Raw genomic sequence first — 57216 nt, 5'->3', positions numbered from 1 at the left:
GGCAGGTCACGGCGTAGTTGGCGCCCAGGTTGAGCACGATCTCGTGCGGCGGGGTCGGGGCGCCGCCCGACCACTGGGTGTGCCAGATCGTCGCGGAGTTCCCGTCGAGCACGTTGGTCGCCGCGCCGTTCTCGCCCGAGGTCTCCTGGCTGTCGTAGGAGTGCACGGACATGCTGGCCTGGTTGATCCGGGCCGGCGCGGTGGTCGCGACGCCGATGTTGAGTTCGGCGACGGCGGTCCAGGCGTTGCCGCCGACCTCGGACAGGGCCCGGAGTCTGACGTAGCGGCCGGTCTTGGCCGGGAAGTTCGCCGTCTGCTCGGTGGTGTTGTTGGCGAACGTGCCGGTCTTCACCGCCGTGCCCCAGGTGGTGCCGTCGGTGGAGACGTACACCTCGTAGTTGGCGATCCGGCCGTTGGCCTGGGACTGCCTCGGGAGGTAGTACAGGTCCGTGACGGACTTGGCGCTGCCGAGGTCGAGGACGATCTCGTGCGGCATCGGCGCGGCGGTGCCGGACCACTTGGTGTGCCAGATGGTGCCGGAGTTGCCGTCGAGCACGTTGGAGCAGGGGGCCTGCTCGTTGGTGGTCTCCGCGCTGTCGCACGAGGTGACGGTCATGGTCGACTGGTCGACCCGGTTGGAGCCGCCGCCCGTGCCGGGGCCGATGTCGTCCACCACCACGTCGTCGAGGATGAAGTCGTGGTCGGGGTCCTGGTTGCCGCTCACCTTGGTCACGCCGATCCACGTCTCGCCGGTGGCCGACGCGTCGAAGGTCTTGGTGAAGGCGGTGGCGGTGCGGGCCTGGGCGAAGTTGTCCGTCGTCAGGGTGGTGGCCCCGTCGCCGACCACGAAGGCGTGGTCGCCCGCGAAGCCGTTCTCGAACTTCAGGCTCACGGTGTACCTGCGCCCCGGTGTGAACCGCAGCGTCTGCGGCAGGGTGCGGTACAGCAGCCCGGAGGACTCCACGTGCGTCTTCAGCGAGTTGTTGCCGCCGAGCACGTCGTCCACGAGCTTCCCGTTCCACCCGGCCTGGGTGTACGGCGCGTGCTTCTGGGCGACGTGGGTCTGCGGGTCCTTGTCGTGCCCGGGTCCGCCGACGAACGGGCCCCACCCGCCGTTGGTGTTCTCGAAGTCCTCGACGAAGTGGTGCGTGCCCTGCGCGGTGCGGGCGGTCCTGAAGATCCGCACGTCGTCGAAGGTCACGGCAGAGGTGCCGGCCGCCGCGGACAGGGTCAGGGTCGGGGTGCCGCCGGCGGCCACGTCGAAGAGGACCTGCATCTTCTGCGCCGTGGTGCCGTACTTGTCATCCGCTCCGATGTTGTTGGTGAACGTCGAGGAGGTGGTGTAGTTGGACACCCCGCCGACGTCGAGGGTGGCCTTCCGCCCGCCCGAGGTCTTCACGTTGACGCTGGCCGCGTAGGTGCCGGCCGCGAGCCCGGTGAGGGTCTGCGCGACGCTGGAGACTCCGGAGCCGAACACGAGCTCGTTCTGGCCCTTGGTGCTGCGCACCACGGAGGCGGCCCCGGTGGTCGTCCACGCGGACAGGTTGCCGGAGTAGAACCGCGGGTCCTTGAGCGCCTGGGCCTCGCCCCACTTCACGTCACCCTGCACGGGCGCGCTGGTCGGGTACACCACGTAGGCGGTCCTGGCGGTGGCGGTGATGCTGACCTGCCCGGACGTGACGGTGAGGTCCTGGACGAACTGCCGCCCGGTGTCGGTGAGCTTGTACAGCTTGACGGTCGAGTTGCCCGCCCACGAGGTCGGCAGCGACCAGGTGCTGGAGCCGCCCGCGTCGTTCCAGTGGTACAGCTTCGACTCGGTGCTCTGGTCCCACGGCAGCAGGTAGTTCTTGCCGACGAGAACCGGGTGCCCGTCCTTGCTGATCGTGCGCGTGCTCCCCGACAGCGTGACGTTGACCCCGGAGGTCAGGTCGATCCGGTTCGCGGCCCACTTCTGGACCTGGAACCCCTGGAGGTACTTCGTCGGCAGGTTCGTCCCGAAGGTGGTGTTCATGAACGCCGTGAAGTCGTTCTTGCCCTGCCAGCCCTCGTACGCCTCGTTCTCCGCGCCGCCCAGCATCGGGTCGCGGGCCAGCCAGTCGTCGCGCTGGTGGTTGCGGATGAACCGCGCGACCTGGGAGTTGACGCCCTTGAGGTCACCGCCGCCGTAGTTGACGTCGTTGGCCCAGTGGTTCCACAGCGAGTTCTCCTCGAACTTGTCCGGGAACTCGGTGGCCACCTGCCAGCCGAGGTCGTTGATCTCCCGGGCGAGCTTGCGGGACTCCCAGCCGTCGCGGTACCAGACGTCGACGTACATGAACTTCAGGTCCGGGGCGGCCGTCTTGAGCTCCTGGAGCCGGGCGGCCCGGTTGCCGGTGTTGGCGTCGTTGCGGTGGTTGATCACGTAGGACTGGTCGAGCCAGTTCCAGCCGCCGGACTTGGTGCCCGAGTCGGAGGTGACCATGGCGTCGGTGAAGGACTGCGCGACCGGGTACGCCTCCTGGGCGTTGATGTGCACCCCGAAGTCCGCGTTGTACGCCGAACCCAGCGTGGTCAGCGTGTTCAGGTCGGCCGCGCCGCCCTGCCGCGCGCCGATCAGCCCGTAGTCGGGGTGCGCGGAGTCGTGCCCCTCGGACGCGTACCCCTTGAGCAGCACGAACTGGCCCAGCCCGTCGGTGGCCAGCGCCACCCGCTTGGTCTCGTCCAGGGTCTGCAGGAACGGGTGGGTGGCCTGGGAGGCGAAGTTCATCGGGATGCGCTGGACGACCCGGTCGGGGGTGTCCTGCCAGCCCTGCGGGTTGGTCATGATGTCGCGGTACGCGATCGCGCCGTCCTGCCAGTCCACGGTCGAGTCGGCGTTGCGGTCCCGGGCGATGACGACCTTCGCGAACGGCAGCGGCTCGGTGGCGGGCGCGCCCTTCGGCCGGTACAGCCAGTCGCCGCTCCACAGGCCGGCGCGGCGGTAGGTTCCCTTGTCCACGACCTGCTTGTAGACCCGGGCGTTCTCGTTGGAGGTGGCCCCGGACGGCTCGTCGTAGTAGGAGTTCGTGGCGATCGAGGCGGCGAGCTGGCCGGTGTTGACGATCGCGTACATCTGGCCCTGCGGGGTGGAGTCCGCCGCCGTGGAGCTGGTCAGCGCGGTGAACGTGTCACCGGACTTCGTCGTGGCCTTGTTGCAGTTGGCGGGGGCGGTGTTCGCCGTGATCCACGCCGGGGTCGCGGTGCACATCCGGGTGGCGGTGACGGCCGCGCCGGCCTGGTCGCTGCGGACCGACACCAGGTTGTGGTTCGGGATCGCCAGCGTCTTGATCGTGGCGCTCGGGTCGGTGATCCCGGTCACCCGGAACTCGACCGTGGAGCCGGTCACCGAGATCCGCGCCGCGACCACCACGCCCGCGCCGAGGTCCATGGAGTAGTCGACCCGGTCGGCGGCGACGGTGCCGGTCACGGTCGGGGTCTTCGCGGTGCCGTTGACCGTGATCTGGGTGAGCGTGTCCTCGTTGCCGTTGAGGAGGAAGCCGCTCGCCTTGTCCGTGTAGTCGATCACCCGAGGGAAGGCGTTGTCGACCCGGACGGACAGAGTGGGGGACTGGATCGTCACGGGCGTGCCGGCCTGGGCGGGGGCAGCGAGTAACGGAATCGAGAGCGTCGCGCCGGTGAGGGCGGCGGCGAGAACCAGAGGGGGATGGCCACGCATGGAGACTCCTGTGTCCGAGCCTGATGAACTTAGTCGATTTCTAGCGTGTTCTAGCTCACAAGTCAACAAGTTCAAGCAACTTCAATCACCGAACGCGACACGCCGATCCAATTCCCCCACCAACACGCCGTATTTGTCCATGATCTGACGATGCGGAAGATTGCGCTTTTTGCAGTATTAACGCTACTGGTCATGCCGGCTGCCCCGGCCCGGGCCGCCGACCCACTCGAAGACACCGTCGCGGCCGCTCTGCGCGCGAAACTCACCCTGGAGAGCGACCGGGAGATCCGGGTCTCGGTCCTGCGCGGCACCGCCGGCACCGGCGCGCTCGGGTCGGCCGTCCTGCCCGGCGGCACCGGGTACCCGGAAGGCTGGCTCTTCCTGCTCCGGGACGGGAGGACCGTCTTCGAGGGCGACCCCGGATTCGCCGACCTCGCCCGGGACATGACCATCCTCAGCGCCGTCGAGCGCCGGGTGTTCGGGCAGGCCAGGCCCACCCCGACCGGCGTAGCGCCGCCGGCGCGGTTCCCGGCGAAGTCCGGCTCCGACTACCGCACCGCGCTCCGGCTGCCCTACGCGGTCGGCCAGAGCTGGTCGTACACCGGCGGGCCGCACCCCATGTCGGGGAGTGCCCGCAGCTCGATCGACCTCGCGGGCGGCGACGGCCGGGTGCTGGCCGCGGGCGGCGGGCTCGCCTACCGGATGTGCGACTCCCAGCGCGGCTGGCTGCGGGTCGTGCACGACCGGGGCCTGGCCACCGACTACTACCACCTCGCCGGCGACCTCCCGGCCAACGGGTCCCAGCTGGCCGAGGGCGACTACCTGGGCGACATCGGCATGGACGTCTCCTGCGGCGGCTCCTCGTCCGGGGCGCACGTGCACTTCTCCCTGCGCCGGGACGGTGCCTACACGCCCATCGACCACTACGTGTTCGGCAAGTGGGTGATCAGGGCACAGGGCTCCGACTACGACGGGTACGCCATGCACGGCTCCACCAGGGCGAACGTCGGCAACCGGCTGAACAACTTCGGCGCGCTCGCCCTCAACCAGGGCCTCGTCGACACCGACGGCGGCACGGCGCTCAACCGCCGGGCCGGCCCGGGCACCACCCAGCCGGTCGTGGGCACCGTGGCCGACGGGGAGACCGTCACGATCGCCTGCTCGGCCACCGGCACCGAACACGCCGGCCGCGGCGGGTACCGCAGCACGCTGTGGGACAAACTCACGGACGGCACCTGGGTGAGTGACGTGTACGTCTGGACGGGCACGGGAGAACCGGTCGCCGGGACCTGCTGATAACGTCCGATGCTATGGGAAAAAAGGTCACCGTCGTCGGCGCCGGTTTCTACGGATCCACGACCGCGCAGCGGCTCGCTGAGTACAACATCTTCGACACCGTCGTCCTCACGGACATCGTCGAGGGCAAGCCCGAGGGTCTCGCCCTCGACCTCAACCAGTCCCGGTCGATCGAGGGCTTCGAGACCAAGGTCGTCGGCCAGACCACCGGCCTCGACGGCTCGGGCTACGAGGCCATCGCGGGCTCCGACGTCGTCGTGATCACCGCCGGCCTGCCCCGCAAGCCGGGCATGAGCCGGATGGACCTGATCGAGGTCAACGCCAAGATCGTCCGGAGCGTGGCGGAGAACGTCGCCAAGCACGCCCCCGAGGCCGTCATCATCGTCGTCTCCAACCCGCTCGACGAGATGACCGCGCTGACGCAGCTCGCCAGCCAGTTCCCGAAGAACCGGGTCCTCGGCCAGGCCGGCATGCTCGACACCGCCCGGTTCACCCACTTCGTCGCCGAGACCCTCGCGGTCCCGGTCGCGTCCGTGAAGACCCTCACCCTGGGCTCGCACGGCGACACGATGGTGCCGGTGCCGTCGCGCTGCACCGTCAACGGCAAGCCGCTCGCCGACCTGCTCCCGGCCGAGAAGATCGAGGAGCTCGTCGTGCGCACCCGCAACGGCGGCGCCGAGGTCGTGGCCCTGCTCAAGACCGGCTCGGCGTACTACGCGCCGTCCGCCGCCGCCGCCCGGATGGCCAAGGCCGTCGCGGAGGACTCCGGCGAGGTCATGCCGGTCTGCGCGTGGGTCGACGGCGAGTACGGCATCGAGGGCGTCTACCTGGGCGTCGAGGCCGAGCTGGGCGCGAACGGGGTCCGCAAGGTCGTCGAGACCGTGCTGACGGACACCGAGCTCGCCGGGCTCAAGGAGGCCGCCGAGGCGGTCCGCGCCAAGCAGGCGGACGTCGCCGCCCTGTAGTTCCAGTCTGAGAGGGCCCGTAGCCGGTGGCTGCGGGCCCTCGCCATGCCCGGCTAGTCGCGGGTGCCGAACGTGCGCCGGTACTCGCTCGGGGGCACGCCCCGGCGGCGCACGAACTGCTCCCGGAGCACGGCAGCGCTCGCGTACCCCACCTGGCGGGCCACCTCGTCCAACGGCAGGTCCGTGGTCTCCAGCAGCTCCTCGGCCCGCCGCAGCCGCTGACCGATCAGCCACGCCCCGGGCGACACCCCGGTCGCGGCCCGGAACCTCCGGATGAACGTCCGCCGGCTGAGCAGCGCGCGGCGCGCCAACTCGTCCACGGCGAGCGGCCGGTGCAGCTGCCCGCACGCCCAGTCCAGCACCTCGGCCAGCCGGTCGCCCCCGGACACCGGCATGGGTGCCGTCGCGTACTGCGCCTGCCCGCCCTCCCGGTGCGGCGGCACGACGAGCTCCCGGGCGATCGCCGTCGCCACCGCCGCGCCGTGCTCCCGCCGGATCAGGTGCAGGCACATGTCCAGCCCGGCGGCGGCCCCGGCCCCGGTCAGCACCCGGCCCTCGTCCACGTACAACTCGTCGGCCCGCACCTCGACCTCCGGGAAGCGGCTGGCGAGGCGGTCCGCGAACCGCCAGTGCGTGGTGGCCCGGCGGCCGTCCAGCAGCCCGGCGGTGGCCAGCAGGAACGCCCCCACGCAGTGCCCGGCGACCAGCGCGCCCCGGTCGGCGGCGGCCCGGAAGGCGGCGACGGAGGCGGCCGACCACGCGTCGTAGCCCACGCCGGGCAGGGCCAGCACCAGGTCGGCGGTGGCCAGCCGGTCCAGCCCGTGCTCGACGAGCAGTGTCAGGCCCGGGTCGACGGCGACCGGGCCGGGCACGTCGGTGCACAGCTCGAACACGAAGTCGGGGACGCCCGCCCGGGGCTGGAACACCTCCGCGACCAGGGAGATGCCGAAGGAGATGGTGCCGGCGGGAGCGTACGCGGCCACGGTGCGCATGCCTGGCATGATAACCGCGATGAATGGCAATCGTGCCACTGGCTGGGCGTACCCGGAGAAGGAAAGATCTTGGGTATGACCGACGCACCGCGCGGCACCACCGCGTTCTTCCAGATCCTGACCACCGGCTACACCCTGTCGACCGGCCCCGGAGTGGCCGCCACCGTGTCCTACGTGGCGGACGGCGACCGTCGGATCATCATCGACCCGGGCATGGTCGCCCACCAGTCCCGGATCCTCGACCCCCTGGCGGCCCTCGGCGTCGCGCCGGGCGACATCACCGACGTCGTCCTGAGCCACCACCACCCCGACAACACCATCAACGCCGGCCTGTTCGGCAATGCCCGGATGCACGACCACCACGCCATCTACCAGGGCGACCAGTGGGAGGACCGCCCCGCCGAGGGCTACGAGCTGACCCCGTCCGTCAAGCTGATCGCCACCCCCGGGCACAGCCCCGAGGACATCACGGTGCTGGTCGGGACGCCCGACGGGGTGGTCGCGTTCGTCGGCGACCTGTGGTGGCGGCCGAACGGGCCCGCCGACGACCCGGTCGCGCCGGACCGGGACCTGCTCCGGGAGAACCGGGAGCGGGTACTGAAGGTCGCCGGGCGGCTGGTCCCGGGACACGGTCCGCTGTTCGTACCGGACGAGACGACGGTGATCTAGGCGGCGCCGTGGCCGGGTTGGGCGGAGGGTGACCGGAGTGCCGTCGGTCACCCCGCCTGCCGGAGCCCGGGGCTGGGCAGTACGCTCGTACTGTTAAGCCTCATTCATCGAAGGAGTGCGCCGACGTGGCGAAGATCAAGGTAACGAACCCGGTCGTCGAGCTCGACGGCGACGAGATGACCCGCATCATCTGGAAGCAGATCAAGGAAACCCTGATCCTGCCGTACCTCGACGTGGACCTCGAGTACTACGACCTGGGCATCGAGCACCGCGACGCCACCGACGACCAGGTCACGGTCGACGCCGCCAACGCGATCCTCCGGCACGGCGTCGGCGTCAAGTGCGCCACCATCACCCCCGACGAGGCCCGCGTCGAGGAGTTCGGCCTGAAGAAGATGTGGCGCTCCCCGAACGGGACGATCCGCAACATCCTCGGCGGCGTCGTCTTCCGCGAGCCCATCATCATGAGCAACGTGCCGCGCCTCGTCCCCGGCTGGACCAAGCCGATCGTCATCGGCCGGCACGCGCACGGCGACCAGTACAAGGCCACCGACTTCGTGGTCCCCGGCCCGGGCACGCTCACCCTGACCTACACGCCGGCCGACGGTTCCGCCCCGGTCGAGCACGTCGTCACCGAGTTCCCCGCCGGCGGCATCGCCATGGGCATGTACAACTACGACGAGTCGATCCGCGACTTCGCCCGCGCCTCGTTCCGCTACGGCCTGGACCGCAACTTCCCGGTCTACCTCTCCACCAAGAACACGATCCTGAAGGCCTACGACGGCCGCTTCAAGGACCTGTTCCAGGAGATCTTCGACGCCGAGTTCAAGGCCGACTTCGACGCCGCCGGCATCACCTACGAGCACCGCCTCATCGACGACATGGTCGCCGCCGCCCTCAAGTGGGAGGGTGGCTACGTCTGGGCCTGCAAGAACTACGACGGCGACGTCCAGTCCGACACCGTCGCCCAGGGCTTCGGCTCCCTCGGCCTGATGACCTCCGTCCTGCTCTCGCCCGACGGCAAGACCGTCGAGGCCGAGGCCGCCCACGGCACCGTCACCCGGCACTACCGCGCCTACCAGCGCGGCGAGAAGACCTCGACCAACCCGATCGCCTCGATCTACGCCTGGACCCAGGGCCTGGCGCACCGCGGCAAGCTCGACGGCACCCCGGCCGTGACCGAGTTCGCGAAGACGCTCGAGGAGGTCTGCGTCGAGACCGTCGAGGGCGGCCAGATGACGAAGGACCTGGCGCTGCTCATCTCGAAGGACGCGCCGTGGCTGACCACGGACGAGTTCCTGGAGGCGCTCGCCACCAACCTGGCGAAGAAGCTCGCCTAACCCTCCCGCACGTCAAGGGCCGGCCCGCACACCAGCGGGCCGGCCCCATGACGTTCCGCCGGGCCTCGCGGGACGGGGTCGCGATGTCGATCAGCGCACCGCGTCCGAGGTGGCCTGTAAGGACTTCCCGGCGGCGGAGGCCTCCGGGCGCAACAGCCACTTCACGCTCTGCCTCGAACCGCTCGACAAGTAGCCCGGCCCCTCGCCGGGTGCGCCGTGCTCGGTGGTCCTGGTAGGACTGTGGCATGAGAACTGTGCGGCCGGTCGAGCCCGGCGAGTTGCGGATGCCCGGCATCCGGGCGGCGGTCGGTCTGGGGCTCGCGATCGGCGTACTCCTCGTCGGGGTTCTCGCTCTTGCCTCCTGGGCGGTCGCGGGCTACCCGACGCTGCGCCGGGACCCCGAGGTCACCGCCGGGACGATCTTCGAGCTGCTGAAACTCGTGTTCGGGGTGGTGGCGGGCGTGGGCGGGGTCGTGGCGCTCGTGATGGCGTACCGGAAGCAGCGGGTCGCCGAGGCCGCCGACCAGCGGGACGCGCTCGCCTCGGGCCGCGACGGGATCCGGCTGTTCAACGAGAGGTTCGCGGGCGCGTCGGAGCAGCTGGGCTCGGACAAGGCCGCCGTCCGCCTCTCCGGCGTGTACGCGATGGCCGGCCTCGCCGACGACTGGCCCACCGGCCGGCAGACCTGCATCGACGTCCTGTGCGCCTACGTCCGGATGCCCTATGCCACGGCCCTCGACGACGACCACCCGGACGGGGCGGCGGACCGGGTGGCGTGGGTGAAGCAGCAGCACTGGGCGCGCGGCGAACGGCAGGTCCGGCAGACCGTGATCCGGGTGATCGGCGCGCACCTCCGCGAGGGCGCGCCGGTGTCCTGGGACGGCCACGACTTCGACTTCACCGAGGCCGTGTTCGACGGCGGAGAGCTGCACCACCTGACCCTGACCGGCGGGCGGCTGACCATGAGGGGCGCCCGGTTCGTGGCCGGCCGGACGTCGTTCGTGGGGACCAGCTTCCTCGGGGCGACCGTGGACTTCACCGGGGCCGTGTTCAGCGGAGGAAAGGTGGTGCTGGACGAGGCCGTGTTCGGGTTGGGGCGGGTGGCGTTCATGACGGCGGAGTTCGGTGGGGGCACGGTCAGCTTCGCCCGCGCGGTGTTCGGTGGGGCGGACGTCAATTTCAACGCGGCGAAGTTCGGCGGCGGGTGCGCGGTGGGGTTCCACGGTGCGGAGTTCCGGTCCGGGGTCGTGCACTTCGAGCGGGCGACGTTCACGACCCCCCTGGACCTGCGGGTGGCCACGGTCACGGGCACGGAGTTCCGTGGCCTGCCGGCCGGCCCCGAGATCGAGGACTGACAACCATCAGCGGGGTACGCCGCCCGCGCGCCGTCCCGTGCCGGCCGGCTGGAGGCTCGTCAGGACTCCCAGGAGGAGCAACTCGGGCACGCCGTAGAGCCGGTGTTCCGCGATGCCCTCGGCCCACCACGCCACGACCAGGCCACAGAGTGCCGCCGCCGCGCGGGGGCTCAGCACGCCGCAGATCCGCCCCTGGATGGCGGCCATGGGGACCCCGATCGTGGCCAGGGAGTATGTGATCAGCAGCAGCCCGGTGAGTCCCCGCGTCGGCACGCTGGTGAACGAGCCCAGGGCGAGCACGAAGCCGCTGGCGGCGCACCCGGCCGCGCCGGCGAGATAGCGGAACCGTTGCCAGGAGGTGCTCCCGGCCAGGGCGGGGGCCCACCCGGCCAACGCCCTGGCCAGGGAGATCAGGACCAGACCCCAGGCGAGTACGAAGAACTTGTGCGCGTTGTCCGAGGTGGAGCCGTCGGTGATCGCGGCGACGGTCGCGGCGATGAACGCGATGAGCTGCAACACGAGGGCCAGGTTCAGCCAGGGGGAGGCGGTGACCGGCCGGGGTGACGGGTCGGGGATCGGCTGGTCCGCCGCAGTGTGCTGTTTCTGCTGCTCCAGGGCCTCGAAGCTTCTTCGGAGGGCTTCCCTGGTCGCCCGGACCGAGATGCTCTCCCCGGCGGGGGCCGCTGCCGTGTCGGGCTCCGCGGAGGCGGGCGCTGCCGGTACCCGGCTGATGGGTTTCGGTTGTTTCGTCTTCTCCGGCGGACCTGGTGCCGGCTGGACGGTTTCCGCGATCGGTTGGATGGCCTCCGGGATCGGCTGGACGGCCTCCGGCGCGGGCTGAAGGTCCTCGGGCTCGGCCCACTCCGTCTCAGGCTCCGGCCCCGTCGTGGTTTCCGGCTCGGGCTCGGTCCCCGCCTCCGTTTCCGGCTCGGGGCGGTCCGTGTCGACGGCGGGGGTCAGTGACAGCGCCCGCAGTCGGGCTTCCGCCGCCGCCGACACCGCCCGGCTGTCGTCCCCGACGAGCGAGCCGATCGCGTCCGCCACCCGCTCGCGCACCATCCCGTTGCCGATCCGGTGCAGGTGAGCCAGGGCGTCGAGGGCGCCGAGCCGGTCGGTGGCGATCGGGCTGGCCAGGGCGTTGTGCACGTACACCGGCAGCGTCCAGTGCACGTTGCGGGCGATCACGATCCGGCCCTCGACGTCGTCCTGCTTCTTGGGGCGCTGCTGCGGCAGTTCCTCGGTCACCCGGTCGTACACGTAGCTGTAGAGCTCGTCGAGGGTGATGTCCCCGTCCCGGTCGAGGTCGGCGGTGCCGTCGCGCAGGCCCGCCACCAGGTGCCGGGTGAACACGGACTGGACGGCGGACCCGGTGAGCTGGTCGCCCTCGAAGGAGTACTGGGTGGCGTCGGAGGCGGTCAGGACGGTGCGTCCCCGGCCCCCGAACCGTTCCAGCGCGTGCACCTGGGGGTCGCTCTTGGCGAGCCGCCCCGCCGGGAACGCCCCGCTGTAGCAGCAGTCGAGGATCAGGACCAGGCGCCGGGACACGCAGCCCTCCATCGCCTGGTCGAGCTGCTGCGCGGACAGCGCCGTGAACAGCAGGCTGTCGCGGCGGGTGTCGGTCATCGCGAGGTACAGCCGGCCGGCGTCGTCCTTCAGGCCGTGTCCGCTGAAGTACAACAGCGCCAGGTCGTCGTGCCGCCGGTCGCGGTAGAAGTCCCCGATGGTGGCGCCGACCCGGTGGTGCGGCTCGTTGACGAGCGTGGTCACCTCGAAGCCGGCGATCTCCGGGTCGCCGAGGACGGCGGCGAGGGCCTCCGCGTCGTTCGCCGGGGCTGCGAGTTGGCGCAGGTCGGGGTCGCGGTAGTGGTGGTTGGCGATGACCAGCGCCACGCGGCGGCCCATCGGGCGTCCTCCTCAGCACGGTCGGGACGGTCACGGGCGTCCGTCGGGCACGGTGCAGACATCGTCCTCCGGGGCCACCACCCATGGGGGTGCTGTGTCACGGGGCCGACAGTCGGCGCGGCGCTACCCTTCGACGCGTGACGATCCTGTTGATCAGTGGCAGCCTGCGCGCCGGTTCCACCAACGCCGCCGTGCTCGCCACCGCGCGCGACCTCGACCCGTACACGGTGGTCTACCCCGCGCTCGGGGCGCTGCCGCACTTCAACCCGGACGACGACCGCCACCCGCTGCCCCGGCCAGTGTACGAGCTCCGGACCGCGATCAACGTGTCGGAGGCCGTGCTGTTCTGCACCCCGGAGTACGCCGGCGCCCTGCCCGGTGCGTTCAAGAACCTGCTGGACTGGACCGTCGGCGGCATCGAGATCAACGACAAGCCGTGCGGCTGGATCAACGCCGCGCACCGGGGCGCGGCCGGCGCGCACGCGGAGTTGCGGACCGTGCTCGGCTACACGGGGGCGGACATCGTGGCGGCCGCGTGCGCGCACGTGCCGGTGACCCAGGCCGACGTCGACCCGGACGGGGTGATCCGGGTGGCCCCGGTCCGGGACAAGGTGGCGCGGGTGCTGCGGGCGATGCGGCAGTACCTGAGCTGAGGGGTCATTCCAGGTGCGCGCCCGCCGAGGGCGCCGCCACGAAGCACGACGGCGGCGTGAACCGGCCGCGCGCGAAGGCCGACTCGACCGACTCCGTCACGAAGGCCACGTCCCGGGGCTCGACCAGCGCGATCACGCACCCGCCGAACCCGCCGCCGGTCATCCGGGCCCCGTGCGCGCCGGCCTCCAGCGCCGCCGCGACCGCGATGTCCAGCTCCGGCACCGTCACCTCGAAGTCGTTCTTCAGGGAGGTGTGCGAGTCGGTCATCAGGGGGCCGATGTCGGTGACCTTGCCGGCGGCGAGCAGGGCGACCGTCTCCAGGACCCGGGCGTTCTCGGTGACGACGTGCCGGGCGCGGCGGCGGGTGACCGGGTCGGCGAGCCGGTCCACGTCGGACAGGTCGGCGTCGCGCAGGGCCGGGACCAGCAGTTCGCGGGCGGCGGCCTCGCAGGTGGCGCGGCGCTGGGCGTACTCGCCGTCCACGAGCCGGTGCGGCGCCTTCGTGTCGATCACGAGGATCGTGGCGTCGAACGGGATGTGCTCGGTCTCCAGGGTGCGGCAGTCCAGGAGCAGCGCGTGGCCGGCCTCGGACAGGATCGACGCCGACTGGTCCATGATGCCGCAGGGCACGCCGACGAACGCGTTCTCGGCGCGCTGGGCGATGGCCGGGCGGTCGGCGACGGGGATGTCGAGGTCGCCGAGTTCGATGAGCGCGGTGAGGACGGCGCATTCGAGGGCGGCGGAGGAGGACAACCCCGAGCCGACGGGTACGTCGGAGGTGATGTGCAGGTCCGCGCCCGGCACCTCGTGGCCCTCGTCGAGCAGTGCCCAGACGACGCCGCGCACGTAGTCGACCCAGGTGGCCGCGCCGGGGGCCGACTCGGGCCGGCCGAAGCTGGTCGACTGGCCGGGTGCCCAGGCCGAGGTGACCGTCCACTGCTGGCGGCGGCTGCGGACCCCGGTGACGGTGGTGCGGAACGGCAGGGCGAAGGGCAGCACGAAGCCGGCGTTGTAGTCGGTGTGCTCGCCGATCAGGTTGACCCGGCCGGGGGCGCTAGCTGTTACGCGCACTGTAGAACTCCCACGCGCTGCGGATGATGTCGTGCAGGTCGGTGCGCTTGGGCTCCCAGCCGAGCTCGCGCCGTGCCTTCGCGCTGGAGGAGATGCCGACCACGACGTCCCCGGGGCGACGGGCCTGCAGCTCGACGGGTACGGGGTGCCCCGTGACCGCCCGGACCGCCTCGATCACCTCGCGGTTGCTGAACCCGTTGCCGTTGCCCAGGTTGTAGATCTCGTGCCGGCCGGGGCGGATGGACTCCAGGGCGAGCAGGTGCGCGCTGGCCAGGTCCTCGACGTGGATGTAGTCCCGGACGCAGGTGCCGTCGGCGGTGTCGTAGTCGTCGCCGTACAGGGCGAGGGTGTCCCGCTTGCCGGCCGCGACCTGGAGCACGATCGGGATCAGGTGGCTCTCGGGGTCGTGCCGTTCGCCGAGGTGGCCGACCGCGCCGGCCGCGTTGAAGTACCGCAGGGTCACCGCGCCCAGCCCGTGCCCGGCGGCCTCGCCGGACAGCATCAGGTCCACCATGAGCTTCGTGGCCGCGTACGGGTTCTGCGGCGCGACCTCCGTCTCCTCGGTGGACGGCTCGGCCGTGGCCCGGTACATCGAGCCGGTGGAGGAGAAGATGAACCGGGGGACGCCGGCCGCGCGCACCGCGTCGAGCAGGGTGAGCGTGCCGCGCACGTTGGTGTCCCAGAACCGCTCGGGGTACTTCACCGACTCGCCGACCTCGATCCTGGCGGCGAAGTGCAGGACGCCCTCGAAGCCGGCGTCGGGGGTGAGCACCTTGGCGACGTCGTGGATGTCCATCTGGTGGAACTCGACGCCCGCGGGGATCACGTCCGCGTACCCGCTGGACAGGTCGTCGATCACCGTCACCTGGTGGCCGGCCGCGACCAACTGGTGGACGACCACGCCCCCGATATAGCCGGCGCCGCCCGTGACCAGCAGCTTCATAGCGAGACTCCCCGTAGTAGCCGTGCGGCCTCCTCAGGTCGCACGTCGTTGACGAACGCGCCCATCGCGGACTCGGAGCCCGCCAGGTACTTCAACTTGCCCGGCGCCCGTTGGATGCTGAACAGCTGCAGGTGCAGGTACGACACGTCGCGGTCGAGCCGCACCGGGGCCTGGTGCCAGGCGGAGATGTAGGGCATGGGCTGGTCGAACAGGCCGTCGAGCCGGCGCAGCACGTCGAGGTACAGCGGCCCGAAGGCGTCGCGCTCGGCGTCGTTGAGGGCCGGGATGTCCGGCACCCGGCGGCGGGGGAACAGCCGCACCTCGTACGGCCAGCGGCTGGCGTAGGGCACGAACGCGATCCAGTGCGCGTTCTCGCCGACGATCCGGTCGCCCGCGTTCGCGATCTCGTCCTCGAACAGGTTCGGGTGCCGGCGCGCCGCCGCGAGCATGGTCCGCGTCTTCGGCGTCACGAACGGGTACGCGTAGATCTGGCCGTGCGGGTGGTGCAGGGTCACGCCGATCTGCTCGCCCCGGTTCTCGAAGCAGAACACCTGCTCGACCCCGGGCAGCGCGGACAGCTCGGACGTCCGGTCCGCCCACGCCTCCATGACGGTTCGGACCCGCTCGGGGCGCAGCTGCGCGAACGCCGTCCCGTGCTCGTCGGTGAAGCAGACCACCTCGCACCGGCCCACGCCCGGGTTCTCCACCCCGGGGGAGACCCGGTGGCTGAAGCTCGGGAACCGGTTCTCGAAGACGACCACGTCGTAGGACGGGGCCGGGATCTCCGAGAGCCGGTCGGCGGTCGACGGGCACAGCGGGCACTCGTCGGCCGGCGGCAGGAAGATCCGGGACTGCCGGTGGGTGGCGATCGCGACCCACTCGTCGAGCAGCGGGTCGTACCGCAGCTCGGACGCGTCGGGCGGGGTGGGCAACCGGCGCCGGTCGGTGACGTCGCGGGTGCTGGCGTCCGACTCGTCGAAGTAGAGCAGCTCGCGACCGTCGGCCAGGTGGGTGACCGTCCGCTTCACTGTGCCGTCACCACGATCAGCTCGCCGACTTCCTCGGCCAGCTGGGTCTGGGCCTCGGCCGGCAGGCCGGAGTCGGTGATCACCACGTCCGCGTCGGCCAGCGGCGCGATCGTCGCGATGCCGACCATCTCCCACTTGGTGTGGTCGGCGATCACGATCAACCGGCGCGCGGAGTTGACCAGCAGGCGGTTGGTCTCCGCCTCCATGAGGTTCGGCGTGGTCAGGCCGGCGCGCGGGCTCATGCCGTGCACGCCGAGGAACAGCAGGTCGACGTTGAGCGAGCGGATCGCGCTGTCCGCGAACGGCCCGGCCAGCGCGTCGGACGGGGTCCGGATGCCGCCGGTGAGCACCACCGTCTGGTCGGTGCGCCCGGAACGGTAGAGCGCGTCGGCGACCGGGACGGAGTTGGTCACCACGGTCAGCCCGGGCACGTCGACCAGGCGCTCGGCGAGGGCCGCCGTGGTGGTGCCCGCGGACAGCGCGATCGCCGACCCGGGGCGGACCAGTTCGGCCGCGCGGGCGACGATCGCCGCCTTCTCGGCCTGCTGCCGGACGGACTTGGCCGCGAAGCCGGGTTCGTCGGTGGAGCCGGGGCCGATGATCGTGGCCCCGCCGTGCACCTTGGCGAGCAGGCCGCGTTCGGCCAGGGTCTCGAGGTCGCGGCGGATCGTCATGTCGGAGACGCCGAACTCGCGGACGAGTTCGCTGACCCGGACGCCACCGTGCCGGCGGACGAGGTCGAGGATGGCGGCCTGCCGCTGGGGGGCGAGCATCTAGTTCCCTACCGTTCTCATGCCCCCCATTTTCCCTCACTTTCCAACAAAGTCAAACAGCGTTCCAACTCGGCGGCCACATCGGTCAACAAAGTGTCCGGAACGATGGGTACGCCCGCCAGCGCCGTGAACAGACTCGGAAGTCCGGGAAGGGGGAAACCGTCCTCGGTGAGCACCGCGCGGCCCGCCCCGTTGCCGTTGGCGCTGAGCGACAGCGACTCGCGGGTCCGGGCCCAGGCCTCGCCGACCTCCTCCGGCGACGGTACCCCGAATCCGTGGCCGACCGGGGCGGCGTGCCGCAACCGGACGATCGCCGAGTCGCCGAACTTCAGGGCCGCCGCCGCGTGGTGGGCGAGCATGTCGTGCTGGCCGGGCGCCAGCCGCTCCGTGACGGGGCACTCCGTGCGGCACTCGGCGGCGCACACGCCCAGGGCGTGTGCGACATTGCTGTGCTGCCGGTCCAGGTACGCGCGCCAGCCGGCCGGCGGCTCCGCGGCGACCCGCAGCGCCCGCGCGCACGCCGACTTCTCGGTCCGGGTGTGCGGGCAGGTCCGGTCCTCCATCTGGCCGAACCGGCTGTCCTGGAAGTGCTGGAGCCGGGCCGGGTCGGCCGCGTGCCCGAGGACCGGTTCCCAGACGAGCATCGGCAGGTACTCGCTCGCGATGTGCACCGCCGCCACCAGCGCGGCCATCTCGCGGCGCATCCAGCGCGCCTCGATCACCTCCAGCAGCAGCCGGTAGGCGGGGCGCAGCGAGCCGAGCGCGCCCCGGGGCTGCTCCCGGGGCGACTGCGGCATCCGCGACGCCAGGGCGCGCGACTTGAGCGAGTCGACGACGTCGTACGCGCCGAAGTCCTCCGCGTCGAGTTCCAGCAACCCCTGGCCGAACTCGCAGATGCGTTCGACCCGGGGGTCGTCGACGAGCGCGGCGACGTCCCCGAAGGCGAAGCGGCGGGCGAGCGCGACCAGTACCTCGTACCCCGTTTTCATAACGGAGTTCTACCAGGACACGTAAGCCCCGCCGTTGGCGTGTAGCACCGTTCCGGTCGTGTACCCGGCCGCGGGGCTCGCCAGGTACTCGATCGCGGCGGCGATCTCGTCCGGCGTACCCGACCTCTTGACCATGGTTTCGTTGATCTTCCGTTCCAGATCGTTGACCGGCCCGGCGAAGAACTCCGTGTCGGCCACATAGCCGGGGGACACCACGTTGGACGTGATCCCCCGGGGGCCGTGCTCGCGGGCCACGTGCGCGCTCCACGAGGTCAGGGCCGCCTTGGCCGCCCCGTAGGCCCCGTTGCCCCGGTGCGCCGCGATCGAACTGAGGTGCACGACCCGGCCCCCGGCGGACATCTTCGGCAGCAGCGCCTCGGTGAGCAGGATCGCGGTCATGGCGTTCGCGGCGAAGGTGCGCTGCCAGTTCTCGGCCACGCCCGCGATCCCCGGGGACAGTTCGCGCCGGTCCAGGCCCCCGGCGTTGTTGACCAGGACGTCCACCCGGTCCAGCCGGTCGGCGAAGCCCTGCACGGCGTCCGGGTCGGTCAGGTCGATCTGGTACCACGCCCCCGAGCCGATGTCCTCGACGGCGCGGTGGAGCACCTCGGCCCGGCGGCCGAGCAGGATGACGTGCTCTCCGGCGCGGGCGAACCGGCGGGCCGTGGCCAGTCCGATCCCCGTCCCGCCGCCACTAATCACTACTGTGCGCATCAGGCTAGCCTTGCACGCATGGGGATCCGTGATGAAGAGCGTGAGGTCGACCTCACCGACGATGACGCTCCGCTGTTGCCGGAGCAGACGAGCGACGACACCGCCGCGGGCTGGGGCGAGCGTTCGGAGCGGGACAGCAACGACGACCGGTTGATCCAGGACCGCCCGCCGCACTGGGACTGATTTACCCTTTTCTGTACCCTGGGCGGATGCTCAAGGGTTTCAAGGACTTCATCACCCGCGGAAACGTCGTCGACCTGGCTGTCGGTGTCGTGATCGGCGCCGCGTTCGCCGCGGTCGTCAAGGCGTTCACCGACGCGTTCGTCAACCCGTTGATCAAGCTGGTCACCGGGGGCGGGACGACCGGCGGGACGTTCACGATCAACGACGTCGTCTTCGACTACGGCTCGTTCGTCAACGCGATCATCACGTTCCTGCTGACCGCCGCGGTCGTGTACTTCGTCATCGTGCTGCCGATGAACAAGTACAACGAGTACCGCAAGCGCAACGACGAGGAGGTCGTGGAGAAGCTGTCCGCCGAGGTGACCCTGCTCCAGGAGATCCGCGACGAGCTGCGCCGCCGCTAGATCAATTCGATGGGTACGGGGTCCCCGTACCCATCGTCGCTAGCTCGAAGCGGCTGGGGCCGCGGCCGGCGCGGGGGTCGACGGTTTGGACTCGCCGCCCTGCTTCGGCGTGGAGCCGGTCGACGGGGTGGCCGGGGTCGACGCGGAGGAGCTGCCGCGCGAGTCGGTCCGGTAGAAGCCGGAGCCCTTGAACACGACGCCGACGGCCGAGAAGAGTTTGCGCAGCTTGCCGGTGCACTCCGGGCAGGTGGTCAGGGCGTCGTCGCTGAACGACTGCACGGCCTCGAGCTGGTGACCACACTCGGTGCACGCGTACTGGTAAGTGGGCACGTCCGCCTCCGTCTGGCACTCCGACACTGCGAGTGCCAATATTGCGTCAGCGTACCCGACTTCGTCTAGTCGACGTGAGGCAGAAGACACTCAAATCCCCCACCGGGGGTGATAACTCCGGTCACCGGGCGGTCGTGCGGCTCGGCCGGCACCCGGGGAAGCAGCTCGTTGTCATAGACGATCGCCACCACGGGCACCCCCGGCCGGACCCGCGCCAGCGCCCGGTCGTACGAGCCGCCGCCCTTGCCGAGCCGGCCCCCGGCGCGGTCCACGGCCAGCGCCGGCACGATCACCAGGTCGGCCGTTCCGATCGCGTCCACCCCGAGCCGGGGGCCCGACGGTTCGAGCAGGCCGCGCGGGCTGGGCACCAGTTCGCCGCCCGCCCAGTCGAGATCCATGTCATCTAACAACACAGGCAGTAACACTCGGGTACCCAGAGCGTTAGGCAACTCGGGTCCACCGGGCTCGCTGCCGACGGGGACGTAGCCGGCGACCGTTCCCGGACGTACCGTCACCAACAGCTCAGCCACCGCGGCCAGAATCCGTTCCGCGGCGAAAGACCTGGCAGTGGCCGGTGTGGTTCTCCGCACGGAGAGCAAGGTGGTGCGCAGCGCCGTCTTTTCCGCCAACATGGTGCCAAGCATGGCAGGCCCGGGACGCGGCAAGGGCCCACGGCGGAGAGCCCAGACGGCACAGGGGGAGGACCGGTGACGCTACGGGCGCGGTTGACCGCGGCCTTCCTGGCTGTCGTGCTCGGCCCCGTCCTGCTCGGCGCCGTGTTCGTCGGCGGGGCCGTCGCCGCCGTCGGCCGCAGCCGGTCCGCCGAACGCCTCGAACTCGCCGACTCCACCGCGCGGACCACCATCGAGGCCCTGTGCGTGAAGCTCCGGTCCGCCGCCGAGAGCGCCGCCGTGCAGTCCCACGGCGGCCGGACCCCCGGCGCCGCCGCCCAGCTCGTGGAGACCGGCCGGGCCGCCGGGGTGCGGATCCTCGACTCCGAGGGCGCGACCCTGGACAGCGCCGGCGCGCTGCCCGAACCGTGGTCGGTGTGCGGGGCGGTCGAACCCCAGCTCACCGGCTCCCTCAACGCCCTGGTCGCCTGGGTGCCGATCCGGGACTCCACCGGCAAGGCGCTGGGCACCGCGATCGCCGCCGAACCCCTCGACCAGGCCTTCGTCAACCGGCTCGCCGCCGCCACCGGGGTCGGGGTCACCCTGCTCGACGACCGGGCGCTGAGCACCGCCCGGGAACAGCAGCGCGCCGAGATCCGGGCCGTGCACCGGCCCGGGGGCACGGTGGAGACCGCCGGCGGGCTGTACGTGCACCTCCTCGCCGGCTCCCGGCAGCTCCCGCTCGCCCTGTTCGTGGAGCACTCCGACCCCCAGGGCCTGTACGCGGCCCTGTTCGGCATCGTCGCCGTCGCCGGCCTGCTGTCCGTGGTGGTCGCGTGGCTCCTGGCCCGGAGTACCACCCGGCCCCTCGTGGAACTCGCCCGCGCCGCCGACCGGGTGGCCGACGGCGACCTGGACGCCCGGGTGCCCGTCCGCGGCGACGACGAACTGGGCCGGCTGGCCACCGCGTTCAACCGGATGACCCGGGAGACCCAGGGCTACGTCGCGGCCCTCACCGCCAGCCGCGACCAGCTCCGGGAGGCCATGCGGCTGTCGCGCACCGACCCGCTGACCGGGCTCGCCAACTACCGGCACCTGGAGGAGTCGCTGCGCTGGGAGGTGGAGAAGACCACCCGGTACGCGAAGCCACTCTCCGTGATCGCGCTGGACCTGGACCTCTTCAAGGAGGTCAACGACACCTACGGCCACCCGGCCGGCGACGCCGTACTCGTCGAGGTGTCCCGCCGCCTGGAGGGCGAGATCCGCGACCTGGACCGCGCGTTCCGCCAGGGCGGCGAGGAGTTCGTGCTCCTGCTGCCCGAGACCGACCTGACCGGGGCCGTCAGCGTCGCCGAACGGCTCGGCTCCGCACTGCGCGACTCGGCGGTGATCGTGGAGCCGCACGGGCACGCGATCAAGGTGACGGTGTCGATCGGCGTCGCGGTGTACCCGGAGCACGGCGACACGGGTCCGAAGGTCCTCGCCGCCGCCGATGACGCACTGTACGCGGCCAAGGCCGCCGGGCGGGACACGTACCGAATCGCGCGTGGCGGTGCGCTCAGCTGACCTTCCGGCCGATAGTCTCGGCACATGTCCGAGCAGCCGAACACCCCCAGTGCCCCCGTGGCGCACCGGCGCGCCGTCAAGGCGGTCATCCCCGCCGCAGGTATGGCCACCCGCTTCCTACCAGCGACTAAGGCCGTCCCCAAAGAACTCTTCCCCGTTGTCGACCGTCCGGTGCTCGAGTACATCGTGGGTGAGGCGGCGTCCGCCGGCATCCGCGACGTGCTCCTCGTGACCGGCAAGGGCAAGACGGCGATGGTCGATCACTTCGACCGCCGCGCCGACGCCGAGGAACGACTCCTCGCGAAGGGTGACCTCGTCCGGCTGGCGGCCGTGCGCCGCCCCGAGGAGCTCGCCGACATCTACACCTGCCGCCAGCCCGAACCCCTCGGGCTCGGCCACGCCGTCGGCTGCGCCGAGTCCCACGTCGGCGACCAGCCGTTCGCGGTGCTGCTCGCCGACGAGTTCACCGACGAGGGCGACCCGCTGCTCTCCGACATGATCGAACTCCAGGCGGAGAAGGGCGGCATCGTCCTCGCCTTCATCGAGGTCCCCTGGGAGGAGGTCAGCCGGTACGGCGTGGCCTCCGTCGAGCCGACCGACACCCCCGACGTCGTCAAGGTGACCGGCCTGGTGGAGAAGCCCTCCAGGGAGGACGCCCCCAGCAACCTCATCGTCGTCGGCCGGTACGTGCTGCCGTCGACCATCTTCGAGGCGATCCGCAAGACCGAGCCCGGCGCGGGCGGCGAGATCCAGTTGACGGACGCCATGGTGCGGCTGCTCGACGAGGGCACGCCCGTGCACGGCATCGTGTTCCGGCGGATCCGGCACGACACCGGCCAACCGGTCGGCTACCTGCAGGCACTCGTCCGCCTCGCCTGCCAGCGGGAGGACATCGGCCCGGAACTACGGGGCTGGCTGAAGAATTTTGTGAACACGGAGCTCTCATGACCCGTACCACCGAGCTGGTGCCACTCGCCGACTACCTGTACGGCGTGATGGCCCGGCTCCGCCCGCTGCCGCCGCTGGAGGTCGACCTGACCCAGGCGTACGGCAACGTGCTCGCCGAGGAAGTCACGTCCCCCGGACCGCTGCCCGCGTTCGACCACGCGGCGATCGACGGTTACGCGGTCCGGGCGGAGGACCTGCTCGGTGCGACCGCGACCAGACCGGTCCGGCTCAACGTCGTCGGCGACCTGTCGGCGTCCAGTTGGCGGCCGGTCCGGTTGACGGCGCACGCCTGCTTCTCGGTCGCGGCCGGCGCCCCGTTGCCGGCCGCGGCCGACGCGGTCGTCCCCCTGGACTGGACGGACCAGGGCATGGCCGTCGTCGAGGTGTACGACGCGGCCAAGCGCGGCCACGGCCTGCGCCGCGCCGGTGAGGAGATCACGGCCGGTTCCGTGATCGCGCGCGCCGGCGTGCAGATCACCCCGCCGATGGTGGCCCTGCTGGCGGCCTGCGGCATCGGCCACGTCGTCGTCCGGCCCTGCCCGCGCGTCGTGGTCCTCGCCACCGGTGACGAGCTGGTCGAGGCCGGCCGGTCCAGTCAGGCCGGTCAGATCGTGGACGCCAATTCCCACGCGCTCACCTCGGCCGCCGCCGAGGCCGGCGCGCACGCCTACCGGGTGGGGATCTGCGACGACGACCCCGAGGCGTTGCGGGCCCTCGTGGACGACCAGACCCTGCGCGCCGACCTGATCATCACCACCGGGGGTACCGGCACCGGCCCCGGCGACATGGTGCGCCGCATCCTCGGCCGCGACGGCGTGCAGTTCACCGACCTCTCGGTGTACCCGGCCGGCTCGCTCGGCTTCGGCACGATCGGCCCCGAGGAGGTACCCATCGTGTGCCTCCCCGGCGACCCGGGCACCGCCCTGATGAGTTTCGAGATGCTCGCCCGCCCCGTGATCCGGCTGCTCGCCGGCGCCGAGCCCGTGTTCCGGCCCAGTATCAAGGCCCACCTGCTGGAGACCGTGGCCTCCCCGGTCGGGGTCCGCGAGTTCCGCCCCGCGCACGTGGCCGAGCGGCGCGGCGGGGGCTACACCGTGCAGCCGCTCGCCGGCGGCCCGTACACCCTGTCGGGTCTCGCCGAGGCCAACGGCGTCCTCGTCCTCGGCGAACGCGTCACCACCGCCGCGGCCGGCTCGACCGTCGACGTCCTGCTCGTCGACCGGCGACGGTGACCCGTCGGATGCCACCGGGTTGGCCAGCTGTCCTGCGCGAGGGCGACGTCACGATGCGCCCCTACAAACGGGGCGACGCGAAGGCGTGGAGCGAGTCCCGCCGCCGCAACGAGGAATGGCTGACCCCCTGGGAACCCACCCCGCTGGGCCCCTGGCAGGACGTGCACTCGCCGGCCGCGTTCCGGGGCCTGCACAAGGCGCTCAAGCGCGCCGGTGACGCGGGCAGCGCGATGCCGTTCGCGATCTGCCACCAGGGCGTCTACGTCGGCCAGCTGACCATCGGCAACATCGTCCGGGGCGCGTTCTGCTCCGCCTACGCCGGGTACTGGGTCGACGCCCGGGTCGCCGGGCTGGGGATCACGCCCACGGCGCTGGCGCTGGCCGTGGACCACGCCTTCGGGCCGGGTGGCCTGCACCGGATCGAGGTCAACATCCGGCCGGACAATCTGCCGTCCCGCAGGGTGGTGGAGAAGCTGGGCTTCCGGGAGGAGGCCTTCCATCCCCGGTACCTGCACAGTGGGGGTGCCTGGCAGGACCACATCGGGTACGCGTTGACCATCGAGGATGTGTCCGCCGAGGGCGGGTTGCTGGCGCGCTGGCGCAGGACCCGAACCACCTGACGGGTACGACCTGGCGCGCGCCCGTGGTTGCCCGCCTCGGGGCGCGGGCCGGCGCACCCGGTCATGGCCTGTCCCTGGGGCCGGTGGCGCAGGACACGCCCATTTGACGTCGCGTATCCGACGGCACGGTGTGGCTTCCCCGTTATTACCCGACGGCAACATAACCTTGGGTAACTAAGTGCGACGACTGTGAACGGGAGGGGTGAGGGTGCCGACTTCGGTGCTCCTCGCTGTCCTCGCCGCGGCCGGGTTGCTCGCGCTCGCACCGGCTCTCGTCCGCCGGTACGACGCCACCGAGCGACTCGTCGCCGAGAGGGCACTGTCGACGGCGCGGGTGATCAGTCGCCAGCGCCGCCGTCGTACTGTCCCGACCCGGCGCGGCTACCCCGACCCGGCCAGCCTCGTCCCCGCCCCCCGCCAGCCCTCCGCCCTCTCCCCGACGGCCCTCGCGGCGGCCCGGGCGGAACGCGCGCGCCTGTGGCGGTACCGCCGCCGTCGCCGGGTACTGTCCGCCCTCCTCCTGCTCAACGCCGTGGAGCTCGTCGGGGTCGCGGTCTTCGACCCGGGACTCTGGATCGGGTTCGCCGTCTCCTCGGTGCTCCTCGTCGCGTACACGATCAGACTCCGCAACCAGGTAGTCGCCGAACGCCGCAAGCGCCGCCTGGCCATCGTCCGCGCCCGCGAGTCCGCCCGCCGCGAGGCCGAGCGGCTCGCCTTCGAACGCGCGGAGCTGCTGGCGGCCGCCGAGCAGGCAGCGGCGGCGGCCCGCCGGGGCGCCGCGGCGTACCGGTCGTACCGGCGCCGGGTCGTCACCCAGGAGCCCCGGCGGCTCTCGCCCGTGCGGGGTGAGGCTTATGAGGCCCGTGCGGTGAACTTCTGAGGTGCGTGCTAGGATTTTTTTCGACCCGAGGGGCTGTGGCGTAGTTGGTAGCGCGCCTCGTTCGCATCGAGGAGGTCAGGAGTTCGAATCTCCTCAGCTCCACTTCAGGTCAGGGGCGGTTCCCGTTAACGGGAACCGCCCCTTCCACGTGTTGAGGCGTAAGTCCGACGCGCGTCGTGAACGGCGGTCTTTCGGGCACCAGCTTCGCGGCCTGTGTAGCTAGGGCGCACCTGGGGTCGGTCGGCTATGAACGGCGGCACTGAACGCCCAGGTCAGGGGCCGTTGCCAGATGCCGCGAAGCTTGTGCGGGTTAGGCTCGGCGGGTGGGCGAGGGCGCGCAGTACGCGAGGTACCGGGGCGACGCCGAGGTGCTCGCGCTGATCGGGGCGCACGTCGTCGAGCAGGTCGGTCCGATCACCGTGCGGATTCCCCGGACCGTGGCCGATGAAGCCGTGGCCGCCTGGAACCGTGACGAGCTGGAGGACCTGGACGACGAGACCCCCGCGCAGGCGGAGCTCCGGGAGCAGGCCGCGACCCTCGCGCTGATCGGCCTCGCGATCACGACCCGGGGCGTGCCGGACGGCGACGACCTCGTCCTGGACCTGGAGGTCACCGACCTCGGGGCGGCCGTCCGCGCGGCCCGGAACGCGGCCGACCCGCGAGCCTGAACGCGGTCCGGACGCCCGCAGGGGCGTCGTGGCTGGCCGAACGGGGGAATGGCGGGTCGGAGGAAGCAGCCGGATTTTGGCGACAATTTTCGTAAAGGTGCGCTTCCGGGCCTTAAACCCCGGCGCGTCGGGGTACCGACGTTGGGTGAAGTCGACTCAACCTGGCAGCCTTGGGTCCGTGATGGCCCCGTCGTACCGCAGGAGCCCCCGCAGGGCACGCCTCATCGCCCTCGCGGTCGTCCTCGCCGTCATGGGCCTGGCCGTGGCCAGCCAGGCGCTGCCGCCAACCGGGTCCCGCCAGCCGACCGCCGTCGCGCGGCCCGGAGCCGAAGCCGGCCCGCCCGGAACGGAAACCGGGGCCAAGGGCGGAACCGGAGCCAAGGACGGAGCCGGAACCGAGACCGGAGCCACGAGCGGCGGAGGATCCGACTCCGCCCCACCCGTCACCTACCCACCCCGCGGCGCGGGCACCTTCGCCGTCGCCCAGGGTGACGGCCCCCCACTCGGCCACGCGGGCACCCTGCTCCGTTTCCAGGTCGTCGTGGAGAACGGCATCGGCAACCTCGACCCGGCCACCGCCGCGGTCACGGTCGAGGCGACGCTCGGTGACCGCCGGGGCTGGACCGCCGACGGCAGGTGGACCTTCCAGCGGGTCGGGCCGAACCAGACCCCGGACTTCATCGTGTACGTGGCCACGCCCGAGACCCGCGACGACCTCTGCGGGATGGGGCCGGACGGCTACACCTCCTGCCGGAACGGTGACCGCGTCGTGCTCAACGTGGCCCGCTGGGCGGAGGGCGTGCCGGGGTACGGGGCGCCGGTCTGGCAGTACCGGGAGTACATGGTCAATCATGAGGTCGGGCACCGGCTGGGCTTCGACCACGAGCTGTGCCCGGGGGCGGGCAAACTGGCGCCGGTCATGCAGCAGCAGACGCTCGGGCTCCAGGGTTGCCTGCCCAACTCGTGGCCCCACCAGCCGGCCGGCTGACCGGCAGGGGGCGCCCCTACCGCAGAGGTGGCTGCTCCGCTCGCTGCTGTACCAGGAACGGTGCCGTCACCGGCCCGAACCGTGCCCCCGCCACGGACTCGGCCCGCAGGCTCCGTACCCCGAGCGGGTCGTGGTCGAAGACGAGCACCTGGGCGGTGAAGGTGCCGTTGGCGTCCACGGTCGCGGTACCCGGCGTGCGGTTGATTCCGGTCGTCCACGGCAGCCGGACCTGCGTGCCGGGCGGGAAGTCCGTGCCCCGGGCGGACGCGACCCGGCCGGGGCGGTCGCCGAGGTTGACGACGAGCACCGGCTGCTTCACGACGATCGGGGTGGTGGCCACGTTGTTGGCCGGGTTCGGGTCGGTGGTCGAGCTGGTCACCGTGCCGGTTCCCGTGCTGCTCAGAGCAGTTCTGGGGGGTACGGTCACCCGCACCGTCGCCGTTGCGCCCGCGGGCAGGTCGCCGAGCGCGCAGCCGGTCGGCTGGCAGTTGGCCGGGGTGACGGCGGTGGCCGGCAGGAGGGCGGCCGGCAGGGTGATGGTCAGGCGGACGTCCGTGAGCGGGATCTGCGAACCGTTGACCACGGTGAACTCGACGACGAGGGGGTCGCCGCCGACGTACCCGGGAGTGGGGGTCGCCGAGGCCACGACGGCCAGGTCCTTGAAGGGTTCGCCGACGGTCACCTTCGCGGTGGCCGAGTCGTCGGCGGGCTGGCCGTCGGGGATGGAACTGCTGGCGGTGCCCACGGCGTCGTGCGGGCCCTGGGCGGTGCCCAGTGCGGTCACGGCGACGGCGACGGTCTCGCCGGGGGCGAGGGCGCCGAGGTCGCAGCGGGCGGTCGGTACGTCGCAGGTGCCCCGGGCCGGTCGCAGGGCGGTCGCCTTCAGGCCGGGCAGGGTGAACACCGCCCCGGTGGCGGGCGCGGGGACGGGGCCCAGGTTGGTGACGGTGAACTCCAGGGTGGTGGCGCCCAGGAACGGGATGGTGGCGGGGGTGGCGGCGAGGGTGACGCGCAGGTCAGGTACCCGCTGGTAGACGGGCTGGGCCACGTCGCCGGGTGACGTGACGAGGTCGGTGGGGGTGCCGCCGCCGGCCGGGACGGTCTGGATGACCGACGGGTACGTCTCGGTGGCCAGGCACTCGCACGAGTACTCCTCCACGCTGGTGAACGCGATCGTGCCGCCGTCCGGGGACCAGGCCGGGTCGTGCACCCGGTCCGGGTGGTTGTCGCCGATGACCTCCCGGGACCGGCCGCCGGCCGCGGGCATGACGCAGATCCCGTAGCCCTCGCCCTCCGAGTCGAACGCCAGGGACTGGCCGTCGGGCGACCAGGCGGGGTGCCGGTGGCTGCCGTACGCCTCGCAGTCGCTGATCCCGATCTTGGAGATCAGGTCGATCTGGTCGGTGACCCCGACCCGGCCGGGGGTCACGTCGAGGCTGACCACCCAGATCCGGGTGTCGGTGTAGCTGCCCTGCGCGCCGTCGGCCACCGTGATCTCGGCGGTGTCGGCGCCCGTCAGGCCGGCGCTGTCGGTCGCCGTGCACCGGACCCGGGTCAGCCCGACCGGGTAGGTCGCCCCGGACGCGTGGTCGCAGGTCACGGGCAACGTGCGCCCGGCGGAGTCGGTGGCCGTGGCGGAGTACGGCACCTTCGCGCCGTCCTTGGTGCCCGTGGCGAACTCGTCGTCGACGACCACGACCGGCGCCGAGTCGACGACCGTCACCCGGATCACCTGGAGGTAGTGCTCCGCGCCGATGTTGTTCACCGGGTCGGCCGCGAGCACGTAGTCGAGCACGCAGGTGCCGGAGGCGGTCGCGGTGAGCTTGGTGTAGACGTGGGCGTGGTAGGCGGGTGCGATGACGCCGCCGCCCAGGGGCGGGGTCAGGGTGATGCCCGGGTCGCAGCGCACCAGGGTCGGGTTGAGCGTGCTCGCCGTCTGGGTCCGGCCCCGGACCCCGGTCCGGAAACTGATCGCGACCCCCGGCCTGACCTGCTGGTCGACCCGGTTCGGGAAGACGCCCGCCGGGTAGACCGGGGCCGGCGGGAGCGGTTCGAACGGGCCGCCGCCGTCCGGGGCCAGGCCGACGATGATCGGGGGCGGCGGCGGGGGGTTCGCGTCGTGCGGCTTGGCGGTCCGGGAGATCGCGATCCGGGTACCGTCCGGCGACCACGCGGGGGACCGGTCGGAGCCGATGAAGTGCCGGGGCATCGGGATCGCGCCCACCACGGCGCGGTCGGCGACCCGGGCGATCCGGACCTGGCCGGCCGGGTCGAGCTCCCCGTCGCCGGTGACGACGAGGTTGTCGCCGACCACCCGGTTGCCGTTGCCGGACACCTGGTTGTTCTTCCCGACCACGATGTTGTTCTCGCCGCGCACCGTGTTGCTGTCACCGGTGACCGTGTTGCCGTGCCCGAACACGTTGTTGTGGGAGCCGGTGAGCTGGTTGGCATGGAAGTAGTCGTAGTAGCTGCCGATCCGGTTCTCGTCGCCGGTGATCGCGTTCTCGCCGCCGTAGATCGTGTTCGCGCCGCCGACGACGACGTTGTAGCTGCCGTACACGCCGGTGGCGCCGTACTCGGAGGGGCGGTTGAGCACGCTGTTCTCGTTGCCGCTGACGGACAGGCCGCCGCCGTGGGCGATGTTGCTGAACCCGTACACCGCGCCGCTGTCCGTGACGTTCTGCGGGCCGGGGACGGTGTCGGGCACCCGGGACTCCACATAGGCGATCATCGTGCCGTCCGGGGACCAGGCGGGCTCGGTGGCGGTGACGCCGGCACGGTACGCGGTGAGTTCGCGGGCGTTCGCGCCGGACGCGTCGGCCACCAGGATCCGGCTCTGCGGGGAGCCGTCGGGGGCGGTGCGCCACTCGGTGTAGGCCAGCCGGGCGCCGTCGGGGGAGTACGCGGAGTCCTGTTCGCGGCCGTCCTGGCGCGCGGTCAGGTCGACCGGGTGCTCGCCGCGCTGGTCGGCGCTCCACACGTCTGTGCCCGGCCCCCAGGACCGTCGACTGTAGACGACCGTGGTCTCCGTCTCGCCGTCCCAGTCGTAGCTGTACCAGCTCGGCCGGGTCTCGGCGACGCCGCGCCGGGTGCCGACCTTCTGGGCGGTGCCGCCCGCGACCGGGACCGCGTACACGTCGCCCGCCTGGCCTTTCGCGATGTCCTTCGGGTTGTCGTCCTTGCGGGTCACGAACGCGATCCGGGCGCCGTCCGGGGACCAGGCGGGGTCGGCCGAGTCGCCCCAGTTGGCCGGCAGCAACCGGGTGGCCGTGCCGCCGGCCGCCGGCATCACGAACACGTCGGGACCATTCACGAACGCGATCCGGGTACCGTCCGGCGACTGGGCCGGCTGGCCGCCCGCGCCGAGCCGGCGGTCGTCGGTGCCGTCCCGCTTCGCCGAGTGCACCGCGCCGTCGAGGCCGAACAGCAGCCGGGTGCCGTCCGGGGACCAGGACGGGTCGGTGCCCCGGGTGACGGTCTGGCCGTCCGTGCCGTTCGGCCGGATCAGGCGGATCTCGCCGTCCTGCTCGTAGGCGATCCAGCGGCCGTCGGGGGACAGGGTCGGGTGGCGCTGGACGGCTGCGTCGTCGGTGACCCGGCGGGGGGCGGAGTCCGAGCCCCGGTACCAGATCTCACCGTCCGTCTCCCTGACGTCACCACGGGTGCTGATCCAGGTCAGGGTGCCGGTCGGGTCGTTCCAGGCCGCGTCGTAGTCGTTGGCGGGCGCGACCACGTCGTCGACGTAGGGCTCGCCGGGTACGATCGCCGACTCCTCCGTGCCGGTGTACCCGATCCGGGAACCGCTCGGCGGGGCCGGGTCGGCCGCCGACACGGCGGGATCCGGGCCCGGGGCGACGGTCAGGAGCCCCAGAGCCAGTACGACGACGGTCAGCCTGGTTGCGCGCACGAATCTTCTCCCCGCCCGTAGGTTCCCCCACGGTCTCCCGAACCCCTCGGCAGGTCAGGATCGTGCTGGGCAGCCGTTCGGGCGCCGACGGTTGCCCCAGAGTGCAGCTTGCCCCGCTCACGTAAGGTGGGTCCGGAATCGATCACCCCTGAAGAGAGTTGCCGATGCGGACCCGACGCGACCAGGTGCAGGCGTACCGGTTCGTGACCCGCCGGCTCGTCTCGGCCATGCTGTCGGGCGAACCGGAGACGACCAACCTTCCCCTCCGCAGGCTCCTGCTGGCCGCGATCGGCAGCGTCATGGTCGCGGTCGTCGTGTTCGCCGGGGTCGGGGCATACGGCCTGTTCAACCCGGGCGGCAAGGAGTCCTGGAAGAAGGACATGACGCTCGTCATCGAGCGGGAGAGCGGCGCCCGGTTCGTCTATCTCAACGGCAAGCTGTTCCCGGTCCTCAACTACGCCTCGGCCCGCCTGATCATCGGCACCGCCAAGCCCGTCCAGGAGCTGGCGTCGCGCAACTCCCTCGCCGACACCCCGCGCGCCCGGCCGGTCGGCATCGAGGGCGCGCCCGACGCGCTGCCCGACCCGAAGGCCCTGCTCGGCCTGCCCTGGTCGGTGTGCAGCGCCCCGAAGGTCGCCGACACCGCCGACCTGGCCACCCACCTGGTGATCGGTTCGTCCCTGACCGGCGGTTCCCCGCTCGGCACGGACGGCCTGCTGGTGTCCAGCGGCTCCGCGACCTACCTGCTGTGGGGCGACCGCCGGCTGAAGGTGCCCGACAGGACTGCCCTCGCGGCCCTCGGCATGACGACGACCCCGATGCCGGTCGGCCAGGCGCTCGTCGACGGCATCACCGCCGGCCCCGACCTCGCCGCGCCCGGCATCCCCGGCGTCGGCGGCGAGGGCCGCAAGCTCGGCACCCAGACCTCGAAGATCGGCGCGGTGTACCAGAGCGGCAGCCAGTACTACGTGATGCTCGCCGACGGCCTCGCCCCCGTGCACGAGGTGACCGCCAACCTGCTCAACTCCGAGGCGCGCACGTTCATCCAGATCTCGCCCGCCGAGGCCGCCTCCGCGAGCTCCGCCACGAAGATCGAGCCCGACGGGCTGCCGCACACCGCGCCGAAGCTCCGCACGATGGACGGCGGCACCCAGCCGGCCGTGTGCGCCGGCTACCGGGGCGACCCGGACAAACCCGTCACCATCGAGGTGTACGCGAAGGCCCCCGAGCAGTTCTCCAAGCCCCAGGAGCCGGCCGTCAGCACGGGCCGCGACTCCGTGCGCACCGCCGACCGGGTCGTCATGCCCGGCGGCCGCGGCGCGCTCGTCCAGGTGCAGCCCGCGCCCGGGGTGCCCGCGTCCGGCACGGTGTTCCTGGTGACCGACCAGGGCATCAAGTACGGCCTGGCGGGCAACGCCCAGGAGGCCCTCGGGTACGCCGTCGTCAAGGTGATCGGCGTCCCCGCCGCCCTGTTGGCCCTGGTGCCCACCGGCCCCGGCCTCGACCCGACGGTCGCGCTGACCGCCGTCGGGGGCGCGACCCCGGCCCCGGGCGCCCCGACCTCGGCCACCCCCGCCCCGGTCCCGGTCCCCGAACCGACCCCCACGCCGAGCGCCAAGCCCTCGGCGACCCCGACCCGCAGCCCCACGCCGACCCCGAAGAAGACCTGACATGCGCCGGCTCGCGTTCTGTCTCGCGGCGGGTGCGTTCGCCGCCGTCCTCGCGGTGCCCGCACCGGCCCAGGCCGCGCCCCGGCCCAACAAGGACTGCGGCGCGGCCAACCCCAACGCCCGCCCGCTGGCCCAGAAGCCGTGGCCGCTGCGGCGGCTCGCGCCCGCCAACGTGTGGGGCTTCAGCCGGGGCCAGGGCGTCACGGTCGCCGTGATCGACTCGGGCGTGTCCCCGGACCACCCGAAGCTGAACAACGGCAAGGTGCTGCAGGGCCAGGACTTCATCGAACCCGGCCCCGGCGGGGACTGCGACGACCACGGGCACGGCACCTTCGTCGCGGGCATCATCGCGGGCTGGGAGAGCCGGAACGACAGCGACAGCCCGTACACCGGGATCGCCCCCGACGCGCGGATCCTGCCGATCAAGGTCATGAAGGGCGAGGAGCACCTCAGCGTCGAGGAGGGCCGCAGGCGCGCCGACCTGGTCGCCGGGGCCGTGGACTTCGCCGTGCAGAAGAAGGTCCAGGTCATCAACATGTCCCTGGTCCTGGACCACACCCCGGCGCTCGCCGCCGCCATCGACCGGGCGCTCAAGGCGAACATCGTGGTCGTCGCGGCGGCCGGCAACACGGGGGACACGCCCGAGGCGGCCGGCAAGGACCTGTTCCCGGCGGCGTACGACGGGGTGCTCGCGGTCGGCGGCGTCGACGAGGCCGACAAGCACGCCCCGTCCTCCACCCCGGGCAAGTACGTGGACATCGCCGCGCCCGGCGTCAACGTGGACGGCCCCACCCTGCACGGCGGCGGTTACGTCACCGAGAGCAAGGGCACCAGCTACGCCGCCGCGTACGTGTCCGGCGTCGCCGCCCTGCTCCGGGGCTACTACAAGGACATGCCCGCCACCGAGATCGTGAACCGGCTGGTCAAGACGGCGGACCGCCCGGCGCTCGGCAGGGACAACATGGTCGGCTACGGCATCGTCAACCCGTACCGGGCGATGACCGCGATCCTCGACCCGGCCGCCGAGCAGGCCAAACCGGTCGAGGGTGGCATCGCCCGGCCCGCCGACCGGGAGGATCCCCTGCACGCGGCCAAGACGTACGGGCCGGCGCTCGCGGGCGGGTGCCTCGGGGCCACGGCGCTGCTGGCGGTGCTGGCGTTCGCGTTCCCCCGGGGCGCGCGCCGGGGCTGGCGGCCGGGGCGGGCGGTCCGAGCGAAGGACCCGACGGCGACCGTCGAGGACTGAGGCCGCGACCAGGAGCGGTGGGCCCGCGCCGCCGGAGCTGTGGCCGACAACGCACCCGGCAGGCGGACTTCCGGTCCGGCCCCGGCGACCGCAGCGCTCGGCGCGCAGGTGCCAGGGTCAGTGGACGCCGAGGCGGCGCCAGGACATCCCGTCCGGGCTGAACGCCGCCCAGTCCATCCCCCACACCCCGAACGCCACATACCCGGCGCCCGTCCGGTGCACCCTGCTGACCTGGGGCAACGCGGTCACCTTCGTGCCGCCCTGCTGCCCGGACGCGGCAACCCACCACGTCCCCGGGTCGGTGTCCACGGCGGTGAGCACCCGGCCGTCGGGCAGCGGCACCAGGTCGCCGGCCGAGGCGGGCGGGAAGCCCTCGAACAGGGAGAAGGTCTGGCCGTTGTCGGTCGACCGGAACAGCCCGAGGATGGGGCTGGCGGCCTGCCGGGTGCCGTCGATCGTGGCCCGGCCGGTGACGACCGCGTAGATCTGGTCCTTGCCGATCGCGATCCGGATGCCGCCGACCACGCCGCTCAGGACGGACACGGGCGTGAGCTGCCAGGTCCGGCCCGCGTCCCGGCTGACCGCGATCTGCGGCTTGCCGCCGCTGAAACCGGTGACCCACCAGGCGCCGTCCCGGGCGGGGCCGGGCGCCGCCCAGGTGACGGTGAGGCCGGACGGGACGGTGCCCAGCTTCGCGGCCCGGCCACCGGCGGCGGCCTGCCGGACCCGGAGGCCGTCGGAGGCGAGGAACAGCCGGCTGTTGGCGGGGATCGAGGTCAGGGGCGAGTCGTCGACCGGGGTGGCCGCCCAGGTGCGGCCGCTGTCGGGGCTGTGCCACGCGCCGCCGAGCACGAGCTCGGTGCCGTTGAGGACCATCAGGTCGGGCAGGGTCTCGGGGGTGGCGGCCGGGACCGGGGTCTGGAGCCGCTGCCACTCGTCGCCGCCGTCGTCGCTGCGCGCGAGGGTCAGCGTGCAGGTGGGCAGGGCGTGGCAGTCGGCCGCCAGCGCGTACCCGTGGCGGTCGTCGGCGAACTCCACGTCGTAGAGCAGGCCGGGCACGTTGAGGGTCGACCGGTCGGGGGCGAGCACCTCGATGCCCTCGCCGGACCAGGTGGAGGTGTGGCTGGTGACGGAGGTGTTGATCGCGTACTGGTTCGGCGCGGCGGGGCCGGGCGTCGGCTCGCCGGGGGTGGACGCCAGCCGGACCCCCGTGATGGTCAGGACCGCGAGTGCCGTGCCCCCGGCGGCGGTGAACAGGCGGCGACGGCGACGGACGGCGTCGGCGCGCGCGGACACGGAGCCGAGACCCGGCTGGGGGATGTTGCCCAGCAGGTGGGAGCGCGATTCTGCGAGGGCCCGTTCGATCCGGTCATCGGGCTCAAACGGGTCGAGTAACTCAGGCATGGCGGAACGTCTCCGCCTCGGCCGGCCGGAGTCTGGTGGCCAGTGCGGTGCGCCCGCGCGACAGTCGGGACTTCACGGTGCCGACGGGGAGGTCGAGGGTCGTGGCGACCTCGTCGACGGGGAGGTCGGCCAGGTGGTGCAGGACGATCACCTCCCGGTACGCCTGGGGGAGCTGGGCGAGCGCCGCGAGCAGGTCGGTCCGGTCGGGTTCGGGGCCGGGCTCGACGGTGCTGGTGACCGGGCGGGTGCGCATCATGATCGTGTCGAACAGCCGGCGGCGGCGCCAGCGGCGGCGGACCAGGTTGACGGCGACGGTGCGCAGCCAGGCTTCCGGGTTCTCGATGTCGGAGATGTGCTTCGGGCGGGCCAGCGCGCGGGCGAACGCCTCCTGGACGGCGTCCTGCGCCTCGGCGAGGTCGCCGGTGAACGCGTAGAGCTGCGTGACGAGCCGCCGGTAGCAGTCGTCGTACAGATTCGCGATCGCCACTTCGCCGTTGTTGCTGCCCACCAGGACACCTCCATGCCGACTGTTCACCGAGCCCGGGGCGGTCAGGACCCCTGCGCGGTGACTCGAGAGTACAGAGTCGCCACCGGGCCGGCGGGTTCCGGATCGGAGCTGACAGAATCGACGGCATGCCTCGTGTCCTGTCCGGAATCCAGCCGACCGCAGACTCCTTCCACCTGGGTAACTACCTGGGTGCCGTGCGTAACTGGGTGGCCCTCCAGGAGACGCATGACGCCTTCTACTGCGTCGTGGACCTGCATGCGATCACCAGCGGCCACGACCCGGCTCTGCTCCGGCAGCGCACCCGGGTGTCGGCGGCCCAGCTGCTCGCGATCGGGATCGACCCGGAGCGCTCGACCCTGTTCGTGCAGTCGCACGTGCCGGAGCACGCCCAGCTCGGCTGGGTGATGGGCTGCATCACCGGGTTCGGCGAGGCGTCGCGGATGACCCAGTTCAAGGACAAGTCGGCCAAGCAGGGTACCGACCGGGCGAGCGTCGGCCTGTTCACGTACCCGATCCTGCAGGTCGCGGACATCCTGCTCTACCAGGCCGACGAGGTGCCCGTCGGTGAGGACCAACGCCAGCACATCGAGCTGACCCGCGACCTCGCGCAGCGGTTCAACACGACCTTCGGCCAGACGTTCACCGTGCCCAAGCCGCACATCCTCAAGGAGACGGCGAAGATCACGGACCTGCAGGACCCGACCGCGAAGATGAGCAAGTCCGCGTCGAGCCCGAACGGCATCATCGAGCTGCTGGACGAGCCGAACAAGTCGGCCAAGAAGATCCGCAGCGCGGTCACGGACGCGGGCCGCGAGGTCGTGTTCGACGCGGAGAACAAGCCCGGAGTCTCCAACCTGCTGACGATCTATTCGGCGCTCACAGGTGAGACGATTGCGGCACTCGAGACGCGCTACGCCGGCCGCGGGTACGGTGACCTGAAGAAGGAACTCGGTGAGGTGGTGGCGGAGTTCGCCCGGCCGATCCAGGAACAGACCAAGAAATACCTGGACAGTCCAGGCGAGCTCGATGAGATCCTGGCAGTCGGGGCCCGCAAGGCCCGGGCCGTCGCGTCGGAGACCCTCCGGACGGTCTACGACCGGATCGGTTTCCTGGCGTCCACCGCCAGCTAGGACGGCACGGTAGGGACGTCGACGGGAGGCGCGGTGAGTCAGACCATCGGGGTCGCCTTCCCGATTCCGGAACCCTGGGCCGCCGAGCTGGCCCGGGCCCGGGAGGCGGCGGGTGACCCGCTGGCCCGGTTCGTCCCGCCGCACCTGACCCTGATCGGCCCGACCGAGGTCCCCGCCGGGGAGCGGTCGGGCGTCGAGGACCACCTGCGCCGGGTCGCGGCCACCGGCTCCCCGTTCACGCTGCACCTGCGCGGGACGGGGACGTTCCGGCCGCTGACGGACGTGGTGTTCGTGATGGTCGCCCAGGGGATCAGCGAGTGCGAGCGGCTGGAGGAGTCGTTGCGCAGCGGCCCGCTGGCCCGGGACCTGCGGTTTCCGTACCACCCGCATGTGACCGTCGCCCACGACGTGCCGGCGCCGGCCCTCGACCGCGCGTTCGACGACCTGGCGGGTTTCGACGCGGCCTTCGAGGCGGCCGCGTTCACGCTCTACGAGCACGGCGACGACGGGATGTGGCGGCCACAGCGGGACTTCCCGCTGGTCGGCCCGTGAATCCGATCACCGTCGTCATGGGGTGGTGGGACCGCTCGATCGCTGCCCTGCGCCGGTGGTCCCCGAAGTTCGACCACTTCTGGCGGACCAAGGAGCGGTACGCCGACGTGCACGCCGGCCGGATGGCCGCCGCGATCTCCTACTACGGCTTCTTCGCCTGTTTCGCGCTCGCCCTGCTGGCGTTCTCCGTGCTCGGCTTCATCCTGGACAACAACAAGGACGTCGTCACGGCCGTGGAGAACTGGCTGCGCGCCAACCTGCCGTTCCTGGAGGTCGCCAGGATCACCGACGCGAAGGGCGCGGTGGGTACCTTCGCGCTGGCCGGCTTCCTGCTCACCGGCATCGGCTGGGTGGAGGCGATGCGGGCCTCGATCCGCGCCGTCTGGCTGCTGGACCAGGAGCCGGGCAACTACTTCATCCGCCGGGGCGTGGACATCCTCGTCCTGATCGGCCTGGGCCTGCTGCTGGCGCTGTCGATCGGGTTCTCGGTCGGCGCGCAGGCCGGGATCGGGTGGCTCAAGGGCCACATCGACATCGGTCCGGCGTTCGACGACCTGCTCGGCGTGCTGGGCGTCGGGGTCGCGGTCTTCATCAACTGGGTACTCGCGGCCGCCATGCTCACCGGCCTGCCCCGCCTGAAGATGCCGCTCGGCCGCTGGCTCCCGGCGGGGCTGCTCGTCGCGGTCGGGTTGGAGCTGCTCAAGACGGTCGCGCAGTTCTACATCATGCGGGTGAACCAGAACCCGGCGTACACCGTCGTGGCCGGCGCCGTGGGTCTGCTCGTCTTCCTGAACTTCTTCAGCCAGCTGCTGCTGTGGGGCTCGGCCCTGGCGGCGACCTCGGACCGTGGTGAGGTCCGCGACCTCGCGGCGGGGCCCGAGCAGGCGCCCGCCGGGGACGAGGGATGATGGCCGGTATGGGAGCCATCGTGACGCTTGACCTGCCGGACGACTCGCCGGCATATGACCTGCCCTGGATCATCACCTTCGGCCCGGCGTCGGACGACGAGGACGAGGTGTGGGAGCCGGTCGTCTGCGGGCCGTACTCCCGCGAGCACGCCCTCGCCGTCGCCAACGCCGTGGTGACCGACGAGGAGCTGCTGGCGGTCGTGGAGCCGCTGCAGCCGCACACCGAGATCGACGCGATCAAGGCCGAGATCGCCAAGGCGAAGGAGCTCGCGGCGTCCTACGACGACGAGGACTTCGCCGAGGACGACCACGAGGGCCACGACCACGGCCCGGACGGTCACGACCACGACCACGACGACGACCACCTCGCGCTGCCGGAGCCCTCGGCGCTGCCGACGGCCGCCGAGCTGAAGGCCGGCTTCACCGCGATCGCCGCCCGGCTGTCCGCCTAGTCCTCCGATGCCCGCGCCCTCCGGGGCGCGGGCATCTCCGTGTCCGGAGACGGCTGGCCGCGGCGGGTGCCCGCCCGGGACCGCCGGCCCGCGCCGGCCCACCTGCGGCGACGCGCCCCGCGCGCCATGAACCGACAGGGCGTCGGGAACCCATCTTCGACCGTGCGTAGAATCTCGCCCGTGGTGTTGTCCCGGGCCTGGTCGGCCTTTCTCGTCGGCGTCGGTGTGTGGAGCTGGATCATCTGGCCGCGGTTCGCGGTCGCGATCTGGCGGGACCCGCGTGCCTGGACAGGTGACACGCCCACGTCGTTCCTCTGGGTGCACGCGCTGCTGATCGCGGCGTCGCTGGCCATCGGGACGACGGTCGGGGTACTCGGCATCCGGGGCTGGCGCGCGGCCAGCCGGACCAGAAAGGTTTGAGCCTGTGGAAGCCCTGCGGCTGACTCTGAGGTACGTCCACCTGATCGGCTTCGCGCTGCTGTTCGGCGGCGTCGTGGTGCAGTACCTGTCGGGGAGGATCCGGATCAACACCGCGATGCTCGCCGGCTCGGCGGTGCAGCTGCTGACCGGGATCGCGCTGGCCGCCCCGCTCGGCCGCGCGGTGCAGCCGGATCCGGCCAAACTGGCCGTCAAGGGCGTACTCGCCCTGCTGATCTTCATCATGGTGTGGGTGGTCCGGAAGAAGGAGTCGGTCGCGACCGGCCATTTTCTCGCCATCGGCGGTATGACCTTGATTAATGCCGGCGTCGCGACGTTCTGGCACTAGATCCTGTCGGGCGCGGGTTTTCTCACAGCGCAATGCATCCAAATCGCCTAAACCCGTCATGATCGCACAGTAAAGTCACAGTCAAATAACGGATCGATAACAGCGGGAACGTCGTACGGCCGCGTGCGTGCGCTACTGGGCGGTAGAACCCGCTAGTCTCCGTCCGTTGAGATCACCGCGGATTCCTGCGGTGGAACCTGTGTGGAAGGAGACCGCCTTGCGCCGAGTGCGTGGGATGAGGGTCGTCGCCGTACTGGCGATCGGTGGCCTCGCTCTGTCCGCTGCTGCCTGCGGCAGCAAGCCGGAGAGCAACAACGGCTCGTCGAGCGGCAAGAAGTACAAGGCCTGCATGGTCACCGACACCGGGGGCATCGACGACAAGTCGTTCAACACCTCCGCGTGGGCCGGTCTCAAGGCCGCCGAGAAGGACAACTCGGCGATCGAGACCAAGTACGTGACCTCGGCCGCCGAGACCAACTACGAGCCGAACCTGAACGCGTTGGTCGCCGAGAAGTGTGACCTCGTGGTCGCCGTCGGCGGTCTGATGGGCGACGCGACCAAGGCTGCGGCGGGGAAGAACCCGAACCAGAAGTTCGCGATCATCGACTCGAAGATCGACCTGCCGAACGTCTACTCGATGCAGTTCAACACCGCGCAGGCCGGCTTCCTCGCCGGTTACCTGGCCGCGGGCACCAGCACTTCGGGCAAGGTCGCCACCTGGGGCGGTCTGAAGATCCCGCCGGTGACCATCTTCATGGACGGCTTCGCCGAGGGTGTCGCCGAGTACAACAAGGTCAAGGGCAAGACCGTCACCGTCCTGGGCTGGAACAACAAGACCCAGGAAGGCACCTTCGCGGGTAGCTTCACCGACCAGAACAAGGGCAAGCAGATCACGGACGGTTTCGTCGCCCAGGGCGCCGACGTCGTGATGCCGGTCGCCGGTGGCGCCGGGCTGGGCACCGCCGCGGCCGCGCAGGCCTCCGGCGGCAAGGTCAGCGTCATCTGGGTGGACCAGGACGGCTGCGAGTCGGTCAAGCAGTACTGCTCGGTGTTCCTGTCGACCGTCGTCAAGAACATCTCCGACGCCGTCAAGGACGCCGCGCTCAAGGGCGCCAAGGGCGAGGGCCTGACCGGCGGCTTCGCCGGCACGCTGTCCAACAACGGCGTCTCGCTGGCCCCGTTCCACGAGTTCGACAGCAAGGTCTCGGCCGAGCTGAAGAAGGAGCTGGACCAGCTGAAGACGGACATCGGCTCGGGCAAGATCAAGATTGAGTCCCCGGCACAGCCGAAGTAGTACCAGAATGTGAGCAGGGGGTGCCGGGACAACCCGGCACCCCCTGTATCCGGTGAGGAGGACGATGAAACTCGAACTGCGCGGCATCACCAAGACGTTCGGTGAGCTGGTCGCCAACGATCACATCGACCTCACCGTCGAGCCCGGCGAGATACACGCGCTGCTCGGAGAGAACGGCGCCGGCAAGTCCACCCTGATGAACGTCCTGTACGGACTGCTCAAGCCCGACTCGGGCGAGATCCTCGTGGACGACAAGCCCCTCACCCTGAAGACGCCCGGCGACGCCATCGCGGCCGGCATCGGCATGGTGCACCAGCACTTCATGCTCATCCCCGTCTTCACGGTCGCCGAGAACATCATGCTCGGCGCCGAGGACACCCGGCTCGGCATGCTCGACCGGGCCAAGGCCAGTAAGCACGTCGTCGAGGTGTCGAAGCGCTACGGCCTGCCGGTCGACCCCGACGCGATCGTCGAGGAGCTGCCGGTCGGCATCCAGCAGCGGGTCGAGATCGTCAAGGCGCTCACCCGCGACGTGGACCTGCTGATCCTGGACGAGCCGACCGCCGTGCTCACCCCGCAGGAGACCGACGAGCTGCTCGAGGTCATGCGCGGGCTCAAGGCCGCCGGCAAGTCGATCGTCCTGATCACCCACAAGCTGCGCGAGGTCAAGGCCATCGCGGACAAGATCACCGTGATCCGGCGGGGCAAGGTCGTCGGCACCGCCGACCCGGGCGCCAGCCAGGACGAACTCGCCGCGATGATGGTCGGCCGGCACGTGAAGCTCACCGTGGACAAGGCCCCGGCGCAGCCCGGCGAGCCGGTCCTTTCGATCGCGAACCTGACCGTCGTGGACGAGCGCGGCCACCGCGCCGTGGACGGCGTCGACCTGACCGTGCGGGCCGGCGAGGTGCTCGGCATCGCCGGGGTGCAGGGCAACGGGCAGACCGAGCTGGTCGAGGCCGTGATGGGCCTGCGCGCGGTACTGGAGGGCACGATCACGCTCCAGGACCGGGACCTGCACGGTCGTACCCCGAAAGAGGTGTTGGAGGCCGGGGTCGGTTATGTCCCCGAGGACCGCAGCACCGACGGGATCGTCAAGGACTTCTCGGTCGCCGAGAACCTCGTGCTCGACCTGTACGACCGCGAGCCGTTCGCCAAGGGGCTGGTGTTCCGGCCGGCCGAGGTGCAGCGCAACGCGGCCGAGCGGATCGCCGAGTTCGACATCCGGACCCAGTCCCCGGACGAGGCGGTCGGCTCGCTGTCCGGCGGCAACCAGCAGAAGGTCATCGTGGCCCGGGAGATGTCCCGGCCGCTGAAGCTGCTGGTCGCCTCGCAGCCCGCCCGGGGCGTGGACGTCGGCTCGATCGAGTTCATCCACAACCGGATCGTCCGCGAGCGCGACCAGGGCGGTGCCGTACTGCTCGTGTCCACCGAACTGGACGAGATCCTGGCCCTCGCCGACCGGATCTCCGTGATGTACCGGGGCAAGGTCATCGCGACCCTGCCGGCCGCCGAGGCGACGGCGGAGAAGCTGGGACTGCTCATGGCTGGAGTGACAGGTGACTGACCCGACCAAGGACGAGCCGCAGCCGCCCCGCGAGGGGGAGGCGACGCCGGCCGAGGCGCGGGCCGAGCGCCCGGCGGCGGCGGACGGCGCGGGGTCGGACGCGGCCTCGAAGGCCGGCCCGGATCCGTCGAAGGCTGACGGCTCGGCAGCGGACGCTGTCCCGGCCGCCGCCGCGACCAAGGACGAACCGCCGGTGAAGCGGTCTCTCGGCCGGTTGTTCATCGAGGAGCTGACCACCGCGAACTCGTTCATGGTCACGTTCCTGGCCATCGTGCTCGCCATGGTCGTCGGCGGGCTCCTGATCGTCATCGTGGACGCCGACGCCCGCGAGGCCTGGGGCTACTTCTTCTCCGCCCCGGGCGACGCGATCAGTTTCAGCTGGTACGCGGTCCGTGACGCCTACGTGGCCCTCTTCCAGGGTGCCGTGTTCGACCCGTCGACCCTGTCGGGCGGCAGCGCGTCGCAGATCTTCTACCCGATCACCGAGACGCTCACGTACGCCGCGCCGCTGACCTTCACCGGTCTGGCCGTGGCGCTGGCGTTCCGGGCCGGCCTGTTCAACATCGGCGCAGAGGGCCAGGTGATCTTCGGCTGCATCGGCGGGGCGGTCGCCGGCTTCGCGGTGCCGCTGCCGTACGGGCTGCACCTGATCTTCGCGCTGCTCTCGGCGGCCGTGTTCGGCGCGCTCTGGGGCCTGATCCCCGGCTTCCTGAAGGCCAAGACCGGCGCGCACGAGGTCATCACGACCATCATGCTGAACAACGTGGCCGCGATCTTCCTGGTCTGGCTGGTCACCCAGAAGGGCGTCCAGGACCCGTCGCGGACGGACGCGATCAGCAAGAAGGTCGACGAGACCGCGAAGCTGCCGCACATCTTCGGGGACGCCTACCGGCTCAACCTGGCCATCATCCTGGCCATCGCGGCGGCGTTCGGGGTGTCCTGGCTGCTGAACCGGTCGACGCTGGGCTTCGAGTTCCGCGCGGTGGGTGCGAACCCGGACGCGGCGCGGACGGCGGGCATGAGCATCTCCAAGGCGTACATCCTGGTGATGGTGGTCGCGGGTGCACTGGCCGGCCTGGGCGGCGGCAGCGTCCTGCTGGGGACCGCGCACGCGCTGACCCCGTCCGTGAGCGCCGGGATCGGCATCGACGGCATCACCGTGGCCCTGCTGGGACGGGCGAAACCGTGGGGCGTCGTCGGCGCGGCGCTCCTGATCGGCGGGTTGCAGGCCGGGGCCGTGAAGATGCAGGCGGCGGCCAACATCCCGATCGACATGGTCAACGTGCTCCAGGCCCTGATCGTGGTGTTCATCGCCGCGCCGGCCCTGATCAAGGCCATCTTCCGACTCCGCGCGGTCACCACGAGCGGGACCACGACGACCCTGGCGAAGGGGTGGTGACCATGGGCTTCTGGAACCGCTCCCGGAAGGCCGGGGCCGTCTACGTAGTACTCGGACTGTTCGCGTTCGCGTTCTTCGGGCTGATCAAGCCGGCGACCGAGCAGGTCGTACTCAAGTTCACCGACGACACGTCGCTGACGTTCGGTCCCCGGGCGGTGATCCTGGTCCTGGGCCTGCTCACCGTCGCGGCGGGCGCGGCGCTGCTGGCCGGCCGCGACTGGTTCCCGACGGCCACGGCGGTCGCGCTGCTCGGCTTCGTGGGCGCGTTCATGCTGTGGGCCGTGTCGCTGGCCAAGGTCGGGCACACGATCTACGCCGTGGACCTGGTGAACGGCACCCTGATCGCCGCGCTGCCGCTGATCTTCGGTTCGCTCGGCGGGGTGCTGTGCGAGCGGTCCGGGGTCGTGAACATCAACATCGAGGGCCAGCTGCTGATCGGGGCGTTCGGCGGGGCGCTGGTCGGCACGCTGACCCAGAACGTGTGGGCCGGGATCGTCGCCGGAGCCGTGTTCGGCGCGCTGATGGCGGCGCTGCTCGCGGTGTTCGCGATCAAGTACCTGGTGGACCAGGTCGTGCTCGGCGTCATCCTGAACGTGCTCGCGATCGGCATCACCGGCGTGATCTACGAGCGCCTGATGCAGCCCGAGGCCGTCACGTACAACCAGCCGCCCAAGCTCGACAACTGGAACATCCCGCTGCTGTCGGACATCCCGTTCCTCGGCCCGGCGCTGTTCCGGAACAACATCTTCGTGTACCTGGCGCTGATCCTCGTCGGCGTGGTCACCTTCGCCCTGTTCCGCACCCGGTGGGGCCTGCGGACCCGGGCGGTCGGCGAGCACCCGACGGCCGCGGACACGGTGGGGATCAAGGTGCGCGCCGTGCGGTACCGCAACGTGATCCTCGGTGGTCTCGTCGCCGGACTCGGCGGCGCGGCGCTCACCCTGGGCTCCGGTCTGGCGTTCAACAAGAACATGACCGCCGGGAAGGGCTTCATCGCCCTGGCGGCCGTCATCTTCGGCCGGTGGAGCCCGACGGGCGCGCTGGGTGCGGCGCTGCTGTTCGGGTTCGCCGACAAGCTCCAGACGGTGCTCAGCTCGACGCAGAGCCCGATCCCGTCGGACTTCCTCCGGATGGCGCCGTACATCGCGACGTTGTTCGCCGTGGCCGGCCTGGTCGGCAAGGTGCGCGCCCCGGCGGCGGACGGGAAGCCGTATGTCAAGGGCTGAGATCGACTGGGACGCGCTGCGGACGGCGGCCCGGGACGTGATGACCAGGGCGTACGCGCCGTACTCGAAGTTCCCGGTGGGGGCCGCCGCGCTGGTCGACGACGGCCGGATCGTGGCCGGCTGCAACGTGGAGAACGCGTCCTACGGCCTCACGCTGTGCGCGGAGTGCGGCCTGGTGGGCGCGTTGCACGCGACGGGCGGCGGCCGGCTGGTGGCGATGTCGTGCGTGGACGGCGCGGGGGAGGCGCTGATGCCGTGCGGCCGGTGCCGGCAGCTGCTGTTCGAGCACGGCGGCCCGGACTGTCTGATCGACCACCGGGACGGCCCGATTCCGATGCGCGACCTGTTGCCGCACGCGTTCACCTTGTGATTTTCCGCCCATCTGGGACGAAGGCGCGCGAATTTTGTCCGTAATGCACAGGTAAGCGGGTGCCGATAACCCCGTGATCCCCACAGGGCCGCCCCCACGCGTGGATAGGCTACTCACCGTGATGAACGCTGTGGACGTGATCCGGACCAAGCGGGACCGGCAGGCCCTGACCGACGAGCAGATCGACTGGGTGATCGACGCCTACACCTCGGGCGTCGTGGCCGACGAGCAGATGTCGGCCCTGGCGATGGCGATCCTGCTCAACGGCATGACGCCCCGCGAGATCGCCCGGTGGACCGCCGCGATGATCGCCTCGGGCGAGCGGCTGGACCTGTCCAGCGTGTCCCGCCCGACCGTGGACAAGCACTCCACCGGCGGCGTCGGCGACAAGATCACGCTGCCGCTGACCCCGCTGGTCGCCGCGTGCGGCGCGGCCGTGCCGCAGCTGTCCGGCCGGGGTCTCGGGCACACCGGCGGCACCCTGGACAAGCTGGAGACCATCCCCGGCTGGCGGGCGAAGATCTCCAACGCCGAGTTCCTCCGCCAGCTCGGCGACTCCGGCGCGGTGATCTGCGCGGCCGGCGACGAGCTGGCCCCCGCCGACCGCAAGCTCTACGCGCTCCGCGACGTCACCGGCACGGTCGAGGCCATCCCGCTGATCGCCTCCTCGATCATGAGCAAGAAGATCGCGGAGGGTACGTCGGGCCTGGTCCTGGACGTGAAGGTCGGCTCGGGCGCGTTCATGAAGGACCTCGACCGGGCCCGCGAGCTCGCCCGCACCATGGTGGAGCTGGGCACCGCGCACGGCGTCGACACGGTCGCGCTGCTCACCGACATGTCCGTCCCGCTCGGGCTGAAGATCGGCAACGCGCTGGAGGTCGAGGAGTCCCTGGAGGTCCTCCAGGGCGGCGGCCCGGCGGACGTCGTCGAGCTGACCCTGGCCCTGGCCCGCGAGATGCTCGCGCTGGCCGGCATCGACGCCGACCCCGAGAAGGCGCTGAAGGACGGCCGGGCGATGGACGCCTGGCGCGCGATGATCGAGGCGCAGGGCGGCGACCCGGACGCGCCGCTGGCCCAGGCCCCGGTCACGGAGACCGTGAAGGCGACCGAGTCGGGCGTGCTGGCGAGCCTCGACGCGTACCAGGTCGGGGTCGCCGCGTGGCGGCTCGGCGCGGGCCGGGCGCGCAAGGAGGACCCGGTGTCGGCGGGCGCGGGCATCGTCCTCCACCGCAAGCCCGGCGACCGGGTCGAGGCCGGCGACGTGCTGCTCGAACTGCGCGCCGACGACGAGAGCCGGCTCGCCGGGGCGCACGATGCCCTCAAGGGCGCCTGGACCATCGGCGCCACCGGACAGTCCCCGTCCCTGATCCTGGAGAAGATCCATGCCTGAGCTGATCAAGAGCCCGACCCGCATCCCGGTACCGGGCGGCAAGGTCATCGACGAGTACGTGGGGCGGGTGAACACCGGTCACGAGGCCGTGTCCGTCGCGCACATGATCGCGCCGGCCGGCTGGGACGAGCCCGCGCAGACGCCCGAGTTCGACGAGATCACGGTCGTGCTGAAGGGCACCGTGCGCGTGGAGCACGACGGCGGGGTGCTCGACGTTGCGGCCGGGCAGGCGGTGCTCACGAAGGGCGGCGAGAAGGTGCGGTACACGGCGCCCGACGGGGCCGAGTACCTGGCGGTCTGCCTGCCGGCGTTCAGCCCGGACGCGGCACACCGGGACGAGTAGTACCCGTGGACCCAGCCGCCCTCCGGTCCGAATCCGTGCTCGAACTCCGCCGGCTCGGGGCACCCGCCCCCGGCCGCCGGTACCCGCTGACCTACCGGCCGGGCGCGTCGATCGGCGTGCGCCCCGTGGCCGAGCTGGAGGCCCGGGTGGCCGTCCTGCACATCGCGTACGCCCGCACGCTGGGCATGCCCACCGAACGCGCCATGGACTGGCTGCTCGACGCGCACATCCTGCGGTTCGTCGACCAGGGCGAGTGGCGGTTCATCGTGCACGGCGACGGGGACAGCCGCGAGCACGCGGCCGGGATCGAGGCCGCCGCCGCGCTGTGCTGGGTCCTCGGCCTGCGCGACGACCTCGACCCGCTGGCCCGCGCGGACGGCCGGGGGCTGCCGGACCTGCGCGGCGGGGAACGGTACGCGGACTGGCGGTCCCGCACCCTGACCGCCGTGCGGGAACCGGCGGAGGCGGCGGCGCTGCTGGACCTCTACTCGTGCCTGGACTGGTCCTGCCACGAGGCGCGGACCCCGGGGCTCGACCCGGTGCTGGTGGCGCGGCGGCTGGGGGCGCTGGAATGGGCGGTCACGTTCGACTAGTACCCGTCGGACGGGGTTGATCGGGCCGCATAATGAGCACGTGACCTCGCCCTACCACCTCGAACCGCCGGCCGACCGGGTCTCCAACCTGGAGCTGTTCTTCGACCTGGTGTTCGTCTTCACGATCACGCAGCTGACCACGAGACTCGCGGCCGACCTGACCTGGCTCGGCTTCGGCCGGGTGACGCTGCTGCTGTTCATGATCTGGTGGATGTACAGCGGCTACGCCTGGGTCACGAACTCGGTCCGGGTGCACTCGATGCCCCGCCGGGTGCTGCTGATGACGGCCATGACCGCGTTCCTGGTGCTGGCGCTCGCGCTGCCCGAGTCCTACGCCGACACCGGCCTGTACTTCGGCCTCGCCTACTTCGTCATCAACGCCGTCCACTCCGGACTGCTGTTCCTCGGCGGCGGCCGGAACGTGGCCCGCACCATGGCCTGGATCGGCCCGCTGAACCTGGCCTCGGCCACCCTGGTGCTCGTCGGCGGCTGGCTGCACCTGCCCTGGCTGTGGGTCGCGGCGGCGGCACTCCAGTTCTGCACGCCGTACCTGCACCCGGTCAGCGGCTTCGACGTGCGGGCCGGGCACTTCGCCGAACGGCACAGCCTGGTCCTGATCATCGCGCTGGGCGAGTCGGTCGTCGCGATCGGCGTCGGCGCCGCGAGCAACGAGGACCTGACCTGGGCGGCCGTCGGGGCGGCGGCCCTGGCCCTGACCCTGGCCTACCACCTGTGGTGGGCCTACTTCGCGGGCGACGAGAACCGGGCCGAGCACGCCCTGGAGGCCATCGCGGACCCGGCGCGGCGGGCCCGACTGGCCCTGAACGCCTTCGGCTACGCGTACCTGCCGATGCTGCTCGGCATCGTCGCGATGTCCGCCGGGGTGAAGAAGGCCCTGGCGCACCCGACCGAGCACTCGCACCTCGACGCCGCGCTCGTCCTGGCCGGCGGGGTCGCGCTGTTCCTGGTCGGCGAGGCGCTGTTCCGCGGCGTACTGCGGATCGGGCTGCCCGTCTGGCGGCTGGTCGGCGCGGCGGCGGCGATGGCCACCGTCCCCGTCGGCACGGCGCTGAACCCGTTGGCCCAGCTCCTCGCCCTGATCGTGGTGTTCGTGGCCGTCTTCGTCACCGAGGAAGTGGTGCGTAGAGGGAGCACCGCACAGCCAGCGTCACGCTGACCCGCTCCGGCAGGTCCGCCAGCCCGGCCGCCTCCGTGTGGTACGCGCTCGGCCCCATCCCAACCAGGTCGGCGACCGCCGCGTGGTCCAGGTCCAGCACCTTCCGCAACTCCGAAGACCCGACAACCTCAAAATCCTTGTCGGTTACGGATGCCATGCGCTCGGCCTTCGTAGGATCCACGGCCAACATGCCCAGGGGTTCCCGGATCTCGGCCAGGTGCTCCGGCAACGGGGTCACCACGGCCAACCGGCCACCCGGGCGCAGCACCCGGCGGAACTCGGCCACATTCCGGGGCGCGAACACGTCCAGCACCAGGTCGACGCTGCCGTCGGCCAGCGGGAGCTTCCCCCAGCAGTCGGCCACCGCCGCCATGGCCCGCTCGTGCACCCTGGCGGCCCTGCGGGCCGCGTACCGCGACAGGTCCAGGGCCAGGCCCTCCGCCCGGGGTGAGCGGTCGAGCACCCGGGCCAGGTAGTACCCGGTGCCCGCGCCGACCTCCACGACCACGCCACCCGGGGCCGCCGGCAACAGGTCGGCGACCGGCTCGTAGTGGCCCGCCCCGAGGAAGGCGGCCCGGTGCGCGATCATCTCGGCGGTGTCCCCGGTACCGGGGTCCCTCCCGGCCAGCAGGTTCACGTACCCCTGCCGGGCCCGGTCGAACGCGTGCCCGTTCTCGCAGGTCAACCCCCCGGCCCGCTCCGCGGCCCGGGCCTGCCGGACGAACTCTTCCCCGCACACGGGACACCGCATCGCACCGATCAGCATGCGGACCATCATCCTCGGGCCCCGGCGCCGGCCGCGCCCGAGGCGGCCGGAACGCGGAAATGCGCCCGATGGACTCGGTACACATCTATAGCGTTTGATTCTGGTTCTTCTCTATCGTTTCCTGTGCGGGCCGCCCCTTCCGGTTGGGTAGGCCGGTACTTCCCGCCGACAGCCCCTGCGCCGAACTGGTCGATAAACGCACAGGCACCGGCAGGGGCGGCCCGCACCCGTCCCTGCCGTCCGGGTACGACTCATGGATTTAACAATCGGGAAATGGTCGGGAAACCGCGTCCGGACACCCTCGATGGAGTAGCCGCCACCCACGCAGGGATAGGACTTCGCACATGGTGTTCAAGGCCGAGTACATCTGGATCGACGGCACCGAGCCGACCGCCAAGCTCCGCTCGAAGACGCGGGTCCTGGCCGACGGGGCGGAACTCCCGCTGTGGGGCTTCGACGGCTCCAGCACCAACCAGGCCCTCGGTTCGGCCTCCGACTGCGTGCTCAAGCCCGTGTTCAGCTGTCCGGACCCGATCCGGGGCGGCGACAACCTGCTGGTGCTGTGCGAGGTGCTCGACACCGCGATGGCCCCGCACCCGACCAACACCCGGGCCCGGCTCACCCAGGTCGCCGAGCAGTTCGCCGACCAGGAGCCGATCTTCGGGATCGAGCAGGAGTACACGTTCTTCGCGGACAACCGCCCGCTGGGCTTCCCGGTCGGCGGCTTCCCGGCCCCGCAGGGCGGCTACTACTGCGGCGTCGGCTCCGACGAGATCTTCGGCCGGGCCATCGTCGAGAAGCACCTCGACCACTGCATCGCGGCCGGCCTGGCGATCTGCGGCATCAACGCCGAGGTCATGCCCGGCCAGTGGGAGTTCCAGATCGGCCCCGTCGACCCGGTGACGGCGTCCGACCACCTGTGGGTCGCGCGCTGGCTGCTGTACCGCACGGCGGAGGACTTCGGCGTCGCCGCGACCCTGGACCCGAAGCCCGTCCGGGGCGACTGGAACGGCGCGGGCGCGCACACCAACTTCTCCACCAAGGCCATGCGCGAGGGGTACGACCCGATCATCACCGCCTGCGAGGCGCTCGGCGAGAACGTCCTGGAGCACGTGCACAACTACGGCGCGGGCATCGAGGGCCGGCTCACCGGGCAGCACGAGACCGCCCCGTGGAACGTGTTCAGCTACGGCGTGTCCGACCGGGGCGCCTCCGTGCGGATCCCGTGGCAGGTCGAGGTCGAGCAGAAGGGCTACCTGGAGGACCGGCGGCCGAACGCGAACGCCGACCCGTACACCGTGACCCGGCTCGTGGTGAGCACCTGCTGCGCCGCGCTGGAGAAGGCCGGCCAGGTCTAGGAGCGACCCCGGCCGGGGCCGGGCCGACTGTAGGGCCGTGCTCACACCGCGTGCGTGAGTTGTCTCGCTATCGCAGGTGCGGGCACGGCCCGAGCACTAAAGTCTGACCATGGCACCGACGTATGAGGACATTCGTTCCGCTCCCAAGGCCCTGCTCCACGACCACCTCGATGGCGGCCTGCGTCCCGCGACGATCATCGAGCTGGCCGGCGCGATCGGGCACCAGCTGCCGGCCACCGAGCCCGAGGCGCTGGGCCGCTGGTTCGTGGACGCGGCGAACTCCGGTTCGCTGGTCCGCTACCTGGAGACCTTCGACCACACCGTGGCCGTCATGCAGACCGCCGACGCGCTGCGCCGGGTGGCCCGGGAATGCGCCGAGGACCTGGCCGACGACGGCGTCGTGTACGCCGAGGTCCGCTACGCCCCCGAACAGCACGTCTCGCAGGGCCTGACCCTGAACCAGGTCGTCGAGGCCGTGCTGGAGGGCTTCCGGGAGGGCACCGCCAACGCGGCCGCCCGGGGCCGGCAGATCCGGGTCGGCACCCTGCTCACGGCCATGCGGCACGCGGCCCGGTCGATGGAGATCGCGGAGCTGGCCGTGCAGTACCGCGACTCCGGGGTCGTCGGGTTCGACATCGCGGGCGCCGAGGCCGGGTTCCCGCCCACCCGGCACCTGGACGCGTTCGAGTACCTCCAGCGGGAGAACTCGCACTTCACCATCCACGCCGGCGAGGCGTTCGGCCTGCCGAGCATCTGGGAGGCCATCCAGTGGTGCGGGGCCGACCGGCTCGGGCACGGCGTGCGGATCGTGGACGACATCGTCGACGGGCAGCTGGGCCGGCTGGCGTCCTACGTCCGGGACAAGCGGATCCCGCTGGAGCTGTGCCCGTCCTCGAACCTGCAGACCGGCATCGCCGACACGATCTCCGAGCACCCGATCGGGATGCTGCACGACCTGCGGTTCCGGGTCACGGTCAACACCGACAACCGCCTGATGAGTGGTACGAGCATGTCGCGGGAGATGAGCCTGCTCGTCGACGCGTTCGGCTACGGCTGGGCTGACCTGCAGTGGTTCACGGTCAACGCGATGAAGAGTTCGTTCATCCCGTTCGACGAGCGGCTGGTGCTGATCAACGAGGTCATCAAGCCGGCGTACGCCAAGCTGATCTCGGGCTGATCCGGGGCTCGCTCCGGGCCGGGCGGGCTGACCGGCCGCGGCTCCGGGCCGGGCCCTCTTCGGACGGCCCTCTCCTCGGGGGTGGCTTCGGGCCGGCGCCTGGCGGCGCCGGCCCGAAGCCCCACTCACACCCTGTCCCGCTCCTGCGCCCGCAACGCCCGCACCACATCATCCCGGCCCTCGATGAGGATCCGCCGCAGAGCCGGCGCCGGGTCATGCTCGGCGAGGAACGCGTCCGTCTTGTCGATGGTCGACTGCTCGATCCACAGCCGCGGGTACAGCCCGTTCACGAGCAGCCGGGAGATCTCCCCGGCCCGACCGGCCCACACGGCCGGCAGCGCCGCGAAGTACTTGTCGACGTAGCCGCTGAGCAGGTCCCGCTGTCCGGCCTGCATGAACCCGCCGCCGGCCGAGCCCCGGAAGCCGATCACGGCCTCCTGGGTCCCGTTGGGCAGGTCGGAGCGGTCGATCACCGAGGCCCACGCCTCGGCCTTGGCGCCCGCGTCGGGCAGGGCCGCCAGCGCGCCGGCCGCGTTCTGCCGGCCCGCCGTGGTCTCGTCCGACGCCAGCTCGGCCTCGATCTCGGCCCGGCCGACCCGGCCGTTGCGGGCGAGCGCGGACAGCAGCGCCCAGCGCAGGTCCGTGTCGACCGCGAGCCCCGCGACGACCACCGAGCCGTCGAGCAGGGCGGCCACGTGGTCGAGGTCCGCGTCGCGGCCGGCGACCCGGGCGAACAGCCGGGCCCAGGCGAGCTGGTGGTCGCTGCCCGGCGCGGCGGTGTCGAGGTGGCCGCGGGCGGCGTCGGCGACGAGCCCGGCGGGGGCGTCGGTGGTCACGTACCGCTCCAGGGACGTGACCAGGGAGCGGAGCAGCAGTTCGACGACGCCGATGTCCGTCTCGCGCCCGATGCCGTTCAGTACGAGCCGGATGTAGTCGCGGGCGGCCAGTTCGCCGCTGCGGACCATGTCCCAGGTGGCCGTCCAGCACAGGGCGCGCGGCAGGGACTCCGCGAACTCGCCGATCCCGGTGATCAGGGTGTCCAGCGAGCGCTCGTCGAACCGGATCTTCGCGTACGTCAGGTCGTCGTCGTTCAGCAGCACCAGGTCGGGCTGCGGCTGGCCGACGAGGGCCGGGACCTCGGTGACCGGGCCGGTGACGTCGAGCTCGATCCGGTGGGTGCGGCTGAGGCCGAGCGGGCCGCGCTCGTACAGGCCGATGGCGATCCGGTGCGACCGCAGGGTCGGGTGCTCCTCGGACGCCTCCTGCTCGACGACGAAGCTCTCGAACAGCCCGGACGGGCCGGTGGTGAACCGGGGCCGCAGCGTGTTCGGGCCGGAGGTCTGCAGCCACTCGGCCGACCAGGTCGACAGGTCCCGGCCGGATGTCTTCTCCAGGGCCTGGAGCAGGTCCGTGAGGGTGGTGTTGCCCCAGGCGTGCCGGTCGAAGTAGTGCCGGATGCCGGCGAAGAACTGCTCGCTGCCGACCCACGCGGCGAGCTGCTTGAGGACGGCGGCGCCCTTGGCGTAGGTGATGCCGTCGAAGTTGGTCAGCAGGTCCATCAGGTCGCGGATGTCGGCCACGATCGGGTGGGTCGACGGGAGCTGGTCCTGCATGAGGGCCCAGGACTTGTCGTCGTTGGCGAAGTTCGTCCAGGCGCCGGGCCACTTGGTGACCTCGGTCAGGGCCCGGACGGAGACGTAGGTGGCGAAGGACTCCTTCAGCCACAGGTCGTCCCACCAGCGCATCGTCACCAGGTCGCCGAACCACATGTGCGCGAGCTCGTGCAGGACGGTCTCGGCGCGCTGCTGGCGGCGGGTGTCGGTGACCTTGGAGCGGAACACGTAGTTCTCGTTCAGGGTCACGCAGCCGACGTTCTCCATGGCCCCGATGTTGTACTCGGGCACGAAGATCTGGTCGTACTTCTCGAACGGGTACGGCTGGTCGAACGTCCGGGTGAAGTAGTCGAAGCCCTGCTTGGTGACCTCGATGATCTCGTCGGCGTCGAGGTGGGCGCCCATCGAGGCGCGGCAGGCCACGGCCAGCGGCACGACCTGGCCGGACGCGAGGGTGTGGCTGTCGCGCACCACGTGGTACTTCCCGGCCACGACCGCCGTGATGTACGTCGAGATCCGGGGCGTCGGCCCGAACGTCCACACCCCGTCGACCGGCTCGGGGGTGGTGGAGTTGGAGAACACCTCCCAGTCGGCGGGCGCGGTGACCGTGAACGTGAAGGCGCCCTTGAGGTCGGGCTGCTCGAAGGTGGTGAACACCCGGCGCGCGTCGGGGACCTCGAAGTGGGTGTAGACGTAGACGTTGCCGTCCACGGGGTCGACGGTGCGGTGCAGGCCCTGGCCGGTGTTCGAGTACCCGCAGTCGGCGACGACCCGCAGCTCGTTCGTGGTGGCCAGGTCGGGCAGCAGCACGCGGCCGTCGGCGTAGTGGGTGGCGACGTCGAGGGACCGGCCATTGAGGACGATCTCGTGCACCCGGGGGGCCTCGAGGTCCGCGAACGACGAGGCGCCGGCTTCCCGGGCGGAGAAGCGGATCACCGTGGTGGAGGTGAAGGTCTCCGGTCCCTGGGTCAGGTCGAGCTGCACGTCGTAGGTGTCCACGTGGAGCAGGTCGCCCCGTTCGCGGGCCTCGTCGCGGGAGAGGTTGAGTCCAGGCATGAACAAGACGGTAGCCGCTGCTCCATTACGGCGGGATACCAGTTATCGTTCGGTCTAGTAGAAAGATTGTTCGGTTTAGAGGAGTGATTGTGGTGCACGACACTACACCGGCCGAGCTCGACCGGATCTGCCGCGCGGCGGCCGGCGCCGCGGCCGGGTTCGCCGCGCTCCCGCTCGCCCAGCGGGCCGACCTGCTACGCAAAGTAGCCGCGAAACTACGCGAGAACGGTGCCGCGATCATCGAGCGGGCCGACGCGGAGAGCCACCTGGGTGTGCCGCGGCTCACCGGCGAACTGGAGCGCACCTGCGTGCAGCTCGAACTGTTCGCCGACGCCGTCGACGCCGGCGCCTTCCTCGAAGTGATCATCGACCACGCGGACCCCGCCGCCAAGCCCGCCCCGCGCCCCGACCTGCGCCGGATGCTCGTCCCGCTCGGCCCCGTCGCCGTGTTCGCGGCCAGCAACTTCCCGCTCGCGTTCTCCGTCGCGGGCGGCGACACCGCCTCCGCGCTCGCCGCCGGCTGCCCCGTCGTCGTCAAGGCCCACCCGGGCCACCCCGACACGTCCGGGCTCGTCGCGGCGATCCTCACCGAGGTGCTGCCCGAGGGCGTGTTCGCGCTGGTCGAGGGCTTCGCGGCCGGCCAGGCGCTCGTCGGGCACCCGGCGATCACGGCCGTCGGCTTCACCGGCTCCCTCGGCGGCGGTCAGGCCCTCCTCGACCTCGTCAACGCCCGCCCGAACCCGATCCCGTTCTACGGCGAACTCGGTGCGCTCAACCCGACCGTCGTCACCCCGGGCGCGCTCGCCGAGCGGAGCGCCGAGATCGTGGCGGGGTTCGTGGCCTCGTACACGATGGGGTCCGGGCAGTTCTGCACCAAGCCCGGCCTGCTGTTCCTGCCCGCCGGCCACGGACTGGACGCGGCCCTGACCGACGCGGCCGCCGCCGCCAGCACCGGGCAGCTCCTCACCGAGAACATCCAGAAGGGGTACGAGCAGGGGCTCGCCCGGTTCGCGGCCGCCCCCGGCGTGCGGGCGCTAGCCGGTCCGGCGCCGGCCCTGTTCGCCGTCGCGGCCGGTGACCTGCGCGGGGAGCTGCTCGACGAGTGCTTCGGCCCGGCGGCGCTGGTCGTGGAGTACTCCTCGACGGCCGAGCTGGCCGCCACGGTCCGCGACCTGCCCGGCAGCCTGACCGCGACCGCGCACCTGGCCGCCTCCGACGACCTGGCCGCCGAACTGCTGCCGCTGCTCGCGGGGGTCGCCGGCCGGGTGATCGTCGACGGCTGGCCGACCGGGGTCGCGGTGACCGCCGCGATGCAGCACGGCGGGCCGTGGCCGGCGGCGACCTCGTCGATGTACACGTCCGTGGGGGAGACGGCGGTCCGGCGGTTCCTCCGCCCGGTCGCGTACCAGAACGTGCCGGACGCGCTGCTGCCCGAGCCGCTGCGCGAGGCGAACCCGCTGGGGATCCCGCGCCGGGTGTCCTGAGTTCGCGCCCGGGTGGCGGCCACGCCGGCCGCCTGCGACGTCGCGCGGGTGTGGGAAGGTCGCCGGTCATCGGCGACCTCCCGCTTTCCGTCGGGGTAGTGTCCGGCGCGTGGAGTTGCTGATCGTCGTGTGCGCCGCCTCCCCCGCTGGGGGCGTCGGCGAGTTGATCAGGGCCGCCCAGGACGACGGGTGGACCTGCCGGGTGCTCGCCACCCCCAGTGCGCTGCGGTTCCTCGACGTGGCCGCCATCGAGGCCGCCACCGGGGAGCCGGTCCGGCACGCCTACCGGGCCCCGGACGAACCGAAGACCACCGTCATCCCGGATGTCGCGATCGTCGCGCCCGCCACGTTCAACTCGGTCAACAAGCTGGCGGCCGGGATCACCGACACCTACGCGCTGGGCGTACTCGCCGAATGTGTCGGTCTCGGGGTGCCCACCGTGGTGGTGCCGTTCCTGAGCACCGTGCTCGCCGGCCGGCTGCCGTTCCGGAACGCCGTGACGAGTCTGCGGGCGGAGGGCGTGACGGTGCTGGTGGCCGAGCATCCGCACGGGAAGGGCGGCTCCACCGCGTTTCCGTGGCGGGCCGCCCTGGCCGAGGCGACCAAGGCCTGACCGACGCGGTCCGTCCGGGAGCGGCGCGCGGCCGCAGGCTCTGACCGGCGCGGCTCGTCCGGGAGCGGCGCGCGGCCGCAGGCTCCGACCGGCGCCGCCCGCCCGGAGCCGCAGCCGGCCGGCCGGAGCCCACGGCCGGCCTGGCCGCGTGCCGGTCTCAGCCCCGGCGCCAGCGCTGGTTGTCCTGCCCGTTCGGGTTGCAGTCCCACAGTTGGAGCAGCGCCCCGTCCGCGGAGTTCCAGTCCGCCACGTCCACGCACCGCCCCGACACCGGGTTGACCAGCTGCCCGGCCCCGTTCAGGGTGAACTTCTGCGCCGCGTTCCCGTTGCAGCCCACCACCTGGATGGCCGTGCCGTTGGCCGTGCCCGCGCCGGCCGCGTCCATGCACACGCCCATCGAGCGGACCGTGCCGTCGGCCTCGAAGGACCACT

Annotated in this window: 51 protein-coding genes, 1 tRNA gene and 2 pseudogenes (2 of these 54 only partly in view); 37 read left to right on the top strand and 17 right to left on the bottom strand. The window is 71.6% G+C overall.

Annotated features, from left to right (window positions below; translation table 11 throughout):
• A protein-coding gene (locus PT931_RS23310) for an endo-alpha-N-acetylgalactosaminidase family protein (RefSeq protein ID WP_456247873.1) crosses the window boundary here: on the bottom strand, positions 1 to 3694 show its 5' portion. It extends 248 nt beyond the left edge of the window; only the first 3694 of its 3942 coding nucleotides appear in the window; its start codon is at positions 3692 to 3694; its stop codon lies beyond the left edge, outside the window.
• A gap of 150 nt (positions 3695 to 3844) precedes the next feature.
• On the opposite strand from PT931_RS23310, the gene PT931_RS23305 reads away from it, so the two are divergent.
• Positions 3845 to 4990: a peptidase M23 gene (locus PT931_RS23305; RefSeq protein WP_456247872.1), complete on the top strand. Its 1146-nt coding sequence runs from the start codon at positions 3845 to 3847 to the stop codon at positions 4988 to 4990.
• Between the two features lie 14 nt (positions 4991 to 5004).
• Positions 5005 to 5955 (top strand): malate dehydrogenase, encoded by a 951-nt coding sequence (gene mdh / locus PT931_RS23300; protein ID WP_456247871.1) that lies wholly within the window; start codon positions 5005 to 5007, stop codon positions 5953 to 5955.
• A 53-nt stretch (positions 5956 to 6008) separates the two neighbouring features.
• On the opposite strand, the gene PT931_RS23295 is transcribed toward mdh, so the two are convergent.
• Positions 6009 to 6947 (bottom strand): GlxA family transcriptional regulator, encoded by a 939-nt coding sequence (locus PT931_RS23295; protein ID WP_456247870.1) that lies wholly within the window; start codon positions 6945 to 6947, stop codon positions 6009 to 6011.
• A 75-nt stretch (positions 6948 to 7022) separates the two neighbouring features.
• On the opposite strand from PT931_RS23295, the gene PT931_RS23290 reads away from it, so the two are divergent.
• From PT931_RS23290 to PT931_RS23280, 3 genes are all read left to right on the top strand, one after another.
• Complete coding sequence (locus PT931_RS23290; RefSeq protein ID WP_456247869.1) at positions 7023 to 7616, top strand: MBL fold metallo-hydrolase; 594 nt, start codon at positions 7023 to 7025, stop codon at positions 7614 to 7616.
• Positions 7617 to 7741: 125 nt separating this feature from the next.
• Positions 7742 to 8956 (top strand): NADP-dependent isocitrate dehydrogenase, encoded by a 1215-nt coding sequence (locus tag PT931_RS23285; RefSeq protein ID WP_363729328.1) that lies wholly within the window; start codon positions 7742 to 7744, stop codon positions 8954 to 8956.
• 245 nt (positions 8957 to 9201) lie between these two features.
• Positions 9202 to 10311, top strand: a complete 1110-nt coding sequence (locus PT931_RS23280) for a hypothetical protein (RefSeq protein ID WP_456247868.1) — start codon at positions 9202 to 9204, stop codon at positions 10309 to 10311.
• A 6-nt stretch (positions 10312 to 10317) separates the two neighbouring features.
• Here the strand turns inward: PT931_RS23280 and PT931_RS23275 are convergent, their stop codons facing one another.
• Complete coding sequence (locus PT931_RS23275; protein WP_456247867.1) at positions 10318 to 12213, bottom strand: caspase, EACC1-associated type; 1896 nt, start codon at positions 12211 to 12213, stop codon at positions 10318 to 10320.
• A 137-nt stretch (positions 12214 to 12350) separates the two neighbouring features.
• On the opposite strand from PT931_RS23275, the gene PT931_RS23270 reads away from it, so the two are divergent.
• A complete protein-coding gene (locus tag PT931_RS23270; RefSeq protein ID WP_456247866.1) occupies positions 12351 to 12866 on the top strand; it encodes an NADPH-dependent FMN reductase in 516 nt (171 codons plus the stop codon).
• A gap of 4 nt (positions 12867 to 12870) precedes the next feature.
• Here PT931_RS23270 and galK read toward each other — a convergent pair whose 3' ends face one another.
• From galK to PT931_RS23240, 6 genes are read right to left on the bottom strand one after another with little or no spacing between them, the layout of a single operon-like run.
• Complete coding sequence (galK, locus tag PT931_RS23265; protein WP_456247865.1) at positions 12871 to 13938, bottom strand: galactokinase; 1068 nt, start codon at positions 13936 to 13938, stop codon at positions 12871 to 12873.
• Complete coding sequence (gene galE, locus PT931_RS23260) at positions 13922 to 14881, bottom strand: UDP-glucose 4-epimerase GalE (RefSeq protein ID WP_456247864.1); 960 nt, start codon at positions 14879 to 14881, stop codon at positions 13922 to 13924. The genes galK and galE overlap by 17 nt, the downstream gene beginning before the upstream one ends.
• Positions 14878 to 15909: a galactose-1-phosphate uridylyltransferase gene (gene galT, locus PT931_RS23255; RefSeq protein ID WP_456247863.1), complete on the bottom strand. Its 1032-nt coding sequence runs from the start codon at positions 15907 to 15909 to the stop codon at positions 14878 to 14880. The genes galE and galT overlap by 4 nt, the downstream gene beginning before the upstream one ends.
• A complete protein-coding gene (locus PT931_RS23250; protein WP_456247862.1) occupies positions 15906 to 16682 on the bottom strand; it encodes a DeoR/GlpR family DNA-binding transcription regulator in 777 nt (258 codons plus the stop codon). Before PT931_RS23250 ends, galT begins: the two co-directional genes overlap by 4 nt.
• A 17-nt stretch (positions 16683 to 16699) precedes the next feature.
• On the bottom strand, positions 16700 to 17671 hold the full coding sequence (locus tag PT931_RS23245) for a hypothetical protein (RefSeq protein WP_456247861.1): 972 nt from the start codon (positions 17669 to 17671) through the stop codon (positions 16700 to 16702).
• Between the two features lie 9 nt (positions 17672 to 17680).
• Positions 17681 to 18385 (bottom strand): SDR family NAD(P)-dependent oxidoreductase, encoded by a 705-nt coding sequence (locus PT931_RS23240; protein WP_456247860.1) that lies wholly within the window; start codon positions 18383 to 18385, stop codon positions 17681 to 17683.
• An 18-nt stretch (positions 18386 to 18403) separates the two neighbouring features.
• On the opposite strand from PT931_RS23240, the gene PT931_RS23235 reads away from it, so the two are divergent.
• Positions 18404 to 18568, top strand: coding sequence for a hypothetical protein (locus PT931_RS23235; RefSeq protein ID WP_456247859.1), 165 nt, complete (start codon positions 18404 to 18406; stop codon positions 18566 to 18568).
• Positions 18569 to 18594: 26 nt separating this feature from the next.
• Positions 18595 to 18972: a large conductance mechanosensitive channel protein MscL gene (mscL, locus tag PT931_RS23230; RefSeq protein ID WP_456247858.1), complete on the top strand. Its 378-nt coding sequence runs from the start codon at positions 18595 to 18597 to the stop codon at positions 18970 to 18972.
• Positions 18973 to 19011: 39 nt separating this feature from the next.
• On the opposite strand, the gene PT931_RS23225 is transcribed toward mscL, so the two are convergent.
• On the bottom strand, positions 19012 to 19302 hold the full coding sequence (locus PT931_RS23225; RefSeq protein ID WP_456247857.1) for an FmdB family zinc ribbon protein: 291 nt from the start codon (positions 19300 to 19302) through the stop codon (positions 19012 to 19014).
• Positions 19303 to 19367: 65 nt separating this feature from the next.
• Positions 19368 to 19946: a 5-formyltetrahydrofolate cyclo-ligase gene (locus PT931_RS23220; protein ID WP_456247856.1), complete on the bottom strand. Its 579-nt coding sequence runs from the start codon at positions 19944 to 19946 to the stop codon at positions 19368 to 19370.
• A 63-nt stretch (positions 19947 to 20009) separates the two neighbouring features.
• Here PT931_RS23220 and PT931_RS23215 point away from each other — a divergent pair.
• From PT931_RS23215 to PT931_RS23180, 8 genes and pseudogenes are all read left to right on the top strand, one after another.
• A pseudogene (locus tag PT931_RS23215) lies at positions 20010 to 21458 on the top strand (diguanylate cyclase); the annotation flags it as partial.
• A gap of 45 nt (positions 21459 to 21503) precedes the next feature.
• Positions 21504 to 22427, top strand: a complete 924-nt coding sequence (locus PT931_RS23210) for a UTP--glucose-1-phosphate uridylyltransferase (RefSeq protein WP_363730659.1) — start codon at positions 21504 to 21506, stop codon at positions 22425 to 22427.
• The gene (locus PT931_RS23205; RefSeq protein WP_363730661.1) at positions 22424 to 23659 is read left to right on the top strand and encodes a molybdopterin molybdotransferase MoeA; all 1236 of its coding nucleotides are present in this window, start codon (positions 22424 to 22426) and stop codon (positions 23657 to 23659) included. Before PT931_RS23210 ends, PT931_RS23205 begins: the two co-directional genes overlap by 4 nt.
• Before the next feature lie 8 nt (positions 23660 to 23667).
• Positions 23668 to 24279 carry a GNAT family N-acetyltransferase gene (locus PT931_RS23200; protein ID WP_456247855.1) on the top strand — a complete coding sequence of 204 codons (612 nt, stop codon included), beginning with the start codon at positions 23668 to 23670 and terminating at the stop codon, positions 24277 to 24279.
• 208 nt (positions 24280 to 24487) lie between these two features.
• Positions 24488 to 25159, top strand: a complete 672-nt coding sequence (sepX, locus tag PT931_RS23195; protein WP_456247854.1) for a divisome protein SepX/GlpR — start codon at positions 24488 to 24490, stop codon at positions 25157 to 25159.
• A 29-nt stretch (positions 25160 to 25188) separates the two neighbouring features.
• Positions 25189 to 25261, top strand: a tRNA-Ala gene (locus PT931_RS23190).
• A gap of 221 nt (positions 25262 to 25482) precedes the next feature.
• Complete coding sequence (locus tag PT931_RS23185) at positions 25483 to 25827, top strand: hypothetical protein (RefSeq protein ID WP_456247853.1); 345 nt, start codon at positions 25483 to 25485, stop codon at positions 25825 to 25827.
• Positions 25828 to 26008: 181 nt separating this feature from the next.
• Positions 26009 to 26815, top strand: coding sequence for a DUF3152 domain-containing protein (locus PT931_RS23180; protein ID WP_456248194.1), 807 nt, complete (start codon positions 26009 to 26011; stop codon positions 26813 to 26815).
• Between the two features lie 16 nt (positions 26816 to 26831).
• Here PT931_RS23180 and PT931_RS23175 read toward each other — a convergent pair whose 3' ends face one another.
• Positions 26832 to 30722, bottom strand: a complete 3891-nt coding sequence (locus PT931_RS23175; protein WP_456247852.1) for a hypothetical protein — start codon at positions 30720 to 30722, stop codon at positions 26832 to 26834.
• 164 nt (positions 30723 to 30886) lie between these two features.
• On the opposite strand from PT931_RS23175, the gene eccB reads away from it, so the two are divergent.
• The gene (gene eccB, locus PT931_RS23170) at positions 30887 to 32392 is read left to right on the top strand and encodes a type VII secretion protein EccB (protein ID WP_456247851.1); all 1506 of its coding nucleotides are present in this window, start codon (positions 30887 to 30889) and stop codon (positions 32390 to 32392) included.
• Position 32393: 1 nt separating this feature from the next.
• Entirely contained in the window at positions 32394 to 33638 is a 1245-nt protein-coding gene (mycP, locus tag PT931_RS23165) for a type VII secretion-associated serine protease mycosin (RefSeq protein WP_456247850.1), read from the top strand.
• A gap of 117 nt (positions 33639 to 33755) precedes the next feature.
• On the opposite strand, the gene PT931_RS23160 is transcribed toward mycP, so the two are convergent.
• On the bottom strand, positions 33756 to 35042 hold the full coding sequence (locus tag PT931_RS23160) for a hypothetical protein (protein WP_456247849.1): 1287 nt from the start codon (positions 35040 to 35042) through the stop codon (positions 33756 to 33758).
• Positions 35035 to 35550: an RNA polymerase sigma factor gene (locus tag PT931_RS23155; protein WP_456247848.1), complete on the bottom strand. Its 516-nt coding sequence runs from the start codon at positions 35548 to 35550 to the stop codon at positions 35035 to 35037. Before PT931_RS23155 ends, PT931_RS23160 begins: the two co-directional genes overlap by 8 nt.
• Before the next feature lie 125 nt (positions 35551 to 35675).
• On the opposite strand from PT931_RS23155, the gene trpS reads away from it, so the two are divergent.
• The 15 genes and pseudogenes from trpS to PT931_RS23080 all read left to right on the top strand — a co-directional run bounded on the left by trpS (position 35676) and on the right by PT931_RS23080 (position 48717).
• Positions 35676 to 36680: a tryptophan--tRNA ligase gene (gene trpS, locus PT931_RS23150; protein WP_456247847.1), complete on the top strand. Its 1005-nt coding sequence runs from the start codon at positions 35676 to 35678 to the stop codon at positions 36678 to 36680.
• A 33-nt stretch (positions 36681 to 36713) separates the two neighbouring features.
• Positions 36714 to 37232, top strand: a complete 519-nt coding sequence (locus PT931_RS23145) for a 2'-5' RNA ligase family protein (protein ID WP_456247846.1) — start codon at positions 36714 to 36716, stop codon at positions 37230 to 37232.
• The gene (locus PT931_RS23140; RefSeq protein ID WP_456247845.1) at positions 37229 to 38140 is read left to right on the top strand and encodes a YihY/virulence factor BrkB family protein; all 912 of its coding nucleotides are present in this window, start codon (positions 37229 to 37231) and stop codon (positions 38138 to 38140) included. The genes PT931_RS23145 and PT931_RS23140 overlap by 4 nt, the downstream gene beginning before the upstream one ends.
• Before the next feature lie 8 nt (positions 38141 to 38148).
• The gene (locus tag PT931_RS23135; protein ID WP_363730714.1) at positions 38149 to 38592 is read left to right on the top strand and encodes a hypothetical protein; all 444 of its coding nucleotides are present in this window, start codon (positions 38149 to 38151) and stop codon (positions 38590 to 38592) included.
• A 180-nt stretch (positions 38593 to 38772) separates the two neighbouring features.
• Positions 38773 to 39012 carry an SCO4848 family membrane protein gene (locus tag PT931_RS23130; RefSeq protein WP_363730716.1) on the top strand — a complete coding sequence of 80 codons (240 nt, stop codon included), beginning with the start codon at positions 38773 to 38775 and terminating at the stop codon, positions 39010 to 39012.
• 4 nt (positions 39013 to 39016) lie between these two features.
• Positions 39017 to 39358: a hypothetical protein gene (locus PT931_RS23125; RefSeq protein ID WP_456247844.1), complete on the top strand. Its 342-nt coding sequence runs from the start codon at positions 39017 to 39019 to the stop codon at positions 39356 to 39358.
• A gap of 235 nt (positions 39359 to 39593) precedes the next feature.
• Positions 39594 to 40652 (top strand): BMP family lipoprotein, encoded by a 1059-nt coding sequence (locus PT931_RS23120; RefSeq protein WP_363731142.1) that lies wholly within the window; start codon positions 39594 to 39596, stop codon positions 40650 to 40652.
• A 64-nt stretch (positions 40653 to 40716) separates the two neighbouring features.
• Positions 40717 to 42219 carry an ABC transporter ATP-binding protein gene (locus PT931_RS23115; protein ID WP_456247843.1) on the top strand — a complete coding sequence of 501 codons (1503 nt, stop codon included), beginning with the start codon at positions 40717 to 40719 and terminating at the stop codon, positions 42217 to 42219.
• Positions 42212 to 43618 carry an ABC transporter permease gene (locus tag PT931_RS23110; protein WP_456247842.1) on the top strand — a complete coding sequence of 469 codons (1407 nt, stop codon included), beginning with the start codon at positions 42212 to 42214 and terminating at the stop codon, positions 43616 to 43618. Before PT931_RS23115 ends, PT931_RS23110 begins: the two co-directional genes overlap by 8 nt.
• Before the next feature lie 2 nt (positions 43619 to 43620).
• Positions 43621 to 44844, top strand: a complete 1224-nt coding sequence (locus tag PT931_RS23105; protein ID WP_456247841.1) for an ABC transporter permease — start codon at positions 43621 to 43623, stop codon at positions 44842 to 44844.
• Positions 44831 to 45205, top strand: a pseudogene (locus PT931_RS23100) (cytidine deaminase); the annotation flags it as partial. The gene PT931_RS23105 and the pseudogene PT931_RS23100, both read left to right, overlap by 14 nt.
• 130 nt (positions 45206 to 45335) lie before the next feature.
• Entirely contained in the window at positions 45336 to 46604 is a 1269-nt protein-coding gene (locus tag PT931_RS23095; RefSeq protein WP_456248193.1) for a thymidine phosphorylase, read from the top strand.
• The gene (locus tag PT931_RS23090) at positions 46597 to 46947 is read left to right on the top strand and encodes a cupin domain-containing protein (RefSeq protein WP_456247840.1); all 351 of its coding nucleotides are present in this window, start codon (positions 46597 to 46599) and stop codon (positions 46945 to 46947) included. Before PT931_RS23095 ends, PT931_RS23090 begins: the two co-directional genes overlap by 8 nt.
• A gap of 5 nt (positions 46948 to 46952) precedes the next feature.
• On the top strand, positions 46953 to 47540 hold the full coding sequence (locus PT931_RS23085) for a DUF4272 domain-containing protein (protein WP_456247839.1): 588 nt from the start codon (positions 46953 to 46955) through the stop codon (positions 47538 to 47540).
• Positions 47541 to 47580: 40 nt separating this feature from the next.
• A complete protein-coding gene (locus PT931_RS23080) occupies positions 47581 to 48717 on the top strand; it encodes a low temperature requirement protein A (RefSeq protein ID WP_456247838.1) in 1137 nt (378 codons plus the stop codon).
• Here the strand turns inward: PT931_RS23080 and PT931_RS23075 are convergent.
• Positions 48665 to 49492, bottom strand: a complete 828-nt coding sequence (locus PT931_RS23075; RefSeq protein ID WP_456248192.1) for a putative RNA methyltransferase — start codon at positions 49490 to 49492, stop codon at positions 48665 to 48667. The genes PT931_RS23080 and PT931_RS23075 overlap by 53 nt on opposite strands.
• A 335-nt stretch (positions 49493 to 49827) precedes the next feature.
• Here PT931_RS23075 and glnII point away from each other — a divergent pair, with 335 nt between their 5' ends.
• Positions 49828 to 50841 (top strand): glutamine synthetase, encoded by a 1014-nt coding sequence (gene glnII / locus PT931_RS23070; protein ID WP_456247837.1) that lies wholly within the window; start codon positions 49828 to 49830, stop codon positions 50839 to 50841.
• 109 nt (positions 50842 to 50950) lie between these two features.
• On the top strand, positions 50951 to 52018 hold the full coding sequence (locus PT931_RS23065; protein WP_456247836.1) for an adenosine deaminase: 1068 nt from the start codon (positions 50951 to 50953) through the stop codon (positions 52016 to 52018).
• A 125-nt stretch (positions 52019 to 52143) separates the two neighbouring features.
• Here PT931_RS23065 and pepN read toward each other — a convergent pair whose 3' ends face one another.
• A complete protein-coding gene (gene pepN, locus PT931_RS23060) occupies positions 52144 to 54687 on the bottom strand; it encodes an aminopeptidase N (protein WP_456247835.1) in 2544 nt (847 codons plus the stop codon).
• Between the two features lie 92 nt (positions 54688 to 54779).
• On the opposite strand from pepN, the gene PT931_RS23055 reads away from it, so the two are divergent.
• Both PT931_RS23055 and PT931_RS23050 read left to right on the top strand, forming a co-directional pair.
• A complete protein-coding gene (locus tag PT931_RS23055; RefSeq protein ID WP_456247834.1) occupies positions 54780 to 56171 on the top strand; it encodes an aldehyde dehydrogenase (NADP(+)) in 1392 nt (463 codons plus the stop codon).
• A 109-nt stretch (positions 56172 to 56280) separates the two neighbouring features.
• Positions 56281 to 56784 carry a flavoprotein gene (locus tag PT931_RS23050; RefSeq protein WP_456247833.1) on the top strand — a complete coding sequence of 168 codons (504 nt, stop codon included), beginning with the start codon at positions 56281 to 56283 and terminating at the stop codon, positions 56782 to 56784.
• A 157-nt stretch (positions 56785 to 56941) separates the two neighbouring features.
• Here PT931_RS23050 and PT931_RS23045 read toward each other — a convergent pair whose 3' ends face one another.
• Positions 56942 to 57216, bottom strand: partial view of a family 16 glycosylhydrolase gene (locus tag PT931_RS23045; protein ID WP_456247832.1) — the 3' portion only. 1102 nt of this gene lie beyond the right edge of the window; 275 of the gene's 1377 nt are visible here — the last part of the coding sequence; its start codon lies off the right edge, out of view — the gene reads right to left on this strand; its stop codon occupies positions 56942 to 56944.

Source organism: Longispora urticae (assembly GCF_053902585.1).
This window is presented reverse-complemented; position numbering and strand designations above follow the sequence as displayed.

Excerpts from the sequence above, each read along its gene's own strand:
- trpS (WP_456247847.1), top strand. The coding sequence starts at position 35,676 with ATGCCTCGTGTCCTGTCCGGAATCCAGCCGACCGCAGACTCCTTCCAC.
- PT931_RS23280 (WP_456247868.1), top strand. The coding sequence starts at position 9,202 with ATGAGAACTGTGCGGCCGGTCGAGCCCGGCGAGTTGCGGATGCCCGGC.
- PT931_RS23105 (WP_456247841.1), top strand. The coding sequence starts at position 43,621 with ATGGGCTTCTGGAACCGCTCCCGGAAGGCCGGGGCCGTCTACGTAGTA.
- PT931_RS23180 (WP_456248194.1), top strand. The coding sequence starts at position 26,009 with ATGGCCCCGTCGTACCGCAGGAGCCCCCGCAGGGCACGCCTCATCGCC.
- PT931_RS23135 (WP_363730714.1), top strand. The coding sequence starts at position 38,149 with ATGGGAGCCATCGTGACGCTTGACCTGCCGGACGACTCGCCGGCATAT.
- mycP (WP_456247850.1), top strand. The coding sequence starts at position 32,394 with ATGCGCCGGCTCGCGTTCTGTCTCGCGGCGGGTGCGTTCGCCGCCGTC.
- PT931_RS23095 (WP_456248193.1), top strand. The coding sequence starts at position 45,336 with ATGAACGCTGTGGACGTGATCCGGACCAAGCGGGACCGGCAGGCCCTG.
- eccB (WP_456247851.1), top strand. The coding sequence starts at position 30,887 with ATGCGGACCCGACGCGACCAGGTGCAGGCGTACCGGTTCGTGACCCGC.
- glnII (WP_456247837.1), top strand. The coding sequence starts at position 49,828 with ATGGTGTTCAAGGCCGAGTACATCTGGATCGACGGCACCGAGCCGACC.
- PT931_RS23295 (WP_456247870.1), bottom strand. The coding sequence starts at position 6,947 with ATGCGCACCGTGGCCGCGTACGCTCCCGCCGGCACCATCTCCTTCGGC.
- PT931_RS23245 (WP_456247861.1), bottom strand. The coding sequence starts at position 17,671 with ATGAAAACGGGGTACGAGGTACTGGTCGCGCTCGCCCGCCGCTTCGCC.
- PT931_RS23210 (WP_363730659.1), top strand. The coding sequence starts at position 21,504 with ATGTCCGAGCAGCCGAACACCCCCAGTGCCCCCGTGGCGCACCGGCGC.
- mscL (WP_456247858.1), top strand. The coding sequence starts at position 18,595 with ATGCTCAAGGGTTTCAAGGACTTCATCACCCGCGGAAACGTCGTCGAC.
- PT931_RS23290 (WP_456247869.1), top strand. The coding sequence starts at position 7,023 with ATGACCGACGCACCGCGCGGCACCACCGCGTTCTTCCAGATCCTGACC.
- PT931_RS23240 (WP_456247860.1), bottom strand. The coding sequence starts at position 18,385 with ATGCGCACAGTAGTGATTAGTGGCGGCGGGACGGGGATCGGACTGGCC.
- pepN (WP_456247835.1), bottom strand. The coding sequence starts at position 54,687 with ATGCCTGGACTCAACCTCTCCCGCGACGAGGCCCGCGAACGGGGCGAC.
- PT931_RS23200 (WP_456247855.1), top strand. The coding sequence starts at position 23,668 with ATGCCACCGGGTTGGCCAGCTGTCCTGCGCGAGGGCGACGTCACGATG.
- PT931_RS23120 (WP_363731142.1), top strand. The coding sequence starts at position 39,594 with ATGAGGGTCGTCGCCGTACTGGCGATCGGTGGCCTCGCTCTGTCCGCT.
- PT931_RS23250 (WP_456247862.1), bottom strand. The coding sequence starts at position 16,682 with ATGCTCGCCCCCCAGCGGCAGGCCGCCATCCTCGACCTCGTCCGCCGG.
- PT931_RS23115 (WP_456247843.1), top strand. The coding sequence starts at position 40,717 with ATGAAACTCGAACTGCGCGGCATCACCAAGACGTTCGGTGAGCTGGTC.
- PT931_RS23090 (WP_456247840.1), top strand. The coding sequence starts at position 46,597 with ATGCCTGAGCTGATCAAGAGCCCGACCCGCATCCCGGTACCGGGCGGC.
- PT931_RS23235 (WP_456247859.1), top strand. The coding sequence starts at position 18,404 with ATGGGGATCCGTGATGAAGAGCGTGAGGTCGACCTCACCGACGATGAC.
- galE (WP_456247864.1), bottom strand. The coding sequence starts at position 14,881 with ATGAAGCTGCTGGTCACGGGCGGCGCCGGCTATATCGGGGGCGTGGTC.
- PT931_RS23160 (WP_456247849.1), bottom strand. The coding sequence starts at position 35,042 with ATGCCTGAGTTACTCGACCCGTTTGAGCCCGATGACCGGATCGAACGG.
- PT931_RS23220 (WP_456247856.1), bottom strand. The coding sequence starts at position 19,946 with ATGCTTGGCACCATGTTGGCGGAAAAGACGGCGCTGCGCACCACCTTG.
- PT931_RS23065 (WP_456247836.1), top strand. The coding sequence starts at position 50,951 with ATGGCACCGACGTATGAGGACATTCGTTCCGCTCCCAAGGCCCTGCTC.
- PT931_RS23275 (WP_456247867.1), bottom strand. The coding sequence starts at position 12,213 with ATGGGCCGCCGCGTGGCGCTGGTCATCGCCAACCACCACTACCGCGAC.
- PT931_RS23075 (WP_456248192.1), bottom strand. The coding sequence starts at position 49,492 with ATGGTCCGCATGCTGATCGGTGCGATGCGGTGTCCCGTGTGCGGGGAA.
- mdh (WP_456247871.1), top strand. The coding sequence starts at position 5,005 with ATGGGAAAAAAGGTCACCGTCGTCGGCGCCGGTTTCTACGGATCCACG.
- PT931_RS23205 (WP_363730661.1), top strand. The coding sequence starts at position 22,424 with ATGACCCGTACCACCGAGCTGGTGCCACTCGCCGACTACCTGTACGGC.
- PT931_RS23305 (WP_456247872.1), top strand. The coding sequence starts at position 3,845 with ATGCGGAAGATTGCGCTTTTTGCAGTATTAACGCTACTGGTCATGCCG.